The following is a 57,671-nucleotide window of genomic DNA, read 5'->3' as shown; positions in this document are numbered from 1 at the left end:
CGGTGCCCAGGCGGAGGCTCATGCCCCTGAGCCTCCGACCGTACGGGCGGGTGACGGCCTCCTGATGGCTTTGGCATATGCCAGAGGGCTTTTCCGCAGATCAACGTCCTACCCACTCAGATGTGCGCCCCTCCGCACGCCCGTGCACCTTTGTGGGCGAGAATGGGCCGGTGACCTCAGTGACCGATACGCCTCTTCCCGCCGTGACCCGGCTGATCGCCACCGACCTCGACGGCACCCTTCTGCGTGACGACAAGACGCTGTCCGCGCGCACGGTCGCGGCCCTCGCGGCGGCCGAGGAGGCCGGGATCAGGGTCTTCTTCGTCACCGGCAGGCCGGCCCGCTGGATGGACGTCGTCCGGGACCACGTCCAGAGCCACGGTACGGCGATCTGCGCCAACGGCGCCGTGGTCACCGACCTGCGAACGGACGGCGAGCTGCTCTCCGTACGGCCGCTGGAGCGCGCGGCGGCCCTGCACGTCGTACGCACCCTGCGCGAGGCGGCCCCCGGCACCTCCTTCGCCGTCGAGATGACCACCGGCATCAACTACGAACCGGCCTACCCGCCCTTCCACCTGGACCCGGGCGCCACGGTGGCGGTGGCCGAGAAGCTGCTGCACGAGGACGCCCCGGGCACCGGCGCGCCCGTGCTCAAAGTGCTGGCCCACCACACCGAGCTGGCGCCCGACGCCTTCCTCACGCTGGCCCGTACGGCGGCCGGCGACCGGGCCGCCTTCACCCGCTCCAGCCCCTCCGCACTCCTGGAGGTCAGCGGGCCAGGCGTCTCCAAGGCCACGACACTCGCCGCCTGTTGTGCCGAGCGCGGTATCTCGTCCGCCGAGGTGGTCGCCTTCGGTGACATGCCCAACGACATCGAGATGCTCCGCTGGGCCGGCGCCTCCTTCGCGATGGGCAACGCCCACCCGGACGTGCTGGCCGCCGCCACGGGCCGGACCACGACCAACGAGGAGGACGGGGTCGCGGTCGTCATCGAGCGCATCCTCGCCGCCCGCGCAGAGAACCGCTGAAACCTTTCAGCACATCAGCGGACCGGCACATCACCAGACCGGCACACCAACACACCGGCTCGCGGACCCGGCATGCGGCAACACCGGCTCGCGGGCGGCCGGACGGTGGCCCTCACAGCGCAGGGCCACCGTCCAGCCGCCCTCACAACGGCGCCTCCCACACCACCGTCGTACCTCCTCCGTCCTCCCCGATCCCCGGTTCGATACGGCTCGATCCGCCCAGGGACTCGGCCCGGCGGGCCAGGTTGCGCAGCCCACTGCGGCGGCCGCCCTCCGGGATGCCCACCCCGTCGTCGGCGACCGAGAGCCGCACCGCCGCCCGCCCGTCCGGCAGGGTCGCCGTCGCGTCGACGACCACATCGATCAGCGACGCCCCCGCGTGCCGGAACGCGTTGGAGAGGGCCTCGCGCAGCGCGGCGACCAAGTTCTTGCCCGTCAGCTCGCCGACGAGCGAATCCACCGGGCCCAGGAAGCGGTGCGAGGGCTTGAAGCCGAGCGGGACGGCCGCCATGTTGATCTCCCGCAGCACGCGCGTGCGCAGCCCCGAGGGGGCCTCGGCCGGTTCCTGCTGGAGCGCGAAGATGGCCGTGCGGATCTCCTGGATCGTCACGTCCAGCTCGTCGACCGCCCGGCCGACACCGGTCCGCACCTCGGGCACCACCGATCCGCGCTGGGCGCTCTCCAGCATCATCCCGGTGGCGAACAGCCGCTGGATCACCAGGTCGTGGAGGTCGCGGGCGATCCGGTCACGGTCCTCGTACACCGCGAGGCGCTCCCGGTCCCGCTGCGCCTCGGCCATCATCAGCGCGAGCGCCGCCTGGGAGGCGAACTGGGTGGCGAGCGTCCGCTCGGTCTCCGTGAACGGTCGCGCGCCCCGCGACCGGGGGGTGGCCAGCGCGCCGAGCACCCGGCCGCCGCTGTGGAGCGGCAGCATCATGCTGGGGCCGAACCGGTCGGCCAGCCTGGTGGCCATCCGGCTGTCGGTGGCCGAGTCGTCGATGAACACCGCCTCGCCCGCCAGGAGTTTCGCCACCACCGCGCTCCGGGGCGGGATGATCACGCCGAGCGAGGACGCGGGATCGTCGGACGAGACGGCGACGATCTCCAGCCCGCCCTCCTCGGCGGGAAGCAGCACGATCCCGGCGGCGGAGTCGGCGAGCCGACGAGCCTGTTCGGCGACCACGGACAGCGCCTCATCGGCGTCCCCACCCGACAGGAGGGCCGTGGTGACCGCGACCGAACCGTCGATCCAGTGCTCCCGCTGCCGCGCCGCCTCGTACAACCGGGCGTTGCCGATGGCGATCCCGGCCTCCGTGGCGAGCACCCGGACCATGTGGAGGTCGTAGTCGCTGAATTCGGCGCCGTCCTGCTTCTCCGCCAGATAGAGGTTGCCGAAGACGTCCCCCTGGACCCGGATGGGCACCCCAAGGAAGGTCCGCATCGGGGGGTGACCCGGCGGAAAGCCCGCGGACCGCGGATCGGTGGTCAGGTCGGCCAGACGGACCGGGGCGGAGTCGTGGATCAGCGCGCCGAGCAGACCCCGGTGGCCGTCGGGGCGTCGCCCGATCGCCTCGGCCACCTCCTGCGGAACGCCGTAGGTGACGAAGTCCGACAGGCCCTCGCCCAGCTCGTCGACGACGCCGATGGCGGCATACCGGGCGTGGGCGAGCTCGGCCGCCGTCTCACAGATCCGGTCCAGGGTGGAGTGCAGTTCCAGCCCCGAGCCGACGGAACGCATCGCCTCCAGGAGCTGCGGCACCCGCGCGGTCAGCTCGGTGGACAGACCCTGAAGGCTGCGGGTGGCCCGGGTGGCGGCGTCGAGGGAGTCCTGCGGGTCGGGCTCTGCCATGGCCTGAGCCTAGTTAGTGCCGATAGGGGGCGAAAGTCGAGAATGCGCTCGACGGGCGAAGGGAGGCCGGCCGTCCGGATCCGGTCCGGTGGCGTCACCGCTGTCGGACTCCCGCCCCGACCGTCTCCCGTTCGCGCTCCAGCATGCGGCGCAGCGGCCCGTCCTCGGCGGCGAGTTCGGCGTACGGTCCGCGCTGCACGACCCGGCCCGCGTCCAGCACCAGCACTTCGTCGACCGTGTCGAGGCCGGTCAGCCGGTGGGTGATCAGCACCGTCGCACAGCCCCGGGTCGCGTCCAGCAGGTCGGCGGTGAGGGCGTCAGCGGTCGGCAGGTCGAGGTGTTCGGCCGGCTCGTCCAGGACGAGTACGGGAAAGTCCGCGAGGAGCGCGCGGGCCAGGGCGAGGCGCTGGCGCTGGCCGCCGGAGAGCCGCGCGCCGTGCTCGCCCACCGGGGTGTCGAGCCCCTCCGGCAGGGCCAGCGCCCAGTCCAGGACCCGGGCGCGGGAGAGCGCGTCGCGCAGTTCGGCGTCGGTCGCCCCGGGGCGGGCCAGGCGCAGGTTCTCGCGGATCGTGCTGTCGAAGACGTGCGCGTCCTGGGCGCACAGCCCGACCGAGCGCCGGACCGTGTCCGAGTCCAGCGCGGACGCCTCGACACCGCCCAGCCGGTACGTCCCCGACGAGGCGTCCAGGAAGCGCAGCAGGACCTGGGCGAGCGTCGTCTTGCCCGAGCCGGAGGGACCCACGACCGCGATGCGCCGGCCGGGCGTCAGCGTCAGGTCGAGCGAGGTCAGCGCGTCGTGCCGGGCCCCCGGGTAGCGGGCGCTCAGCCCCCGCGCCTCCAGCGGGAACGGGGACGCGGGCTCCTCGGCGGGGGCCTCGGGCTCCCGTACGGGCACGGGGGCGTCCAGCACCTCGAACACCCGCTCCGCGCTCCGTGCGACGCGCTGGCGGTACTGCACGGCGAGCGGCAGCCCGGTGACGGCCTCGAAGGCGGCCAGCGGGGTCAGCACCACCACGGCGAGCGCGACACCGGACAGCCGGCCGTCCTGCACGGCGGGGACGGCGACGGTCGCGGCGGCCACCACGGTGAGTCCGCAGACCAGGGCGGACAGCCCGCCGCCCAGTGCCGTCGCGGCGGCGGCGCGCGAGGCGATCCGGGTCAGCAGTGTGTCGGCCGCGCGCAGCCGCGTCTGCCGGGCGGGCAGCGCGCCCGCGACGGTCAGTTCGGCGGTGGCGCCCAGGAGGTCGGTGACCCGGGTGGCCAGGGCGGCGCGTGCGGGTGCGAGCTGGCGCTCCGTACGGCGGGCGCAGGCGCCGCTGAGGAGCGGGACGCCGACCCCGGCGACCAGCAGCCCCACGGCCAGGATCACGCCCGCCTCCGGAAGCAGCCAGCCGGTGAACCCGGCGGCCGCGGCCCCCACCACGACGGCGGTGCCGACCGGCAGCAGCCAGCGCAGCCAGTAGTCCTGGAGCGCGTCCACATCGGCGACGAGCCGGGACAGCAGGTCGCCGCGCCGCGTGGTGCGCAGGCCCCCGGGGGCGATGCGTTCGAGGCCCCGGTAGACGGCGACGCGCAGTTCGGCCAGGAGCTTCAGGACGGCGTCGTGCGAGACGAGGCGCTCGGCGTAGCGGAAGACCGCCCGGCCGATGCCGAAGGCGCGGGTCGCGGTGACCGCCATCATCAAGTACATGACCGGCGGCTCTTCGGAGGCGCGGGAGATCAGCCAGCCGGAGACCGCCATGAGCCCCACGGCGGACCCGACCGCCAGGCTGCCGAGCAGCAGGGCCAGGGTCAGCCGTCCCCGCTGTGCCCCGGCCGTCTCGCGGACCCGGGCGAGCACCCGTCCGGAGCGGGCACCGGACCTTGCCTGCCCGCCGTCGGCCGCGCGCTGTTCCTCCGTCCGGTGGGCGTCCAGGAGTTCGCCCCCGGCGAGCGGCTGCGGGACGGCCGGTCCGGTGGCGACGGCACGCGTAGCGCGGCTCACGTCCTCGGTCGGCTCCCGCACGTCGGTACGCGGTTCCAGGGTCACCACGCGGTCGGCGACCGCCAGCAGGGCCGGGCGGTGGACGACCAGCAGCACGGTCCGCCCGGCGGCCAGCCTCCGTACGGCGTCGACGATGCCCGCCTCGCTCTCGCCGTCCAGGCTCGCGGTCGGCTCGTCCAACAGCAGGAGCGGCCGGTCGGCGAGGAATGCCCGGGCGAGGGCGAGGCGCTGGCGCTGGCCCGCGGAGAGTCCGGCGCCGTCCTCGCCCAGGGCTGTCCGCACCCCGTCGGGCAGCGCCGCGACGAAGTCGTACGCGCCCGCGTCCCGCAGCGCCGCGAGGACCGCCTCGTCGTCGGCGTCGGGCCGGGCGAGGCGCACGTTCTCGGCGATCGTGTCCGCGAAGAGGTGGGGGCGCTGGGGGACCCAGGCGATACGGCTACGCCAGCGTTCGGGGTCCAGGTCCATGAGGTCCCGGCCGCCGACCCGGACGTGCCCCTCGTCGGATACGGCGAATCCGAGGAGCACGTTCAGCAGGGTGGACTTGCCGACGCCGCTCGGGCCGACCAGGGCGACGGTCTCCCCCGGCTCCACGGTGAGCGACGCGGCGTTCAACGAGGGCTCTGTGCGGCCCTCGTGGCGCACGGTCACGTCCGCCAGCTCCAGGCGCAGTGTGTCCGGCACGTCCTCGGTGCCCGGGGCCCGGGGTTCGGTCTCCAGGACCGTGAAGATCTCCTCGGCGGCCGACAGTCCCTCGGCCGCCGCGTGGTACTGCGCTCCGACCTGGCGGATCGGCAGATAGGCCTCCGGGGCCAGGATCAGGACCACCAGACCGGTGTAGAGGTCGAGCTCGCCGTGGACCAGCCGCATGCCGATCGTGACGGCGACCAGGGCGACCGACAGGGTCGCCAGCAGCTCCAGGGCGAACGAGGACAGGAAGGCGATCCGCAGGGTGCGCAGGGTGGCCCGACGGTAGTCGGAGGTGATCGCGCGGATCGATTCGGCCTGGGCCTTGGCCCGCCCGAAGACCTTCAGGGTCGGCAGCCCGGCGACGACGTCCAGGAAGTGTCCGGAGAGCCGGGACAGCAGCTGCCACTGGCGGTCCATCCGGGACTGGGTGGCCCAGCCGATCAGGATCATGAAGAGCGGGATGAGCGGCAGCGTGACGACGATGATCGCCGCCGACACCCAGTCCTCGGTGACGATCCGGGCGAGCACCGCCACGGGCACCACGACGGCGAGTCCGAGCTGCGGGAGGTAGCGGGCGAAGTAGTCGTCGAGCGCGTCGATGCCCCGGGTCGCCAGCGCGACGAGCGAACCGGTGCGCTGCCCGCTCAGCCAGTCGGGGCCCAGCCGCGCGGCCCGCTCCAGGAGCCGGCCGCGCAGTTCGGACTTGACGGCCGCGCTGGCGCGATGGGCCGCCAGTTCGGTGAGCCAGGCGACGAGAGCTCGACCGAGGGCGACAGCGGCGAGGAGAAGGAGGGGGGTGCGCAGCGCGGTGACCGTGAGTCCGCCCTCGAAACCGCCCACCACGATCTCGGCGATGAGCATCGCCTGGGCGATCACCAGCAGGGCGCCGACCAGGCCGAGGACCACCACGGCCGCCAGGAAGAGGCGGGTGGCGCGTGCGTGGTGGAGCAGACGCGGATCGATCGGTTTCACGTGAAACATCCCCCCGGCGGGGTCGGTGAACTCTGCGGGACGGTGAGCTGCCGTGGGCCTCGCGGGGCCCGCGGCAGCTCACCGGAGTCAGTGCGCGTCGGCGATGTGCTGGGTGCCGATGCGCTTGCGGAAGACCCAGTACGTCCAGCCTTGGTAGAGCAGCACGACGGGCGTGGCGATGCCTGCGCACCAGGTCATGATCTTGAGCGTGTACGGGCTGGAGGAGGCGTTGGTGACCGTGAGGTTCCAGGCGTCGTTCAGCGAGGAGGGCATGACGTTCGGGAAGAGCGCCAGGAAGAGCATCGCGACCGCCGCCGCGATCGTCACGCCCGAGAACGCGAACGACCAGCCCTCGCGGCCCTTGGCGATGGCCCCGATCGCGGCCAGGAGCGCCACCACCGCCACGATCATGGCCCCCAGGCTCCAGGCGTCCCCGTTGTCCGCCTGCGTCCAGACCAGGAAGCCCAGCGCCAGCACCGCGGTGACCGGTCCCAGCTTCAGCGCCAGTGCGCGGGCCCGGACCCGGATGTCGCCCGCCGTCTTGAGGCCGGCGAAGACCGCTCCGTGGAAGGTGAAGAGGGTGAGCGTGACGAGACCGCCGAGGATCGCGTACGGGTTGAGGAGATCCCAGAAGTTACCGACGTACTCCATGTCGGCGTCGATCTTCACGCCCCGCACGATGTTCCCGAACGCCACGCCCCACAGCACGGCGGGGATCAGGGAGGTCCAGAAGATCGCGGTCTCCCAGTTCGTCTGCCACCGTTCCTCGGGCCGCTTGGCTCGGTACTCGAAGGCGACGCCGCGCACGATCAGGCAGAACAGGATGATCAGCAGCGGCAGGTAGAAGCCGGAGAACAGGGTGGCGTACCACTCGGGGAAGGCGGCGAAGGTCGCGCCGCCCGCGCTGAGCAGCCAGACCTCGTTGCCGTCCCAGACAGGCCCGATCGTGTTGATCAGGACCCGGCGCTCCTTGCGGTCGCGGGCCAGCAGTTTGGTGAGGACCCCGATGCCGAAGTCGAATCCCTCCAGGAAGAAGTAGCCGGTCCAGAGGACGGCGATGAGCACGAACCAGACGTCGTGGAGTTCCATCTCTCAGCTCCTGTGCTCAGTACGAGAAGGCCATCGGCCGGTCGGCGTCTTCTTCGTCGTGGCCGCCGATCTTGGTGGGCGGGTTGAGGTCGTCCTCGGTGAGTTCCGGCGGCCCGGCCTTGATGTACTTCACGAGCAGCTTCACCTCGATCACGGCGAGCACCGCGTACAGCAGCGTGAAGACGACCATCGAGGTGATGACCTCGCCCTGCGAGACACCGGGGGAGACCCCCGCACGGGTCTGGAGCACCCCGTAGACGACCCACGGCTGGCGGCCCATCTCGGTGAAGATCCAGCCCCAGGAGTTGGCTATCAGCGGGAAGAGCAGCGTCCAGAGCGCGACGACCCAGTAGAGCTTGGTGAGCCTCGGGCTCAGCGCCTTGTTCTTGAGGAGGACGAGATGTGGCACCTCGTCCTCGCCGGTCCGCAGCGCCGGCGGCAGCAGGAACTTCTTCCGGGTCAGCCAGAGCCCCAGGAGGCCGAGGCCGAAGGAGGCCATACCGAAGCCGATCATCCACCGGAAGCTCCAGAAAGCGACCGGGATGTTGGGACGGTAGTCGCCGGGCCCGTACTTCTCCTGCGCCTCCTTGTTGAGGTCGTTGATGCCGGGGACGTACGAGTTCGGGTCGTTGTTGGAGAGGAAGGACAGCACTCCGGGGAGCGAGATCTCCACGGAGTTGTGGCCCTGGCTGACGTCCCCGTACGCGAAGATCGAGAACGGCGCCCGCTCCTGGCCGTCCCACAGGGCCTCGGCGGCGGCCATCTTCATCGGCTGCTGCCGGAACATGACCTTGGCCAGGCTGTCGCCGCTGACGGCGGTGAGCATGCCGGCGACCACGACGGTGATCAGGCCCAGGCGCAGCGAGGTCCGCATCACCGGGATGTGCTTCTTGCGTGCCAGGTGGAACGCGGCGATGCCGACCATGAAGGCCCCGCCGACCAGGAACGCCGCCGTGATGGTGTGGAAGAACTGGGTGACCGCGGTGTCCTGGGTGAGCACCCGCCAGAAGTCGGTGAGCTCGGCGCGGCCGCGCTCCTCGTTGATCCGGTAGCCGACCGGGTGCTGCATCCAGGAGTTGGCCGCCAGGATGAAGTACGCGGAGAGGACCGTGCCGATCGAGACCATCCAGATGCAGGCGAGGTGGATCTTCTTCGGCAGCTTGTCCCAGCCGAAGATCCACAGCCCGATGAAGGTGGACTCGAAGAAGAAGGCGATCAGCGCCTCGAAGGCGAGCGGAGCACCGAAGACGTCACCGACGAAGCGCGAGTAGTCGGACCAGTTCATGCCGAACTGGAACTCCTGGACGATGCCCGTGACGACGCCCATGGCGATGTTGATCAGGAACAGCTTGCCCCAGAACTTGGTCGCCCTGAGGTACTTCTCGTTCTCCGTCCGCACCCAGGCGGTCTGCAGGCCGGCGGTGAGCGCGGCGAGCGAGATCGTCAGCGGGACGAAGAGGAAGTGGTAGACGGTGGTGATGCCGAACTGCCATCGCGCCAGGGTCTCCGGCGCCAGAGCGAGGTCCACGTCGTCAGTCTCCTTACATCGCCGTGATCGGACCGGCACTACGCCCCTTTAATCCGCCCGATTGCGGGAGGAACCAGGGCACGCTTGTGAACGCGTTCACATTCACAAGCAATTATGGCGCACACACTTTCGGACCCTTCGCCGGGGGTACCCCTTTTCGACCCCGGCCCCCGAAGCCGGCCCCCGTCACCCACGCAAAGGGCCCCGGACCTCGCGATCGAGGTCCGGGGCCACCCGGTCGTACAGGCGCGCGCGAGGCCTACAGCTCGGCGCGGAACGCCTCCGCCGCCTTCAGGAAGAGGTCGTTGCCCTCGCTCTCGCCGATCGAGACCCGGACGCCCTCGTCCCTGAAGGGCCGCACGACCACTCCGGCCCGCTCGCAGGCCCCGGCGAAGTCGAGGGTCCGCTCGCCGAGCCGCAGCCAGACGAAGTTCGCGTGCGACTCCGGCACCGTCCAGCCCTGGCGCACCAGCTCCGCGCTCACCCGGGTGCGCTCGGCGACCAGCGAGCCCACCCGGCCCAGCAGCTCGTCCTCCGCGCGGAGCGAGGCCACCGCCGCGTCCTGGGCGAGCTGGCTGACCCCGAAGGGGACGGCGGTCTTGCGCAGCGCCGCGGCCACCGGCTCGTGGGCCACCGCGAAGCCGACCCGCAGCCCGGCCAGACCGTACGCCTTGGAGAAGGTCCGCAGCACCGCCACATTGGGCCGGTCGCGGTAGATCTCGATGCCGTCCGGCACCTCGGCGTCGCGGATGAACTCCTTGTACGCCTCGTCGAGCACCACCAGCACATCGCTCGGCACCCGGTCGAGGAACCGTTCCAGCTCGGCCCGGCGCACCACCGTGCCGGTGGGGTTGTTGGGATTGCAGACGAAGATCAGCCGGGTCCGGTCGGTGATCGCCTCCGCCATCGCGTCGAGGTCGTGCACCTCGCCCTCGGTCAGCGGGACCTTCACCGAGGTCGCGCCGCTGACCTGCGTGATGATCGGGTACGCCTCGAAGGACCGCCAGGCGTAGATGACCTCGTCACCGGGTCCGGAAGTGGCCTGGAGCAGCTGCTGGGCCACCCCCACCGACCCGGTGCCGGTGGCGAGATGGGCGAGGGGCACACCGAAACGGTCGGCCAGCTCGTTCATCAGGCCGGTGCACGCCATGTCCGGGTAGCGGTTGAAGTTCCCCGCGGCGGCGAGCGCCGACTCCAGAACCCCCGGCAGCGGCGGATAGGGATTCTCGTTGGAGGACAGCTTGTACGCGACCGGTCCGCCGGCCGCCGCCGGCTTCCCCGGCACATAGGCGGGAACGCCGTCCAGCTCGGCGCGCAGCTTGGGGCTCGTCTCGCTCACCGCAGGTCCTCCTCGACCGTCCGTTCACAGCAATACTGCACACCTTATGAGGATTGGGCCCCGCTGCGAATGGCCCGAGCGGGAAATCGACCGCAGTGCCCGGGAATGGGGGCCTCGCGCGGGGCCGATCCGGGGCCTCTCCCGGGGGGAGCGCTTCCCGTTCCGCCGCACGCCGGTGGCTCGCGCCGTGGCGCGCGTCCCCCGAAGTGGTGAGTTGAGACCTCTTCGAGACATCGCACATACAGCAGGCTGCCACCCTTCAGCACCTGAAACACGCATGCAATAGCGGCCAACTTCCTTTCATTGTAAGGTTTCTGATGGCCAGTGACCTTGCAGAAACGTGCCTGTCAACGTGGGCATATGCGACCGGACCGACCACCCCTCGGAGCCCTACTATCGGCTCGCCATGACAGCAGCAGGGAAGCACCAGGTGAGCCGGACGGAGACCCCCCGGCGCAGCGGCCGGCCAGGACGGGCGGGTATCCGTGATGTGGCCGCCGCGGCCGGAGTCTCGATCACGACCGTCTCCGACGCGCTCAACGGCAAGGGCAGGCTCCCGGACGCCACCCGACGCCATGTCCGCGAGGTCGCCGAGCGCCTGGGCTACCGCCCTTCCGCCGCGGCCCGAACCCTCCGTACGGGCAAGTCCGGCCTGATCGGCCTGACCGTGACCACGTACGGGAATGAACCTTTCACCTTCACCGAATTCGCGTACTTCGCGGAGATGGCGAGAGCCGCGACCTCCGCGGCGCTCGCCCGCGGCTACGCCCTCGTCATCCTTCCCGCCACCTCGCGGCACGACGTCTGGTCGAACGTCGCGCTCGACGGGACCGTCGTCATCGACCCCTCCGACCAGGACCCGGTCGTCACCGAACTCGTCCGCCAGGGGCTGCCCGTCGTCTCGGACGGCCGCCCCGCCGGAACGCTCCCCGTCACCGCCTGGGTCGACAACGACCACCGGGCCGCCGTGCTCGACCTCCTCGACCATCTCGCCGCCGCCGGGGCCCGCCGGATCGGCCTGCTGACCGGCAACACCACCGACACCTACACCCGGTTGTCCACCACCGCCTACCTCCACTGGTGCGAGCGGGTCGGCCAGGATCCCGTCTACGAGTCCTACCCGGCCCACGACCCCTGCGCGGGGGCGGTCGCCGCCGACCGGCTGCTCGCCCGCCCGGACCGCCCCGACGCGGTCTACGGGCTCTTCGACCCCAACGGCACCGATCTCCTCGCGGCGGCACGCCGCTACGGACTGCGGGTCCCCGAGGACCTGCTGCTGGTCTGCTGCAGCGAGTCCACCGTGTACGCGGCCACCGAGCCGCCCATCACGACGCTCTCGCTGAAGCCCCGCCGCATCGGCACGGCCGTGGTCCAACTGCTCATCGACGCCATCGAAGGGATCGGGCACGACGGGCCGGTGGAGCAGGTCATACCGACGGAGCTCATCGTCCGGACCTCCTCGCAACGACGTCCACCACGCACCACGGTCAGCGCGCCGCGCTCCCCCAGCGGGGACTGATCATCTCTTTTCGGACCAATCGACCGATGAACCGTGCGTGCGCCCGGATTCACCACCCCTGGTGCGTCACACAGATCGATCCGCATTCCTATGATGGGCGCACGACACCGCGGACCACCTCTACCAGGCAGGGCCCGTCAGGTGTACGGCGGCGCGACGGTGGTGGAGGGGTCGATGACTCAGGGGGCCGGTCAGGAACCCGTGGTGCGGACGGCGACGTTGCGTGACTTCCGGGTTCCGCCGTATGCGCAGACACCCGTGCCACCGCAAGCCCAGGCGGCACCTCCTTCCCCGGTGCCGCCGCGCGCGCCGGAACCGAACCCTCCGGCGCCGGGCGCTCCCGTGCCCCCGGCACCCGGCGCCTCCGTGCCGCCGCGCGCTCCCGCGCCACCCCGGCCGCCGCATCCCGGCAACGCCGTCGTGGGCGACGAGCAGCCGGACGGCTACACCCCGACCGAGCGGGACCTCCCGGTCATCCGCCGCGGCGACACGGTGCGGGTGCGGACCGTTCCCGAGCCGCGCCCCGTGGCCGGGGACAGCCGCGGCCCGCTCTTCGTCGTCGGCGATGTCCACGGCTACCTGGACGAGCTGATCGCCGCCCTCGGCGCGCAGGGCCTCATCGACGCCGACGGCAACTGGGCCGCGGGCAACGCCCGACTGTGGTTCCTCGGCGACTTCACCGACCGCGGGCCGGACGGCATCGGGGTCATCGACCTCGTCATGCGGCTCTCCGCCGAGGCGGCGGCGGCCGGCGGCTACTGCAAGGCCCTGATGGGCAACCACGAGCTGCTGCTGATCGGCGCCAAGCGGTTCGCCGACACCCCCGTCAACTCCGGGGCGGGCACCGCCACCTTCCAGGCCGCCTGGCTGCTCAACGGCGGCCAGAAGACCGACATGGACCGCCTCCAGGACGTCCACCTCCAGTGGATGTCCCGGCTCGACGCGGTAGTCGAGGAAGACGGGCATCTCCTGATGCACTCCGACACGACGGCCTACCTCGACTACGGGTCCACCATCGAGGACGTCAATGACACGATCACGGCCATTCTCACGCGCAATGACGCCGACGAGTGCTGGGACCTCTTCCGCAAGCTCACCAAGCGGTTCGCCTTCCGGGACGAGGGCGGCGCCCAGGCGGTGCGCGAGCTCCTGACGACCTACGGCGGACAGCGCGTCGTCCATGGCCACAGCCCCATTCCGTACCTCCTGGGCGAGGTCGGCACGGAGGAGGGCGAGGACAGCGCGGGGCCGGTGATCAACGGTCCGCACGTGTACGCGGACGACCTCGCCATCGCCATGGACGGCGGAGTGACCATGGCCGGAAAGCTGTTGGTGGTTCAACTCCCGCTGCATGACTGACCGTCGGCGGGGAAGACGCTTCAGGTTCCGCCTGCGTCGACCCCGCCGATCAACGGACCCGTCACCGGGCCCAATTCTGGAAACACCCTGTCACCCCGTGCCGTGAGCGCTCTACCATCGGCGTATCAGTGGCAGGCTCTCCTCCGTTTCCGCCCGATCGCCCGGTCCACGCGGGCAACCGGGCACCGACGGAGCATCGGGGGATGCAGATGACAAGCGCTCCGCACCTGCTGGCCGAGGACGGACCCGAGTACGAGCGGATCCTGGGCGACGCACTGCGCCACGCTCATGAACGCCCGGACCTGGAGGGCGTCGGGGACCGGCTCAACACCGAACAGCTGCGCACCATGGCGCTCAGCGCCACGGCGCTGATCACCGCGGCCGCGGCCACGGAGTACGAGCACTACGTGAAGGCCCGCGGCGAGCTGCGCCGCGCGGCGACCGCGGAAGAGATCGACGGCGGCCCGGCCCCGGACGGGCCGCGGAGCACGGCGGCCGGATCGGGCGCCGGCATAGGCGCGGTCATCACGGTCCTGACCCCGCTGCTGGCCGGCTCCGCGGCCGTCATCTTCCTGCTCGTCGGCTACCTGGTGAAGGCGGTCGGTCCGTCGGTGGCCTTCGGCGGCTCGATGGTCGCGGCCGGATGGTTCTTCGCCGCGGTCGCCGCCGCGGCGATCCTGGTGGCGGCGATCGGCCTGCTCGTCACCGCGCTCCGCAACGGCGCGACGTCCCTGGCCGCCGAGGACGAGGAGCAGGAGCTTCCGGAGGATGTCGCGCGGGCCAGGGAGGCGTGGCGCCACGCCCTGCTGGAGCGCGGCATCCTCCCGTTCCTCCGGGATGCCCTGGCCGACCCCACCGCGGGGCCCGCCGCACGGACCCCGCACCGTTCACCCAACCGCATCCCGAAGGTCGGATACAGCAGGCCGGACTTCTCCGGCCCGGACGACGGACCGGCGGCCGGCCCCCGACCCACGTTCACCAGCCCCGACTTCACGAGCCCGGACTTCGGCGGGCCGGAGCACCGGCCGGACTGACAACCGGGCCGAGGTCCGGGTACGGCGAAGGCCGGGGCGGCTGTGTGCCGCGCCCGGCCTCAGGCTGCTCCGACCGGCGTCGGAGCTTTTCGGTCAGACTGCCGGGGCCAGCTTCGGGTTCTGGCCGTGCTGGTTCGCCTCGTGCTTGCCCTCGGAGGCGAGGAAGACGATCAGGATGATGAAGCCGACCAGCGGGACGATCCCGATCAGCAGCCACCAGCCCGAGCGGCCGGTGTCGTGCAGGCGGCGCACGGCGACCGCGAGGCTCGGGACGAGAATCGCGACGGCGTATATGTAGGACAGGAAGTCCGCGCCGATCAGGTTGCCGATGATCGTGAGCACCAGGCTGACGACGAAGCTGATGAGCGCGAACATCCAGTACTCCTTGCGGCGCGCGCGTCCGCTGAAGCCTGCGTAGTTCTTGAGTACTGCCAGGTACCAGTTCATGGTGATTCCCTCCCCGGCCCCCGTTCCGAGGGGGCGCCAATTTCAAGCCAAGCAAGCCGGAAAGTAAGCCACAGATAAGGAGAGGGTCAAGCGAAGATGAGCTGCGGGCCAAACGTACATACAGCTGCCACACGACTGTGTCCATACTGTCGCTTAACAAGGCAGCTAACTATGTCAAACCGACCTGAAACGGCTGTAGTTGACCGGTAAGCCATAGAACGCCCACAGGCTCCTGGCCGGATCGGACCTCAGCCCCGCGGGCTCGCGCCTGCGGCCGGTCCCGTGGCCAGGAGAGCCTCTCCCGTCGCGTACAGCTCGATCAGCAGAGGCCGGAGTGCCCGGCCGCGTCCGGTCAGGGTGTAGCAGGTACGCACAGGGAATCCGCGCCGGCGCTCCACCGACAGCAGGCCACGTTCGCACAGTTCCCGGAGCCGCTGGCTGAGAACCTTCGCCGACAGTTCCGGCAGCCGTTCCCTCAGCTCGGAGAACCCCAGCGGGCCGCCCATCAGTTCGCGCGGCACGAGCGTGGCCCACCGGCCCGACACCGCGGTCAGGGCCACCTCGACCGGGCAGTCCGGCTCGGGACGGACCGTGCGGCCACGGGCGGTCGGCGTCAGTTCCTGGCCGTCGGCCGCGTGGGTTTCCGTTGGGTGACCCTCGTCGACGGGCGGTTCACTGGCTGCATGACGCATTCCACCAGTGTGCATCCGACCACCGTCGCCGCCGAGCACCCCTACGTCCTGGAAGGGGCGTTCAACACCTTCGACCCCGATTGCGTCGACCGGCTCTTCGAGGCCGACGCGCAGTTCGTGCCCCGGCCCGGCCACCCCACGGCCGGCCCCGACCGGCTGCCGGCCCACCGGAGTTTCCTCGCACTGCGCGTCCCGATCCGGGTGACTCCGCGCCACACCTACGTCTCAGGCGACCTGGCACTCCTGATCGTCGACTGGGTGGTGGAGGGCAGAGCCGCGCACGGCGACCAGGTCCGGATCACGGGCACGGCGACGGACGTCGCCCGCCGGGGACCGGACGGATACTGGCGCTACGTCATCGACAACCCGTTCGGCACGGCGGGCGCCCAGAGCCCGGCAGCCACGCCGGACGAGCCGCCGGAGCAGGCGGGCCCGCCGCACCAGACCCTCCACCGGTCGCCTCCGCCCACGGTGTGACGCCCTACGACGCGGTCGCCCGGATGATCCCGCCGGGCGAAAGCGTGACGGAGTGCAGCATCCACCTGGTGACGGGCGACGGCGACAAGCCGTTCGCGGTGGGCTTCGCGGAGGGGGGCCGGCCAGGACTGGTGACCTGGCGGGCCCCCCTCCGCCGAGGCGGCCGGGTCAGCCGGCCGACGTACCGCCCGCCTCCGCGATGGGCAGGTAGACCCGGTTGCCGGCGGCCGCGAACTCCTTCGACTTCTCGGCCATGCCCTCCTCGATCTCCTCCTGCGAACCACCGTGCTGACGCCGGATGTCCTGGGAGATCTTCATCGAGCAGAACTTCGGCCCGCACATCGAGCAGAAGTGCGCGGTCTTCGCCGGTTCGGCGGGCAGCGTCTCGTCATGGAACTCCCGCGCGGTGTCCGGGTCGAGCGCCAGATTGAACTGGTCCTCCCAGCGGAACTCGAACCGCGCGTCGGAGAGGGCGTCGTCCCACTCCTGCGCACCCGGGTGCCCCTTGGCCAGGTCGGCGGCGTGAGCGGCGATCTTGTAGGTGATGACGCCCGTCTTCACATCGTCCCGGTTCGGCAGCCCCAGGTGCTCCTTGGGCGTGACGTAGCAGAGCATCGCCGTGCCCCACCAGGCGATCATCGCGGCGCCGATGCCGGAGGTGATGTGGTCGTAGGCAGGCGCGACGTCCGTGGTCAGCGGGCCGAGCGTGTAGAACGGCGCCTCCTCGCAGATCTCCTGCTGGAGGTCGATATTCTCCTTGATCTTGTGCATCGGGACGTGTCCGGGGCCTTCGATCATCGTCTGGACGCCGAACCGCTTGGCGATCGTGTTCAGCTCGCCCAGCGTGCGCAGCTCGGCGAACTGCGCCTCGTCGTTGGCGTCCGCGATCGAGCCGGGGCGCAGTCCGTCACCCAGGGAGTAGGTGACGTCGTACGTCGCGAGGATCTCGCAGAGCTCCTCGAAGTGCTCGTAGAGGAACGACTCCTTGTGGTGGGCGAGACACCAGGCCGCCATGATCGAGCCACCGCGCGAGACGATGCCGGTCTTACGACGGGCCGTCAGCGGGACGTACGGCAGGCGCACACCGGCGTGCACCGTCATGTAGTCCACGCCCTGCTCGGCCTGCTCGATGACGGTGTCCTTGTAGATCTCCCAGGTCAGCTCCTCGGCCCGGCCGTCGACCTTCTCCAGGGCCTGGTAGAGCGGGACGGTGCCGATCGGCACGGGGGAGTTGCGCAGCACCCATTCACGGGTGGTGTGGATGTTGCGGCCGGTGGACAGGTCCATGACCGTGTCGGCGCCCCACTTCGTCGCCCAGGTCATCTTGTCCACCTCCTCCTCGATGGAGGAGGTGACGGCCGAGTTGCCGATGTTGGCGTTGACCTTCACCAGGAACCGCTTGCCGATGATCATCGGCTCGATCTCGGGGTGGTTGACGTTGGCCGGCAGCACCGCCCGACCCTGAGCGATCTCCTCACGGACGACCTCGGCCTCCACGTTCTCCCGGATCGCCACGTACTCCATCTCCGGGGTGGTCTCCCCCCGTCGGGCGTACGCGAGCTGGGTGACGGGGCGTCCGTCGCGGCTGCGGCGCGGCTGGCGCGGGCGGCCGGGGAAGACGGCGTCGAGGTTGCGCAGTCCGCCGCGCGGCGAGGTGTGCTTGAGCCCGTCGTCCTCGGGGCGGGCCGGGCGGCCCGCGTACTCCTCGGTGTCGCCGCGGGCGATGATCCAGTTCTCCCGCAGGGGCGCGAGGCCGCGGCGGACATCGGTGTCGACGGAGGGATCGGTGTACGGCCCGGACGTGTCGTACAGCGTCACGTCCTCGCCGTTGGTGAGGTGCACCTGTCGAACCGGCACCCGGAGGTCCGGGCGCGAGCCCTGGACGTACCCCTTGTGCCAGCCGATGGACTTCCCGGCCTCGTCGTTCCGCGTCCCGTCGCCCGGCGTCGTGCCGTTCGGCGTTCCGTCGTTCTGTTTCGAGGCAGGCGTGCGTGCGTCCGCTGTGGTCATGAGACCTACTCCCTACGCCGGCATTACCCGGTAACAGGTTCGGCGGTCGGCGCAGCGTTTCCCGTACGGATGTACGGCGATCAGCGCCCTCTCAGCCCGGTGCTCCGAGCTCCCGCGTGTGCAAAGGTGCCTCCACGCTAGCGTCCTTTCCGGCGAGCTGACCAGAGGGCCCTCCTGTTCTTGCGATGATCGCCCCGTGACCTCCCCCCAAAGCGACCCCGCACCCCAGCCGCCCCAGGGCCACAGCCACGGCCACACACACAGCCACGGGCCGGCCGCTCCGGTCTCCCGGCACCTGCGCAAGGTCATCGCCGCCGTACTGATCCCGTTCGCGACGGCGGTCGTCGTCGGCCTGATCGCGTTCTGGCCCGGCGGCGCGCCCGACCACGAGCGCACCGGCGTCGGATTCGACCGGCAGACCCAGGACGGCAAGGTCGTCCAGGTCGTCCAGGTCGACTGCGCGGACGTCAACGCCGCCCAGGTGCCCCCGACCGGCGACACCTCCACGCCCTCGGGCCGGGAGGCCGTCAATGAGCAGGAGGGGGAGTGCGCGAAGGCCACCGTCGAGGTGACCAGCGGCGACGACAAGGGCCGCGAGTTCGTCGAGGTGGTCCAGCCGGACGCGCCCCGACAGCTGAAGGAGGGTCAGGGCGTGGTCGTGGCGTACGCCCCCGACGCGCCGCGCGACCTCCAGTACTCCGTGACCGACGTGAACCGGAAGATCCCGATGGCGGTGCTGGCGGGGATCTTCGCGCTGGCCGTGGTCCTGGTGGGCAGGATGCGCGGGGTGATGGCCTTGGTGGCACTCGTCGTGTCATTCGCCGTGCTGACCCTGTTCATCCTGCCGGCGATCCTGCAGGGCTCGAACCCGCTGGTCGTGGCGGTGATCGGGGCCAGCGCGATCATGCTGGCGGCCCTCTATCTGTGCCACGGGGTGACGGCCCGTACGTCGGTCGCGGTCGTCGGCACGCTGATCTCGCTGCTGCTGATCGGGCTGCTGGGCTCCCTGTTCATCGGCTGGGCGAACCTCAGCGGCAACACCGACGACAACACCGGCCTCATCCACGGCCTCTACCCGGACATCGACATGAGCGGTCTGCTGCTGGCCGGTGTCATCATCGGTTCGCTCGGGGTGCTCGACGATGTGACGGTCACCCAGACCTCCGCCGTCTGGGAACTTCACCAGGCGGACCCGCGGATGGGTTGGAAGGATCTGTACCGGGCAGGTATCCGGATCGGAAGGGACCACATCGCCTCGGTGGTCAACACCCTGGTGCTGGCGTACGCGGGCGCGGCGCTGCCGCTGCTGCTGCTCTTCTCCATCGCCCAGAGCAGTGTGGGGACGGTGGCCAACAGCGAGCTGGTCGCCGAGGAGATCGTCCGCACGCTGGTCGGATCGATCGGCCTGGTCGCCTCGGTTCCGGTGACCACGGTGCTCGCCGCGCTGGTCGTCTCCGCAGACCGTCCGGGGTCCGGCGGCGCACAGGCGGCTACGGCCGCACCCGCGCGGACGGGCCGGGGCCGTCGTCGTAAGACAGGGTGACGGGGCATCGGGAGCGCGCCCGGTCAGCCCGCGTTCTGCTCCTCGGCGAGGATGCGGCCGAGCGCGTCCTCCAGGTTCCCGTCGAAGTCACCCAGCGTGTGCTCCTGGCCGAGCGGCACGAGCTTGTCCGTCCGGTCGAGAAACGCCACCAGCGGCGCCGTCCCCGCCCGGAACAGCGCACGGTCCGCGCCGACCTGGAGCCGGATGTGCACATCGCCGAGACCTTCGGGCTCGGTCGGAGCGATGTGCACATCTCCGTCGCCGCTCGGGCTGTTGAGCCCGTCCAGCAGCAGTTCACGGCCGAACGCCCAGGTCACAGGGGCATCGCCAGGAAGGTGGAACGTCATCCGGATGGCATAAGGATCGCCGACCTCGTATCGGAGCTCCACCGGAATACGGAACGAGAGCTCCTCGGAGACGAGGAAGCTCATCATGACCTCTGCTTGAACCGACTCGCGCATCGTTCAACCCCGCAGTAGATGAATCTGGCCAGGAATGATCCCCCATGGCCCTATTGACGCCATCGTGGTGCACGCGATAGCAGATCACAAGGAGTGATTTTTCAGATACTGATAGAGAACACGAACGAACGCAAGAGGCTGGCAACTTCGCCACGTAACTGTTCGACTGCGGGCAGCAACCGATCTTCCCGGTCCAGAGGTACGGAAATGGCCATCGCCGCAATGGTGGCACCGGCTGTGACGGGAATGGCGGCGCACACGGTCCCCAGTGCGTACTCCTGGCGTTCGATGACCGGTTCACCTCGTCGGAGGGTGCGCAGCCGTTCCAGAAGAGTGGCGCGATCTCGCACTGAGTAACGGGTGAGGGGGCGCACGGGGTGCCGATCGAGGTGGTCCTCTCGAGCCCTCTCGTCGAGTTGGGCGAGCAGACACTGACCGATGGCGTGCGCGTGGGCGGTTTCCCGGAACGAGGCCCACTCCTCCACCGCCGGGGTGTCGGGAGCGTCCGCGACCGCGATGAGGTCGATCTCGCCGTCGCAGTAGACGGCGCAGTACACCGGGGCTCCGATGACGTCCCGCCAGTGCCCGAGGGAGTCGGCGACGGACGTGGGGCGCGGGCGGCTTCTGACCCCGGGCGCGGCGGTCAGGTTCTCGGCGGCCGCACCGAAGAGGAAGACACCGTTCTCGCGGCGGAGATAGCCCTCATGGGTGAGGGTGCGCAGCAAGTGGTACGCGGTCGGGAGAGGAAGCCCCGCCTCACGGGCCAGCTGCTTGGCGGGCGCCCCGTCCCGATGGGTGCCCACAGCCTCCAGCAGCCTCAACGCGCGCTGAACCGAACCGATCAACGTCGGCACAGCGGTGCTAGATGCCGTGGTCAAGGGCCACCCCCAGGCATGGTGACGGGCCGTCGGCCCTCCCGTGGGGGCCGCCCCCACGGGCCTGCCGCGATCCCGAGGACCGGAGAGGACCGGAGATCCGGCCCGCGACCGGCGAGGACCGGTCCGGGCGCCGGCGATCGAAGGCCAACGACCGGACTGTCGTACCCAGGACCGATCAGGCGATCGATATGGTGACGGAAGGTCACATTCCGGATGGCGGCAGTGGTTTGTCACTGTATCGGCCGCCTGCGGCAGACGGGTGGTTTCCTCCGGGACTTAGCTCTGCTGGGCTAATCCTCCCGCGCCCGAGCCGACCGTGGCTCGTCCCGCGGACCCGGGCCGGACCGAACAGGCCGGCCCCGCGCCGACCCGCGTTCCGTGTCCTACCAGTCACCGCGCGAGGACGACGACGACATGAACTTGCGGACGACGAAGACCAGCCCGCCGACCACGACGACGAAGACCAGCGCCTTGAAGAGCAGGCTGATCACGAAGCCGACAACGCTGGCGATCAGCCCGCCGAACACGAAGATCGCAATGACGGGCACCGCGATCCACTTCACCCACCAGGGCATTCCCGCGAATATCTCCCGCACGGCCATCGCCTCTACCTCGTCTCTCTGAGTCCTTGCCTCGATGCTAAAGGCGCGAAGGCCCCCCGCGGGGTCCGGTCAGCCCTTGAAGACCCCTGATCGAGCCCCTAGGGATCCCCCGGGGCGGCCGCCCCCGGATCCCCCGGGGCGAAGGCTCAGCTCTCGGGCGGCGAGAAGACGACCATCACCCTCAGGTCCTCGGTGATGTGGTGGAACTTGTGGTCCACGCCCGCGGGCACGTAGACGACGCTTCCCCTGCCGACCTGCGTCGTCTCCGTCCCCACCGTGATCGACGCACGCCCGCTGACGACGAAGTAGACCTCGTCCTGCTGGTGCGGCCGCTGCGGATCGAGCTCTCCCGCGTCCAGGGCGTACAGGCCGACCGACATAGTGCGTTCCCGCACGAACTGCAGGTAGGCGCCGTCGTTGGCGGCCCGCTCCGCCTCCAGCTCGTCCAGTCTGAATGCCTTCATGGCCCGTCCCGCCCCTCTGTACCCACGCTGTCGGCTGTGCCCGCGCTGCCGGTGTCCACCACCGATCATGTCTGCCACGATCAGACACATGAAGAATTTCGTAGTCAAGACGATCGCCAACGCGGGTGCGCTGGCCGTTGCCATCTGGCTGATCGGCGACATCACGCTGGAGGGCGGCAGCACGGGCCGCAAGGCCCTCACCCTGATCCTGGTCGCGCTGATCTTCGGCCTGGTGAACTTCCTGGTGAAGCCGGTGGTCCAGCTGCTGACGTTCCCCTTGTTCATCCTGACGCTGGGGCTGATCACCCTGGTGGTCAACGCCCTGATGCTGATGCTGACCTCCTGGCTGGCCGGCGTGTTCGATCTCAGCTTCCACGTCGAGGGGTTCTGGACGGCGGTGCTCGGCGGACTGATCATCTCGGTCGTGTCCTGGGCGCTCAATGTCGTCCTGCCCGACGAGGACTGATTCCGGTATTCGGGATTCCGTACCTCCCGGGAAGGCTGCTCCGAGGTCCTCTGGAAGAGTGCGGGGGGCACCCGGTCCACCACCGGGGAAAGCAGCGAAGGAGCGGGCATGAGCACCATGGGCGACGGAACGCGCGCGGTACGCGCCGGGCTTCCCGAACCGGAGCAGTTCGGCCCCACTCTGCCCGGCCCGGTCTTCGCCGCGCACTTCCACCTCTCCGGCGAACCGGTGGGGCCCTACACCTACGGCCGGGAGACCAACCCGACCTGGACCCACCTGGAGCGGGCCATCGGCGAGCTGGAGGCTCCCGGTGAGGAGGTGGGCACGACCGTGTTCGCCTCGGGCATGGCGGCGATCACCGCGGTGCTGCTCTCCCAGGTCCGCTCGGGCGACGCCGTGGTCCTCCCCGGCGACGGCTACCAGGCCCTGCCGCTCGTACGGGAGCAACTGGAGGCGTACGGGGTCGAGGTCCGGACCGCGCCGACCGGCGGCGACGCCCAGCTGGCCCTGCTGACCGGGGCGAAGCTGCTCTGGATCGAGAGCCCGTCCAACCCGGGACTGGACGTCTGCGACATCCGGCGCCTGGTCGAGGCCGCGCACGCGGCGGGCGCGCTGGTCGCCGTCGACAACACCCTGGCCACCCCGATCGGCCAGCGCCCGCTGGAGCTGGGCGCCGATTTCTCGGTCGCCAGCGACACCAAGGGCATGACCGGGCACGGCGACATCCTGCTCGGCCATGTGACCTGCCGCGATCCCCGGCTGACGGCGGACGTACGGCGCTGGCGCAAGGTCGTCGGAGCGATTCCGGGCCCGATGGAGGCCTGGCTCGCACACCGCTCGCTGGCCACCCTCCACCTGCGCATCGACCGGCAGTGCACCACCGCCCTCGCGCTCGCCGAGGCGCTGGCGAAGCGTGCGGAGGTCACCGGGCTGCGGTATCCGGGACTGACCACCGACCCGTCACACAGCGTCGCGGGGCGCCAGATGCGGCGCTTCGGGTCCGTGGTGTCCTTCGAGCTGGCCGACCGGGCGACCGCGGAGCGCTTCCTGTCCTCGCTGCGCCTGGTCGACGACGCGACGAGCTTCGGCGGCGTCCGGTCCACCGCGGAGCGCCGGGGCCGCTGGGGCGGTGACGCCGTGGCGGAGGGTTTCGTCCGCTTCTCGGTCGGCGCGGAGGACCCCGAGGACCTGCTCGCCGACGTCGAACAGGCGCTGGACACGGCGGTCGGGTAGGCCGGGGGAGTTTCAGACGGTCCGCCACGGGCCACTCTCTTGCCATGACCGAACGTCCTGTGGTCAAGCGCACCGCACGCGCCGTCCTGCTCGACGGCGACGATCTCATCCTGATCAAGCGCACGAAGCCGGGAGTCGATCCGTACTGGCTCACGCCCGGCGGCGGGGTCGAGCCGGAGGACGCCACCGTCGTCGAAGCGCTGCACCGCGAGATCGACGAGGAGCTGGGCGCCAAGATCGTCGACGTGGTCCCGTGCTTCGTCGACACCGTGGAGCACATCGCGGACGGCGGCGTGACGGGAGTGAAGGTCCAGCACTTCTTCGTCTGCCGACTGGTGTCGATGGACGTCTCCCTGCGGCACGGCCCGGAGATCGACGAGCCCTCCGGGGAGTACGAGATCGTCCGGGTGCCGTTCAGCCGCGTCGGGATCGCGGCCGTGCACCTCGTTCCGCTGTCCCTGCGGCACTACCTCGACGGCAACATCGAAGGCGTACGGGCGATGCACGCCCCTGACCTGGGCTGACGCCCCCTGCGGCGGACGCGCGCTCCGACCCTGCCGGAGCGCGTACTCCCCATCGGGTACCCGTGAATACTCCCGCTGCCGGACGCCCCGAGAAGTCCCTCTCGGCATCGTGTTTCACGTGAAACCACTCAAGCGCCCCGTACGTCGCGGAATCCTCGTCGCCCATGTCGCCGTCTCCGTCAGCTGGCTCGGCCTGACCGTCGGCCTCCTCACGCTCGGCATCACCGCGTTCGCCACCGGAGATCCGGCCACCGCGGACGCCGCGACGCGGTCCATGAAGATCTACGGGGACTGGCTGGTGGTCCCGGTGGCCTTGTTCACCCTGGTGAGCGGCCTGGTGCTGTCGCTGGGCACTCCGTGGGGCCTGGCCCGGCACCGCTGGGTAGGGACCAAGTTCTGGCTGACCCTGGTCACGACGGGCCTGCCGATCTTCTCCCTGCGCCCCGGCATCAACGCCGCGGCCGCCGAAGGAGCGGTGGACATCGACCTCGTGATCGCGCCGTCGGTGGCCACGGCCACCTATCTCTTCATCACCGCGATCTCGGTGCTCAAGCCCTGGGGGCTCACCCGGTGCGGCAGGCGGCTGCGGATCTCGGCCAGTTCCGCGAAATCGGTGGACGCGCGATCACCGCGTCAGACAGCCTGACTCCATGCACAGCCCATCACCCCACTCCCTCGTCGAGCTGCCGATCCGGCGTCTGAACCGGGGAGACCTGGTCCCCTGCGCCGACCTCTGCGAGGACCGCGGCTGGCCGCGCGACGAACACCGGTGGGGGCTGCTCCTCTCGGCCGGCACCGGGTACGGGATCGACGCCCCGGACGGCAAGGGCCTGGCAGCGACCTGCCTGACCATGCCGTACGGATCCGACCTGACCGCGGTCGGCATGCTGCTCGTCGCCGAACGCTACGCACGTCGGGGGCTCGCCCGTCGGCTCATGCGACACGTCATGGAGACGCTGAGGGACACCCCGCTCGCCCTGTACGCCACCGAGCAGGGACAGCCGCTCTACGAGGACCTCGGCTTCTCCCCCGTGGGCCGGGCCGAGCGCGTCGGCGGCCGCTTCGGAGCGGGCGGACCCGACGGCTTCCCCTCGGCCCCTCCCTCTCCTTCGCTCCCGGCCTCTCGCTCGTCCGTGACCACACGCCCGGCCGCGGCGGACGACCTGCGGGCGCTGGTCCGGCTCGACCTCCCCGTGTTCGGCGCCGACCGCACACATCTCCTCGCCCGGCTGCCCGCGTTCTCCGACCGGCTCCAGGTCGCCGAGGAGCACGGCGAGCTGGTCGGCTACGCGGCGCTCTGGCCGAGCGGTCCGACCGAGGTGGTCGGGCCGCTGATCGCCCGGGACACGGTCGTCGCCCAGGCCCTGGTCGCGGCCCTGGGCGCCACGACGGACCGGCCGCTGCGGGTCGATGTCGAGGCCCGGCACGAGGAACTGCTCGGATGGCTGGCGGAGAGCGGGCTGGAGCCCCTCTCCCGGACCACCGTGATGACGTACGGCATCCCGGACCTGCCAGGCGACGCCGCCCGCAGGTTCGCCCCGCTCACCCTCGCGACGGGCTGACGCGGAGCAGCCGCACCGCCACGAGGGCGGTGCGGCTGCTCCGCGGTGCGGGGCCCCTGGGCAGCGGACGCTCAGCGCCGGGCCGCCGCCACTGCGGCCGTCTCGGGGCTCCTCCCGGCGACGATCCGGTCCTTGCCGGTCTCCCGGCGCTCCAGCAGGCTGGAGAACACCGCCAGGGCCAGGGCCGACGCGGCGAGTGCGGCGCCGACCCAGTTGGGGGCGGTGTAGCCGAGGCCGGCCGCGATCACGAGACCGCCGAGCCAGGCGGAGAGGGCGTTGCCGAGGTTGAAGGCCCCGATGTTGACCGCGGAGGCCAGCGTCGGCGCACCCGCCGCCTGGTCGAGGACCCGCTTCTGCAGCGGAGGCACGGTCGCGAAGCCCAGGGCGCCGATCAGGACGATGGTGACGGCCGCGGCGATCTTGTTGTGGGCGGTCACGGTGAACAGGCCGAGAACCACGGCGAGGGCGCCGAGCGAGACGTACAGCATGGGCATCAGGTGGCGGTCGGCGAACTTGCCGCCGATCAGGTTGCCGCCCACCATGCCGAGGCCGAAGAGGACGAGCAGCCAGGTGACGGACGAGGCCGAGTAGCCGGCGGTCTCGGTCATCATCGGGGTGATGTAGGTGATCGCGGCGAAGACTCCGCCGAAGCCCAGGACGGTCATGGCCATCGCCAGCAGGACCTGCACATTGCGGAACGCGGCCAGTTCGTGGCGGATGCGCACGCCTTCCGGCCGGGGCTGGTCCGGTACGAGCTTCGCGACGCCGAGCAGTCCCACGACGCCCAGAACGGCGACGAGAAGGAACGTGGTCCGCCAGCCCGCGGTCTGTCCGATGAACGTGCCGAGCGGAACGCCGACGACATTGGCGACGGTGAGCCCGGTGAACATCATGGCGATGGCCCCGGCCTTCTTCTGCGGGGCGACGAGATCGGCCGCGACCACCGAGCCGATGCCGAAGAAGGCGCCGTGCGCGAGGGAGGCGATCACCCGTCCGGCGAGCATGACGCCGAAGACGGGGGCGAGCGCGGACACCACGTTGCCCACGATGAACAGCCCCATGAGGAGCATCAGCATGCGCTTGCGGGTGACGCGGGTGCCGAGCAGCGTCATCAGCGGGGCGCCGAGGACCACACCGAGCGCGTAGCCGGTCACCAGGAAGCCGGCGGTCGGGATCGAGACCTGGAAGTCACCGGCGACCTCGGGGAGCAACCCCATGATCACGAACTCGGTCGTTCCGATCCCGAATGCTCCGATGGCGAGGGCGAGGAGCGCGAGCGGCATGGGTTTCACCTTCTCTGAAGATTGCGTCTGCGCCTTACAGGCGTACACATTAATTGCATACGCTGGCTAATTGCAAGCGCGGGCTATTGCGGATGTCCCCTATCCTGGAGTCACGCAGCTCCCGTACGGAGGAGAGAGACATGACAGCGACCGACCCCGCCCTGACCGCCATCGCCCAGAGCTGGTGCGCGCTCTCCCTGCTCCACGGGAAGATCGAAACCCGGATCGAACGGGCCCTCCAGGCCGGCCACGGGCTCAGCGCACGCGAGTACTCCCTGCTCGACGTGTTGAGCCGGCAGCACAACGGAACCGGCGGACATCTCCAGATGAAGCAGGTCGCCGACGCCGTCGTCCTCAGCCAGAGCGCCACCACCCGGCTCGTCACCCGACTCGAGGACCGTGGGCTGCTGACCCGCTACTTGTGCGACACCGACCGCCGGGGCATCTACACCGACGTCACCGATGCCGGGCTCACGCTGCTGGAGTCCGCCCGGCCGACGAACGACACCGCGCTACGGGCGGCCCTGGACGAAGCGGCGGAGAACCCGGAGCTCGCTCCTCTGGTCAGGGCCGTCGAAGAGCTGAAGGTCCCGGCCTGACGGACTCCGATCGGCGAGATATCCCCCGGGCCGACCTAGGATGCCGATCATGAGTGATCTCGCCATACGATCCGCCGTCCCGGACGACCTGCCCGCTGTGGTCGCGATGCTCGCCGACGACCCTCTGGGTGCACAGCGCGAGTCACCGGGTGACCTCGCCCCCTACCGGGAGGCGTTCCAGCGGCTGGCGGACGACCCGAACCAGCACGTGGTCGTCGCCGTACGCGAGGACCGGGTCGTCGGCACGCTGCAGTTGACCATCGTCCCGGGGCTGTCCCGCCGCGGTGCGACCCGCTCGATCATCGAGGGCGTCCGCATCCATGGCGACGAGCGCGGCAGCGGCCTCGGCACCCAGCTCATCCAGTGGGCGGTGGACGAATCCCGCCGCCAGAACTGCCAGTTGGTGCAGCTGACCTCGGATGTCACCCGCGAGGACGCGCACCGCTTCTACGAGCGCCTCGGCTTCACGGCCAGCCATGTGGGCTTCAAGCTGGCGCTCTGAGACGCGCGGACGGGTGGGTGTTCCACGTGAAACACCCACCCGTCACCGGCCGCAAGCTCAGCCGCCGAGCCCGCGCCAGCCCTCCGCGTCCACACCGCCGGGCACGGCCGCGCCCGCCTCGTACGGCTCCCGGGTGAAGACGAACGAGCCGAGGTCGAGGTGGTCCACCGAGCCGTCGTCCTTGCGTACGACGCGCAGCGTCTCCCCCGCGTAGTAATCGTTCCGGCCCGTCCAGGTGCCGTCCGGGCCGTACGTGAAGGCCGCGCCGCGACCCTTGCCGCCCAGTGGGGTGAGCTGTAGGCCCCGGTCCCCCGTGAGCCTCACCGTGACCGGGTGGGTGCCCCAGTGCCAGACGCCCGTCAGCGCGAGCAGCTCGTCGTCCACCTCGGGCAGCGGACGCCAGGGCTCCGGGATCCGCGGCTCGGCCTCGGCGACGATTCCCAGGAGTTCGGCGGCGACCATCGCGGCGGGCAGCCCCGAGGTGACATTGGCGAGAACGACCGCGGCCACATCGTCATCCTCGCTGACCCAGAGACCGGCGACGAACCCGGGAAGCGATCCCGAATGCCCGAAGAGCACGCGCTCTTCTCCGCCGACGATCTGGAGCCCGAGACCGTAACCACTACCGCCCGTCTCGACCGGAGCGGCGGGAATCCGCATCTCCTGGACGGAGGTGGATGACAGGACCCGGTCGTCACCCTCGGTCAGGAAGGCGGCGAACCGCAGCAGGTCCGCCGCGGTGGACCAGAGCTGACCGGCGGGCGCCATGATCCCGAGGTCCTCGGCGGGTTCGCTCAGCATGACGTCGGCCCAGGGGTGGACGGCCCATCCGCCCGCGTGCGGCGCCACGGGCCCGCTGGTCGTGCGGTGCATGCCCAGCGGCTCCAGGATCTCGCGCCGCAGCGCCTCTTCCCAGGAGACGCCGCGTACCGCTTCCACCAACGAACCGAGCAGGGTGTAACCGGGGTTGGAGTAGTGATGGCGACGACCGGCCGGATGCCTCTGCGGCCGGTCGCCCAGCACGTCGGCGAGCTCGGGCCGCAGACTGCCGGGCGTCCGTTCCCACCACGGCGCGGGGGTTTCGGCGCCCAGCCCCGCACTGTGGGCCAGCAGCTGAAAGACGGTCACCCCGCCCGCCCCGGTGCCGGGAAGGTGTTTCTCCAGAGGATCGTCCAGATCGACCAGCCCCTCGTCCCGCAGCCGCAGCACCAGAACGGCCGTGAAAGTCTTGGTGATCGAACCGATCCGGTACTGCGTATCGGCGTCGGGAGCATGCCCCTCGACGCACGTACGCGCCCCGCTCCACGCCGTACGCCCCTGCCGCCGCACCGCGGCCACGAGGGACGGCGCGCGGCCCTCCCGCTGCGCGACGGCGATGCGGTGCGACAGGGCGCGTCGGGTGCTGGGAAGCAGGTCTTCGCCGATAGAAGTCATGGTCCAACCCCTACCCGACGGGACGGAGCATGACGAACCCTTTTCCGCGGCTCAATACGTCAGCAGCCGGATGACACCTGATCGAGGCCGTCGCCCGGATCATCCCCGCCGGCCAGCGCTTCCGCCCGGCACATTCACAACGAGCGGAGGAATTCCCCGACGGCCCCGGCGAACTCCCTCGGAACGGTCCGATGGACGGTGTGCCCCGCCGGAAGCTCGACGAGCCGGGTACGAGGACGTCGTGCCGCCATCGCTCTCGCGTGCTCGGCGCGCAGAACGGTGCTGCGGCTGCCGCGGACGAGCAGGGCCGGGCAGTCGCCGGCCAGCCAGTCGTCCCAGTGGTCCCCGTTGAGGAGTTGCTGCGAGGCGTTCATGTCCTGCGGGTCGAAGGCCAGCCCCCAGCCGTCCGGAAACTCGCGCACGGCCTCCAGGAGGTACGCCGCCGACGCGCCGAGCCCCTCCAGCAGCCGGGCCCGTGTCGATGCCCGGTGCGGCCAGGATCGGGCGAAGGACAGGTCGTCATCGACCTCGGCGCCGATGTCCTCGACGATCAGCGCGCCCACCAGGCCCGGGTGCCTGGCCGCGAGTTGGTAGGCGTTGACACCTCCGAGGGAGTGCCCCAGCACGACCGCGCCACCGATGCCTAGATGTTCCAGCACATACGCGGCGTCCTCGACATAGCCGATCCGTGAGTACTCGGCGGGACGATCGGAATGCCCGTGACCCCGCTGGTCGAGGGCGACGAGCCGACAGACGTCGCCCAGTTCACGGGCCAGGGCAGCGAACGTGCGCGCCTCGCCGAAGTGCCCGTGCAGAGCCAGCAGAGGACGCCCCGGGCCGCCGAAGTCGAGGAAGGAGAGCCGCCGCCCGGACACGTACACGGCAGCGCGTTCCGGCTCGGACGAAGTCGTCGACGTCATGCCCGCCAGTATGAGCGCCTCACGACGCGCCGTCAGGAGACCGGTTCAGCTGCCGACGGCACTGCCCGGCCGTACCCGCCCAGCGAGGCGGGCACGACAAACCGCACTACGGCAGAGTCCACTTGCGCGCGTCCGCTCGCGCTGAAAGCGTGGGTGCGACCAACGTCGGCTCGGCGAACTCTCACAGCAAGGAAGATCAACCATTCCCACCAAGACCGTGCGGATCCCCACGACGGACGGCTCGGCGGACGCCTTCGCCGCCTTCTCCGAAGACGGCGAGCGGCATCCAGGGGTGCTGATGTACGCGGACGCCTTCGGCATCCGACCCGTGCTGCGGGAGATGGCCCGCGAACTGGCCGGACACGGGTACTACGTGCTCGTCCCCAACTTCTTCTACAGGAACGGGCCGACACCGCTGATCGACCTTCCCGAGCACATCGGAGAAGAGGACCGGGCCGCGCTCGTCGGCCGACTGATGCCCCTGATCGAGGAGCACACAGCCGAACGCGTCCTGCGTGACGCCGGCTCCTACCTCAGGTTCCTCACGGCCCAGCCCGAGGTGAGCACCGGACCGGTCGCGGTGACCGGCTACTGCATCGGCGGCCTCCTGGCCACACGCACCGCCGCGGCCCACCCCGGGCAGGTGGCCGCCCTGGCCGCGTTCCACGCCCCCGTCGCCGCCGACGGGCCCGACAGCCTGCGCCGCCTCACCGCCGAGATCCACTTCGGCCACGCGGCGACGGACATCGCCCCCGAGGCTCTCGGCGAGCTCAACCGGTCGCTGGACGCCGCGGGGGTCGACTACACCTCCGAGGTCTACCCCGGCACGGTCCACGGCTTCACCATGTCCGACACCGACGCCTTCGACCCGGCCGCACTGCGGCACCACTGGGACCGTCTGCTCCCCCTCCTCGCCCGCACCCTGGCGAACGGCTGAGAGCCCGGAAGACGTTCGACGGACAGCCGGTGGCCGGGGCGGCTGTAGGGTCTCGCCGCTCGTGGCACAGGCCGTGCTCGCCGACCTGCGGTTCTTCCGCTGTCTCAGGCCAGTGACACAGCTGTCCAGTCTCACGAACGTGGCATTTCCTCGCGCTTCCCGCCAGTCGGCGAGAAGCTGTAAGTGTGCTGTCGCAGAGCATCCGTCAGGCGACGGGCTTTCGGCCAGTGGAGTCGCCATGTCGTCCGAGCTCGCGGATGGTCCGGATTCACAAACGACATGGCATTCGCGGAAATCGCCCTCTGGTCGGCTCAGCGGACCGGTGTCGTCTGGGACAGGGCGATGAGCCAGTCGTCGCCCTGTCGGGTCAAAACGTAGGTCGTGACACCGACGGAAGGCAGCTCGGACGAGCCCTCCGCCTCGTGCCGTTCGTCATGGACGGTCTTGGTGAGACTGACGATGGCCACGTCGGGGGTGGTGAACCGAATATCGTCGACCTCCAGCGAGGTCCGGATGTCTTTGAGCGGGGAAGAGAGCGCTTCGGCCATGGCCGAAGCGAAGGCAGCACGCCCGAAGAGGCGCCGCCCAGCCAAGTTGACGATCGCCACGTTCGTGGCGTGCATGGCAGGTAGTACGTCCGGGTCGATCTGCGCCTCCTGGGACCCCGCGACCAACTCGCGGATCCGCTGCTCGTCAGCGTCGCTGGCGGAGAAAGTGGAGTTCATGGTGTCCATGGGGGCAAAACCAGAACCTCGACCTCGGTTGAGGTCAACCCCTCTCGCAGACCGCACTGTTGCCAGGTGACCTCACGGGCGTCCTGCACCATGCCGTAGGACACCGCCAGCCCGTGACGCAATGAGAATCCGCCAACCCGGATGAGAACGAGCGAGAACTCCGCCAGCCTCGATGCAACAGGACAATCCTGGTAGAGCCCAACGGCGAAATGAGTGCCACCTCCGGCTTGGACGACCGATGCAACGGCTTGACGTCGACAACCACCGGTGCCTGCCCGGTGAGCAGGAGATAGTCCGGGATGTGCTGCCGCACCTTCCCCTCCAGTGAGGTCTTCAGTAGGAAGGGCTGGGCCACGATGCCGCGCACCGACGGATCGAAGTCGGCAAAGAGCAAGCGCGATAGTTCCAGGCGAGACTCCTAGATCACGTGGTCGCGCACCGTCGCCGACCAGTAGGTACCCGAGTAGTGCTTCTGACCCTTGTACCAGCGGAACGTCCGCCACGGACAAGCCGACTGCAGAAGGTCGACGGGCGCCGTACCCCAGTCTTGGTCCTCCACGAGAACACCACGCTGCTGACGGATACTCACCGTCGCAGTGACACTGCCCATCGCACACCCACGGCCCGCGGACGATGACCCGCGCAGCCAAGAGTGTCAGTGGAACAACGGTGGGCGGAGCGAGCCGGAATCCCCTCACCCAAAAGGGTGAACGCTTCGACCAGCGAGTCTCACGAAGACGGCATCAGTGCCACCGATGTGCCATCGGGGCTGAGATTGTGCCGCGAATGTTGAGACCCTACAGCGGCACCCGTCAGGTCTGGGCCATGTCCACGAAGCGGGAGTAGTGGCCCTGGAACGCCACGGTGATGGTGGCTGTCGGGCCGTTACGGTGCTTGCCGACGATGATGTCCGCCTCGCCCGCGCGCGGTGACTCCTTCTCGTACGCGTCCTCGCGGTGGAGCAGGATGACCATGTCGGCATCCTGCTCGATGGACCCGGACTCACGCAGGTCGGAGACCATCGGCTTCTTGTCCGTGCGCTGCTCGGGACCACGGTTCAGCTGCGAGAGCGCGATCACCGGGACCTCCAGCTCCTTGGCCAGCAGCTTGAGGTTTCGGGACATGTCCGAGACCTCCTGCTGACGGCTCTCGGACCGCTTCGATCCACCGGCCTGCATCAGTTGCAGATAGTCGATGATCACGAGCTTGATGTCGTTGCGCTGCTTGAGCCGACGGCACTTCGCACGGATCTCCATCATCGACAGGTTGGGGGAGTCGTCGATGTAGAGCGGGGCGGCCGAGACCTCGGGCATCCGGCGTGCGAGGCGCGTCCAGTCCTCGTCCGTCATGGTGCCGGACCGCATGTGGTGCAGGGCCACCCGCGCCTCGGCCGACAGCAGACGCATCGCGATCTCGTTGCGCCCCATTTCGAGGGAGAAGATGACGCTGGGCAGGTTGTTCTTGATCGACGCGGCGCGCGCGAAGTCCAGCGCCAACGTGGACTTACCCATGGCGGGGCGGGCCGCGATGACGATCATCTGGCCGGGGTGCATGCCGTTCGTCAGGGCGTCGAGGTCCGTGAAGCCCGTCGGCACACCGGTCATCTCGCCGCTGCGCGACCCGATGGCCTCGATCTCGTCGAGCGCGCCCTCCATGATGTCACCGAGGGGAAGGTAGTCCTCGCTGGTGCGCTGCTCGGTGACCGCGTAGATCTCGGCCTGCGCGGAGTTGACGATCTCGTCGACGTCCCCGTCTGCCGCGTATCCCATCTGCGTGATCTTCGTGCCCGCCTCGACCAGCCGCCGGAGCACCGCGCGCTCGTGGACGATCTCCGCGTAGTACGAGGCGTTGGCCGCGGTGGGCACGGACTGCACCAGGGTGTGCAGATACGGTGCTCCGCCGACCTTGGTGATCTCTCCGCGTTTGACCAGCTCGGCGGCGACCGTGATCGGGTCGGCCGGCTCGCCCTTGGCGTAGAGGTCGAGGATCGCCGTGTAGACGGTCTCGTGGGCGGGGCGGTAGAAGTCGTGCCCCTTGATGATCTCCACGACGTCAGCGATGGCGTCCTTGGACAGCAGCATGCCACCGAGTACCGACTGCTCGGCGTCCAGATCCTGGGGCGGCACCCGCTCGAACCCGGGGGAGCCGCCTTCCCACGCCTCGTCCGAGCCGCGGTCATGGCGGTCCTCACGCCCCTTGCGGTCCCCACGACGCTGGCGGGAGACGGGCAGACGGTCCCCGGGACCGGTCTCGGTCCAGGGGTCGTCCAAAGGCTCGGGAATGCTCACCGGGCCGCCTCCTCCCGTCCGCATCGCGGACCTAGCCGTGCCACTCTTTCTTACGGCACGGCACCGACAAACAGGTCGCCCGACTCCACTTCCGGCGCATCTGGTTCGGTGGATTCCGGTGCCGGAACGGAGTGCGGGCGCCGCACCACGGTAGGCCCCTCCGCACCGTCAGCCAATCTGGTTATCCACAGGGCATGTGGACGACGGACCAGATGCTGTGGAGAACCCTGCCGAACCTGTGCACGGACCAGGGGACAGCACTGTGGACAAACTCATAGCGACAGCGGCGTGACCACTCTGACCTGGCCTTTCTCCATCCACCGACTGTGGGGGAGAAAAACTTTCGCCCTCATTTCAAGATCACCACAGACGGCGCGGACAGGAGGGCCCCACCGAGACCAAAGTAAGGACCCCAGAGCGATTGCATCTCTTACCTGTGGAAGATTAGATTGGCCCCCATGACCAAGGCCCCCGCGACCCCGAAGAACGGCCGCCGACGGCACGACCGCGAGATCATCGCCCTTGCCGTCCCGGCATTCGGCGCACTCGTCGCCGAGCCCCTGTTCGTGATGGTCGACAGCGCCGTCGTCGGCCACCTCGGCACCCCGCAACTGGCCGGTCTCGGCATCGCCGCGGCCCTCCTGATGACGGCCGTGAGCATCTTCGTCTTCCTCGCGTACGCGACCACGGCGGCCGTCGCCCGCCGCGTGGGGGCGGGCGATCTCCCCGCCGCCATCCGCCAGGGCATGGACGGCATCTGGCTCGCCCTTCTGCTCGGAGCAGCCGTCGTCGCACTCGCGGTCCCGACAGCCCCTTGGCTGGTCGACATCTTCGGCGCATCGGACACCGCGGCTCCGTACGCCATCACCTACCTCAGAATCTCCATCCTCGGTATCCCGGCCATGCTCGTCGTGCTCGCCGCCACCGGTGTACTGCGAGGCCTCCAGGACACCCGCACCCCGCTGTACGTCGCCATCGGCGGCTTCACGGTGAACGCCGCCCTCAATGTGGTCCTCGTCTACGGTGCCGGTCTCGGCATCGCCGGATCCGCGTGGGGAACGGTGATCGCCCAGGTCGGTATGGCCGCCGTCTATCTCGTGGTGGTGATCCGTGGAGCCCGAAGGCACGGCGCCTCCCTGCGTCCCGACGCGGCCGGCATCAGGGCCAGCGCACGGGCCGGCGTACCGCTGCTGATCCGGACCCTGTCGCTGCGCGCCGTTCTGATGATCGCCACCGCCGTCGCCGCCCGGCTCGGGGACGTCGACATCGCCGCGCACCAGATCATCCTCTCCCTCTGGAGCCTGACCGCCTTCGCGCTCGACGCCATCGCCATCGCCGGGCAGGCGATCATCGGCCGCTATCTGGGGGCGAACGACGCGAAGGGCGCACGCGAGGCCTGCCGCCGCATGGTCGAGTGGGGCATCGGCTGCGGCATCGTACTCGGCGTCCTGATCGTGCTCGCCCGGCCTCTGTTCATCCCGCTCTTCACCAGCGATCCCTCGGTGAAGGACACCCTGCTCCCCGCACTCCTGGTCGTGGCGGTATCCCAGCCGATCGCCGGCGTGGTCTTCGTTCTGGACGGCGTCCTGATGGGAGCCGGTGACGGACGCTATCTCGCCTGGGCGATGCTGGCGACGCTCGCCGTCTTCGCACCCGTCGCACTCCTGGTGCCCTCCCTCGGCGGCGGACTCACCGCGCTCTGGTGGGCGATGACGTTGATGATGGCCGTCCGCCTGGTCACGCTCTGGCTGCGTACCCGGTCGGGCCGGTGGATCGTCACCGGAGCCACGCGCTGACCCATCCGCACGCTTCACGGCGTGTTTCACGTGAAACAGGCCGCCCCGCTTCCCGTAGAACAAGCCGTCCGTTTCACGTGAAACACGCCGTCCGTTTCACGTGAAACACGCCGTCCGTTTCACGTGAAGCAGGTCGCCTGTTTCACGTGAAACACCGCGCACTCCGAGAGGCAAGGTCCCAAGAGACAAGGTCACACGAGACAGGAAGGGCCGCACCCGACGGGTGCGGCCCTTCACTGACTCAGCTGAGCTCTGCCCTTAGGCAGCAACGACCTCGACGCCGAGCTTCGCTGCGACCTCGGGGTGCAGACGGACGGACACCTGGTGTCCGCCGAGCGTCTTGATCGGCGAGCCGAGCTCGACGCGACGCTTGTCGACGTCGGGACCACCGGCAGCCTTGATCGCCGCAGCGACGTCGGCCGGGGTGACCGAGCCGAAGAGACGGCCGGCGTCGCCGGAGCGAACAGCCAGACGGACCTTCACGCCCTCGAGCTTGGCCTTGATCTCGTTGGCCTGCTCGATCGTCGCGATCTCGTGGATCTTGCGGGCGCGGCGGATCTGCGCCACGTCCTTCTCGCCACCCTTGGTCCAGCGAATGGCGAAGCCACGCGGAACCAGGTAGTTACGGGCGTACCCGTCCTTGACGTCGACGACGTCGCCGGCGGTGCCGAGGCCGGAGACCTCGTGGGTGAGGATGATCTTCATGCTGTTGTCACCCTTCCCTTATCGCGCGGTGGACGTGTAGGGCAGCAGCGCCATCTCACGGCTGTTCTTGACAGCCGTGGCGACGTCACGCTGGTGCTGCGTGCAGTTGCCGGTGACGCGGCGGGCACGGATCTTGCCGCGGTCGGAAATGAACTTCCGCAGCATGTTCGTGTCCTTGTAGTCCACGTACTGGGTCTTGTCCTTGCAGAACGCGCAGACCTTCTTCTTAGGCTTGCGCACAGGCGGCTTCGCCATGGTGTTTCTCCTGTGTGATCAAGAAGTGGGGGTACGAGCAGCCCTAGAAGGGAGGCTCGTCCGAGTAGCCGCCGCCAGAGGCACCGCCGGAGCCGCCGGAGCCGCCGGAGCTTCCGCCCCAACCGCCTCCACCGCCACCCTGCTGTCCCCCGCCGCCCTGGCCGCCTGCCGGCGCGCCGGTCGCCCACGGGTCGTCGGCGGGTGCACCGCCGCCGCCCTGCTGGCCACCGCCACCGGGACCGCCGCCCCAGTTGCCGCCGCCCTGCTGGCCGCCGCCGTATCCACCCTGGCCGCCCTGACCACCGCGACCGGTGGTCTTGGTGACCTTGGCCGTGGCGGTCTTGAGGCTGGGGCCGACTTCCTCGACGTCCAGCTCGTAGACCGTGCGCTTGACGCCCTCACGGTCCTCGTAGGACCGCTGCTTCAGCCGGCCCTGCACGACGACGCGCATGCCTCGCTGAAGCGACTCCGCGACGTTCTCCGCCGCCTGACGCCAGACCGAGCAGGTGAGGAACAGGCCTTCGCCGTCCTTCCACTCATTGGTCTGCCGGTCGAAGATGCGGGGAGTGGACGCGACACGGAACTTCGCGACCGCCGCACCGGACGGGGTGAAGCGCAGCTCGGGGTCGTCGACGAGATTGCCGACGACCGTGATGACGGTCTCGCCTGCCATGGGTGAACCTCTCGGCGGGGATTGCTTCTGGCTGCTTGCTGCTACTCGGACCCGAAAACCGCTGAGCTAGATGCTCAGTGGATCTCGGGACGGAGGACCTTGGTCCGGAGGACCGACTCGTTCAGGTTCATCTGGCGGTCGAGCTCCTTGACGACCGCAGGCTCGGCCTGCAGGTCGATGACCGAGTAGATGCCCTCGGGCTTCTTCTTGATCTCGTAGGCGAGCCGACGACGGCCCCAGGTGTCGACCTTCTCCACCTTTCCGTCGCCCTCACGGACGACGGAGAGGAAGTTCTCGATCAGCGGGGAGACTGCTCGCTCCTCGAGATCGGGGTCGAGGATGACCATCACCTCGTAGTGACGCATGTGGAACCCACCTCCTTTGGACTCAGCGGCCACGGTCGTTCCGTGGCAGGAGGGTCGTGATGCGTGTTGCAACGGCGTTCCCGAGGAGAACACCCAGCACTGACAACCAGCTCCCGAACGATCCCGGAGACGGGGTTCGGGGGGAGGCTCGCCGTGCTGGCCTGGGCAGACACCGGTGCAGACCGTACAGACTACCCGTAGACCGGCTTCCGGTTGAAATCACGAGCTCAGAGGGCACAATCGAGACAGACGCGGTGTGAGAGGCGCTACACCCGCAGCGGTGCGCAGGGCGCTGGATCCACCGCCCCATCCGTCCGGCCAGGAGGTACTCCATGGCACAGACCATCCGCCCCGTCGGCTCCCGGTCCCCGACCGGCCGCCGCGCCACCGGTTCGCTCTTCGCGACGGACGGCAGACCGCATCCCGTCCAGGACGTCCTGATGGTGGTGACCGGGGTGCTCGGCGTCCTCGCGTTCGTCACGGCGATGTTCCACCATCTGCACCTGATCAGCTCCTGGGCGGGGCTCGTCGGGATCCTGACCGGTGTCTACGGCCAGTACATCTCGAAGACCACTTGGGAACGGTTCGGTCTGATCATGGGCATCGGGGCCTCCGCGGTCGGCTTCTACCTCGGCATGGCCCACGGAGGCCTCTTCGGCGGCGTGATCACCTGACCGGAGCACCGGCCGGAGAACGGGCCGGCGCGGGTGCCCAGGCGCCCGCGCCGGTCCGCCGTGCGTTCCTGGCCCCCGGGGCCAGGCCGGGCGCCCCTCGGTCACAGTAGGCTTCGGCGCGAGAGCCGGAGCCCCTGACCGATGGGGACACACCTGCCGAGGAGCGCCCCGCATGAGCCTGACCCTGAGGACCATCAGCCGAGAGCAGCATCTGGCGTACATCCAGAGCCTGCCCTCGGCCAGTCACTGCCAGGTCCCGGCGTGGGCTGACGTGAAGACCGAATGGCGCTCGGAGAACCTGGGCTGGTTCGACAAGAACGGCGAGATCGTCGGCGCCGGCCTCGTCCTGTACCGCCAGTTGCCCAAGATCAAGCGCTACCTGGCGTACCTCCCCGAGGGCCCGGTCATCAACTGGCACGCACCGAACCTGGACGACTGGCTCCGGCCGATGCTCACGCACCTCAAGCAGCAGGGCGCCTTCTCCGTGAAGATGGGCCCGCCGGTGGTCATCCGCCGCTGGGACTCGACCGCCATCAAGTCCGGCATCCAGGACCCGGACGTGAAGCGCCTGCGCGACGTCGAGGCCACGCACATCGAGCCGCGCGCCTTCGAGGTCGCGGACCGGCTGCGCAAGATGGGCTGGCAGCAGGCCGAGGACGGCGGCGCCGGATTCGGTGACGTCCAGCCCCGCTACGTCTTCCAGGTGCCGCTGGCCAACCGCTCGCTCGAGGACGTCCTCAAGGGCTTCAACCAGCTGTGGCGCCGCAACATCAAGAAGGCCGACAAGGCCGGCGTCGAGGTCGTCCAGGGCGGCTATGAGGACCTGGCCGAGTGGCAGCGGCTCTACGAGATCACTGCCGTGCGCGACCACTTCCGGCCGCGCCCGCTCTCGTACTTCCAGCGCATGTGGACCGTCCTCAACTCCGAGGACCCCAACCGGATGCGTCTCTACTTCGCCCGGCACAACGGCGTGAACCTCTCCGCGGCCACGATGCTCGTCGTCGGCGGACACGTCTGGTACTCCTACGGCGCCTCGGACAACATCGGGCGCGAGGTCCGGCCGTCCAACGCGATGCAGTGGCGCATGCTGCGCGACAGCTACGCGATGGGCGCGACCGTCTACGACCTGCGCGGTATCAGCGACTCGCTGGACGAGACCGACCATCTCTTCGGCCTGATCCAGTTCAAGGTCGGCACCGGCGGCGAGGCCGTCGAGTACGTCGGCGAGTGGGACTTCCCGCTCAACAAGCTGCTCCACAAGGCGCTCGACATCTACATGTCGCGCCGCTGATCCGCTTCACTGCACATCTGGGCCGCACACATCTCGGCACACACCGTTCGTTCCTGATTCACCGCAGCCACCAGAAAGGTTCCGGGCCGGCCATGGCGCTCTCCCTCTACGTCGACACCGCGCGCTGGCGGGCGCACCAGAAGTCCGTGATCGACCAGTTCCCCGGTCTCGTACCCGTCTGCAAGGGCAACGGCTACGGCTTCGGCCACGAGCGCCTCGCCGACGAGACGATCCGCTTCGGATCCGACACCCTCGCCGTCGGGACGACCTACGAAGCCGCCCGGATCAAGGACTGGTTCAGCGGCGACCTGCTCGTCCTGACCCCGTTCCGGCGCGGTGAGGAGCCCGTACCGCTCCCGGACCGCGTCATCCGTTCCGTCTCCTCCGTCGACGGAGTGCACGCGCTGGTGGGCGCCCGGGTCGTCATCGAGTGCATGAGCTCCATGAAGCGCCACGGCGTCAAGGAGGAGGAGCTCGGGCAGCTGCACGCGGCGATCGAGGACGTACGGCTCGAAGGCTTCGCCCTGCACCTGCCGCTGGACCGCACCGACGGCTCCGACGCCGTCGAGGAGGTCATCGGCTGGATGGACCGGCTGCGCGCGGCCCGGCTGCCGCTGCACACCATGTTCGTCAGCCATCTGCGCGCCGAGGAGCTGGCCCGGCTCCAGCAGCAGTTCCCCCAGACCCGCTTCCGCGCCCGTATCGGCACCCGGCTCTGGCTCGGCGACCACGAGGCCACCGAGTACCGGGGGGCCGTCCTGGACGTCACCCCCGTCGTCAAGGGCGACCGGTTCGGCTACCGCCAGCAGAAGGCCGCCTCCGACGGCTGGCTGGTCGTGGTGGCCGGCGGTACGTCCCACGGGGTCGGCCTGGAGGCGCCCAAGGCGCTGCACGGCGTGATGCCGCGGGCCAAGGGCGTCGCCCGCGCGGGCCTGGCCACGGTCAACCGCAACCTGTCGCCGTTCGTCTGGGCGGGCAAGCAGCGGTGGTTCGCCGAACCGCCGCACATGCAGGTGTCGATCCTGTTCGTGCCCTCGGACGCCCAGGAGCCGCGGGTCGGTGACGAACTGGTCGCCCACCTGCGCCACACCACCACGCAGTACGACCGGCTCGTCGACCGCTGAGTCGCCCCGGCGCGGCCCTGAACAGCCGCGCCGGGCCCCGGGTCAGGCGTCCCGGGCGGGCGTCCCGCCCCACTCCACCCGAGGCCCCGTGACCGTCAGGATCCGGTGTCCGGACGAACGGGCCTCGGGCCCCAGCACGAACGTGTCCGGAGCCCCGTCGAGGACTCCGCCCGACGGATCGTCCGCCCCGTCCCCGCGCACCGGGTCCTTCTCCGGCCGCAGGATGTCCCGGACGATCAGCGCGCACAGGTACAGCGTGCCCAGCAGGTGCAGGGCGATCGCGACCTGGTAGCCCTCCTGCGGCAGCCCCTGGTGCTGGTCGCCGCCGCTGGTGTACGCGAGGTAGAACCAGATCCCGAGGAAGTACATGACCTCGCAGGCCTGCCAGATGAGGAAGTCGCGCCAGCGTGGCCGGGCCAGGACCGCCAGCGGGATCAGCCAGAGCACGTACTGCGGTGAGTAGACCTTGTTCGTCAGGATGAACGCGGCCACCACCAGGAACGCCAGCTGGGCGAAGCGCGGCCGGCGGGCCGCGGAGAGCGCCAGGCCCGCGATGCCCGCGCAGAACACGACCATCAGGACCACCGACGCGGTGTTGACCGTCTCCACGTCGATGGGTTTGCCGGTGCGCTGGGTGATGATCAGCCAGAACGAACCGAAGTCGATGGGCCGCTCCTGGCTGAAGGTGTAGAACTTCCGCCACCCCTCGGGGGCGAAGACCATCACCGGCAGGTTCACCACGAGCCAGGCCGCCCCCGCGCCCAGCAGGGCCGTCCCGAACTCGCGCATCCTGCCCGCCCGCCAGCAGAGCACCAGGAGCGGGCCGAGCAGCAGAACGGGATAGAGCTTGGCGGCCGTCGCCAGGCCGATGAGGACGCCGAACGCGAGGACCCGGCCCCGGGACCACATGAGCATCGCCGCGGCCGTCAGGGCGACGGCCAGCAGGTCCCAGTTGATCGTCGCGGTGAGGACGAACGCGGGAGCCAGCGCGACCAGGAGGCCGTCCCAGGGGCGGCGGCGGTGCGTGCGGACGGTGCACACGGCGATGACCACCGCGCAGATCATCAGCATGCCCGCGTTGACCATCCAGTACATCTGCTCGCGCTGCTGGATGGGGTCGCTGTCGGGCGTCAGCGTCAGCCAGGCGGCCACCTGCATGAACACCCCGGTCAGCACGGGGTACTCCAGGTACTGCATATCCCCGCTCAGCCGGTCGAAGTACGGCACGAGGCCGTCGGCGAAGCCGCGCCCCATGAAGAGGTGCGGAATGTCGGAGTAACAGGCGTGGGTGTACTGCGAGGTGGCCCCGCGGAACCAGGCCCATTCGTAGCAGGGGATCTTCTGCACCATGCCGAGGGCGAACATCCCGATCATGACCAGCGCGACGACGCGCACGGGCGTGAGCGGGCCGTCGCCGAGCCGCGCCCAGCGTCCCACCCGGCCACCGAACAGCTCGCTGCCCGCCGCCGCGACCTCGTCCTGATCGGTGGGCCGCACGACGGGCCGCTCCTGGTGCACGCTCGTGTCTTCTGCGCTGGGGCTTGGCATGCCGCACATCCTGCCGTACGGGGCTGTGCCCGGGGCAAGGACCGCCCGGGGGACACGGGCACGGATCCGGGCTGCCGCAGGCCGCCGCCGGAAACGCGGCGAGGGCCGCCGTACCGGGTGGGTACGACGGCCCTCTCCGCTGTGCCGGACGGGCCCGAGAGGGGCCGGCCGGGGCGTCCGGCTATCCGGAGTTGCCCCAGATCGAACCGGTTCCGCCCGGATTGCCGCTCGCTCCCTGGGCTCCACCGCTGTCGGCGCCACCGTCAGCTCCACCGCTGTCGGCGCCACCGTCAGCTCCACCGCTGTCGGCGCCACCGTCGGCTCCGCCGCTGTCACCCCCACCGTCAGCTCCGGCGTTCGCCCCGCCGTTGGCCTCCTGGCAGTTCGGGTCGAAGATGCCGCAGGTCTTGGTCGGCGTCGGCGTCGGCGGAGTCGGAGTGGTCTGCGTCGGCGTCGGCGTCGGCGTCGTCTCCTCCTCGGAGGGTGTCGGCGACGGGGTGGGACTGGGCGTCGGGCTGGGGCTGACCGCGCCACCGCCCCACACGACGTCGCCCAGGTCCTTCGGCTCCGGGAAGGAGATGACCTTCTTGCCCTTCATCGCACTGGTCATGTAGTCGTGCCAGATGGAGGCCGGGAACGAGTTTCCATGGATCTTCTCCTCACCCCCGGTGCCGAACATCTTCAGGAACTCGCGCTTCTGGTTCGTCTCGTCGTCGTCGTACCGGAACATGCTGATGGCGGTCGAGATCTGCGGGGTGTACCCGACGAACCAGGCGGACCGGTTGCCGTCCGTCGTACCGGTCTTGCCCGCGGCTTCACGGCCCTCGAGGCGGGCGGGCTCACCCGTTCCGTTCTCCACGACGTTCTTGAGCACGTCCGTCACGTTGTCCGCGATGACCGGGCTGAAGGCGCGCTTCGGCTTCTTCTCGTGCTTGAAGACGGTCACGCCCCCTTCCTTGACCTCGGTGACCGAATACGTGTCGTTCTGCTGGCCACTCGTGGCGAAGGTGGCGTAGGAGCCCGCCATGCGGATGGCGCTGGGCGACGAGGTGCCGATGGAGAACGAGGGAACGGTGGAGTTCGCCATGAAGGTGTCGTCCTTCAGACCGGAGGCGACGGCGACGTCCTTGACCTTGTCCGTACCGACGTCCATGCCGAGCTGCACGAACGGGGAGTTGGCCGACTTCTCCATGGCCGTCCGCAGGTCGATCTCGCCGTAGTCATAGTTGCCGTCGTTGGTCTGGCGCCATTCCTTGTCGTCCTCGTTCAGCCAGATCTTGCCGGTGTAGTCCCTGATCCGCAGGCCGTCGTCGCCGTTGTAGATGCTCTCCGGCGAGATCTGGGTGCGCTCGGTGTTGCTCTGCTCCAGCCCGCCGGACGGGTTGCGCACGCCGTACTGCATGGCTGCGGCCAGCACGAACGGCTTCCACGTCGAGCCGACCTGGGCTCCGGTGGCGTCGGCGTTGTTCGTGTAGTGCGTGGTGGCGTCCTGGCCGCCGTACGTGGCGATGATCGCGCCGGTCCGCGCGTCCACGGACGCACCGCCGAACTCGACGTGCGTGTCCGTCTTGGGGCGGTCCTTGGGCCGGATCTTGGCCTTGTAGACCTTGTCCACCGCCGCCTCGAGCTCCTGCACCCTCTTCTTCTGGAAGGTGGTGTGGATCTCGTAGCCGCCCAGTTCGAGCTTCTTGGCGTCGATGTCGCGGTCGTTGTTGGCGAGGAAGTACTTCTTGGCGAGCTCCACCAGGTAGCCGGTCTGGCCGCCCAGCTTGGCGTCCTTCCTCTTCGGCAGCGGCATGGGGAACTTCGTGTACTTGGCGCGGTCCTCCGCCGTCATGCGCCCGTCCTTGACCTGCTCGTCAAGGATCCACTTCCAGCGGTCCTTGGCCCGCTCGGTGTTCTTCTCCGGGGTCGCGTTGTCCTTGTCGATGTCGATCGCGCCGGCGGGGTCGTAGTAGCTCGCGCCCTTGAGCAGGGTGGCCAGGAAGGCGCACTCGCTCGCGTCCAGTTCGTCGGCGTCCTTGTTGTAGTAGGTGCGGGCCGCCGCCTGCAGCCCCGAGGCCCCACGTCCGTAGTAGGAGACGTTGAGGTAGCCGGCCATCACGTCTTCCTTCGACACGTCGCCGGCGACCTTGAGCGTGATGAAGAGCTCCTGGAACTTCCGCTTGAGCGTCTGGTCCTGGGTGAGCATGGAGTTCTTCACGTACTGCTGGGTGATGGTCGAGCCGCCCTGGGTCTCACCGCCCGTGGCCATGTTGAGCAGCGCACGGCCGATACCCACCGGGTCGATGCCCTTGTCCGTGTCGAAGCTCTTGTTCTCGGCCGAGATGACGGCGTTGCGCATCTCCTCCGGGATCTGCTCGTACTTGAGCACCTGGCGGTTGACCTCACCGCCGGTCGCCACCATCTGCGTGCCGTCGGCCCAGTAGTAGACGTTGTTCTGAGCCTTGGCCGTCTCATTGGGCTTCGGTGGGACCACCAACGCGTAGGCGATGCCGCCGATGCCCATCATCACGCCGAGGAACCCCAGACAAAGCCCCGACATCAGCTTCCACGAGGGCACCCAGCGGCGGAACCCGTACCTGTCGTGGCGCGGGTAGTCGATGAAGCGCTTCTTGCCGGGGTCCCCGTGGTCGCGCCCCCGGCCCCCCGGGCCGTCGGAACCGCCACCACCACCGCGGCGTCGGCCACCACCGCCCGCGCCTTGGCCCCCGCCGTCGGCGCCCCGGCGTCGGCCGCCTCGCTGGGCCGCGCGGCGGGCCTCGGCGCGACTGCCGTACTGGCGATCATCGCCGTGCGACTCGGACGGCGATTCGGAAGGTGACGCCGACGTGGCTCTGCGTGACGGGACTGCTCGGCGTCCGGTCGACTGCTGGGCGGCTCGTCTGGCCGCGGCACGCCCGCCGCCTTGTGGCTGAGGCGTTTTGCGACGGTGCTCGCTCATGGAACGACTACTCCTCGGGCAGGCGAGAGCGCCTGGAAGCGGCAGTTGAGATCCGGTCCCCCCGAATTACGGACAAGCCACTGCGGAGGGCTCGTCCGCAGTACATCCGGCAGTCCGCGATGACTGACGCGCGAAAGCGCCTCGCGGTTCCCGGTGGTCTGCATGCCGCACAGACTACGCACGGTCAAAACCCGCCTAGGGCCGAACTTCACCCCAAACAACGCAAGTCGAACCCTGGGAATTGCTGATGTGACGCCGTTCACGAAGGTCACCCTTGTCGAACAGGTCGGAGCGATCTATCGTGCTGATGTATCGAGTCGATACATCGGCACGGCATAAGTACACCTGATGGTTCCGGTGGACCGTGCTGACGGAAGCAGCGGAAGAAGGAGGAGGCACCGGTGAGCAGACGCTCCGGCATCCTCGAGTTCGCTGTTCTCGGCCTGCTCCGCGAATCGCCGATGCACGGCTACGAGCTGCGCAAACGCCTCAACACCTCGCTGGGAATCTTCCGTGCGTTCAGCTACGGAACGCTCTATCCCTGCCTCAAGACGCTGGTAGCCAGCGGCTGGTTGATCGAGGAGCCCGCCGGTGATCCGGCGGACACCGCGCCGGTCGCCGGACGCTCGGCCGCTTCCTCGTCCTCGCTGACGGGGCGCCGGGCGAAGATCGTCTACCGCTTGACGGCAGAAGGTAAGGAGCACTTCGAGGAGCTGCTCTCGCACACCGGTCCGGACGCCTGGGAGGACGAGCACTTCGCAGCACGCTTCGCCTTCTTCGGCCAGACCGAACGCGAGGTGCGGATGCGGGTGCTCGAAGGCCGGCGCAGTCGGCTGGAGGAGCGCCTGGAGAAGATGCGCGCCTCTCTCGCCCGCACCCGTGAACGACTCGACGACTACACACTTGAGCTGCAGCGGCACGGCATGGAGTCCGTGGAGCGCGAAGTGCGCTGGCTGAACGAGCTCATCGAGAGCGAGCGGTCGGGACGGGATCGGCGACGATCCTCGCCCGAGGGCTCTGCTCAGCAGGACACACCTGGAGAGACGGGCGGCCTGCCCCGGCATCGGGACAACACCCGGCCGGATCCGTCCGACGACACCGCCAAGTGAAGTCATCGCACTCCGCGGCGACTTCATCGGAAACACCGATTACACAGGGAGCAACCGGAATGGGTTCGGTTCGCGTAGCCATCGTAGGCGTGGGCAACTGCGCCGCCTCGCTGGTGCAGGGCGTCGAGTACTACAAGGACGCCGATCCGGCCGGCAAGGTGCCCGGCCTGATGCACGTCCAGTTCGGCGAGTACCACGTCAGCGACGTCGAGTTCGTCGCCGCCTTCGACGTCGACGCGAAGAAGGTCGGCCTCGACCTCGCGGACGCCATCGGAGCCAGCGAGAACAACACCATCAAGATCGCGGACGTGCCGAACACGGGCGTGACCGTCCAGCGCGGCCACACCCACGACGGCCTGGGCAAGTACTACCGCGAGACGATCGAGGAGTCCGCGGACGCCCCGGTCGACGTCGTCCGGATCCTCAAGGACAAGCAGGTCGACGTTCTCGTCTGCTACCTGCCCGTCGGTTCCGAGGTCGCCGCGAAGTTCTACGCGCAGTGCGCCATCGACGCCAAGGTCGCGTTCGTCAACGCTCTCCCGGTGTTCATCGCGGGCACCAAGGAGTGGGCGGACAAGTTCACCGAGGCCGGTGTCCCTATCGTCGGCGACGACATCAAGTCCCAGGTGGGCGCCACCATCACGCACCGCGTGATGGCGAAGCTCTTCGAGGACCGCGGTGTCATCCTGGACCGCACGATGCAGCTGAACGTCGGCGGCAACATGGACTTCAAGAACATGCTCGAGCGTGAGCGCCTGGAGTCCAAGAAGATCTCCAAGACGCAGGCCGTCACCTCGCAGATCCGTGACCGTGAGCTCGGTGCGGACAACGTCCACATCGGCCCCTCGGACTACGTGGCCTGGCTGGACGACCGCAAGTGGGCCTACGTGCGCCTCGAGGGCCGCGCGTTCGGCGACGTTCCGCTGAACCTGGAGTACAAGCTCGAGGTGTGGGACTCCCCGAACTCGGCCGGTGTCATCATCGACGCCGTCCGCGCGGCGAAGATCGCCAAGGACCGCGGCATCGGTGGCCCGATCCTGTCGGCTTCGAGCTACTTCATGAAGAGCCCGCCGGTGCAGTACTTCGACGACGAGGCCCGCGAGAACGTCGAGCGGTTCATCAACGGCGACACCGAGAGCTGAACCGGCCTTCTCTGCCGACATCCTCATCGGAGCGCTGAGCGGAGACGCTCACCTCTTCCTGCCGCACGTCGGGGGTCCCCGGGCAATCCGCCCGCGGACCCCCGACGTGTGTGACGCTTGCTGCCATGTCTGTCGCGCGTGATCTGCGCACGCTGCTGCGCCTGCGGAACTTCCGCCGCCTGCTCACCGTGCGGCTGCTGTCCCAGTCCGCCGACGGCGTCTACCAGGTCGCCCTCGCCGCGTACGTCGTCTTCTCCCCCGAGAAGCAGACGTCGGCCGCCGCCATCGCTTCCGCGATGGCGGTGCTTCTCCTGCCCTACTCCCTGGTCGGGCCCTTCGCAGGGGTTCTGCTGGATCGCTGGTCCCGACGGCAGGTCTTCCTCTACGGGAACCTCCTGCGGGCCGCCCTGGCCTGCTCCACGGCCCTGCTGATTCTCGCCTCGGTGCCCGACTGGCTCTTCTACGCCTCGGCCCTCTGCGTCACCGCCGTCAACCGTTTCGTGCTGGCTGGTCTCTCCGCCGCCCTGCCCCGGGTGGTCGACACCGATCGTCTCGTCGTCGCGAACTCCCTGTCCCCCACCGCGGGCACCCTGGCGGCCACCGCCGGAGGCGGCCTCGCCTTCGTCGTACGGCTGGTCGCCGACGAGTCCGACGCGGCCGTCGTGCTGCTGGGGTCGATGCTCTACCTGCTCTCCGCACTGGCGTCCCTGAGCCTGCCCCGCACCCTGCTGGGGCCGGACGACGACGGGAGCCCTCTGCGACTGCGGGCCGCTCTGGCCGTCACCGCGCGCGGGCTCGTCGCCGGGCTGCGCCATCTTGCGCAGCGGAGACACGCGGCCGGGGCACTGGCCGCGATGACCGTGATCCGCTTCTGTTACGGCGCGCTCACCGTGATGGTGCTCATGCTGTGCCGCTACGCGTGGTCGGACACCGAGTCGGACGGTCTGGCCCTGCTCGGCCTGGCGGTCGGGGCTTCCGGTGCGGGGTTCTTCGTCGCCGCCGTCCTCACTCCGTGGGCGGTGGGGCAGCTCGGCCGGTACGGATGGATCGTGGGCTGCGCCGGGGCGGCGGCGGTCCTGGTCCCCGCCCTGGGCCTCTCCTTCGCGCCCGCTCCGATGCTGATCGCCGCGTTCGTACTCGGCGTCGTGACCCAGGGGTCGAAGATCGCGACCGACACGGTCGTACAGACCTCGGTCGACGATTCCTTCCGCGGCCGGGTCTTCTCGCTCTATGACGTGCTCTTCAACGTCGCGTTCGTGAGCGCCGCAGGGGTGGCGGCACTGATGCTCCCGCCGGACGGCAGATCGGTCGCTGTCGTGGCGGTCGTGTCGGCGCTGTACGCGGTGGTCGCGGTGACGATGTACCGCCGACGACGCACCGACGCCTACCGGTAGCAGGTCGCGGCTGTGCCGAGGGGCGTTGTTTCACGTGAAACAACGCCCCTCGGCACATCCAGCGGCTGATGTTTCACGTGAAACATCAGCCGCTGGGCTCAGTCCTGCCGCGCCCACCACTCCTTGAGAGCCGCCACCGCCGTGTCCCGCTCCATGGGTCCGTGCTCCAGGCGCAGCTCCAGCAGGAAGCCGTACGCCTTGCCGATCACCGGTCCGGGGCCGACATCGAGGATCCGCATGATCTCGTTGCCGTCCAGATCGGGGCGGATCGAGTCGAGCTCCTCCTGCTCCTGCAGCAGGGCGATGCGCTCCTCCAGCCCGTCGTAGGTGCGGGAGAGCGCGTTCGCCTTGCGCTTGTTCCGGGTCGTGCAGTCCGACCGGGTCAGCTTGTGGAGGCGTTCGAGCAGCGGACCGGCGTCGCGCACGTACCGGCGCACCGCGGAGTCGGTCCACTCACCATCGCCGTACCCGTGGAAGCGCAGGTGCAGCTCCACCAGTTTCGACACGTCCTTGACCAGCTCGTTGGAGTACTTCAGCTCGGTCATGCGCTTCTTCGTCATCTTCGCGCCCACCACCTCGTGGTGGTGGAAGGAGACCCTGCCGTCCTTCTCGAAGCGACGGGTCCTCGGCTTGCCGATGTCATGGAGCAGCGCGGCCAGGCGCAGCACGAGGTCGGGCCCGTCCTCCTCCAGGCCGATGGCCTGCTCCAGGACGGTCAGCGAGTGCTCGTAGACGTCCTTGTGACGGTGATGCTCGTCACTCTCCAGGCGCAGAGCGGGGAGCTCGGGCAGCACCTGCTCGGCCAGTCCTGTGTCGACCAGAAGCCCCAGGCCCTTGCGCGGATGCTGGGAGAGCAGCAGCTTGTTGAGTTCGTCGCGGACCCGCTCGGCGGAGACGATGCCGATCCGCGCGGCCATCTCCGTCATGGCGGTGACCACGTCGGGGGCGACCTCGAAGTCGAGCTGCGCGGCGAAGCGGGCCGCGCGCAGCATGCGCAGCGGGTCGTCGGAGAAGGACGCCTCGGGCGTGCCAGGAGTACGCAGCACCCGCTCGGCGAGGTCCTCCAGGCCTCCGTACGGATCGACGAACTCCTTCTGCGGCAGAGCCACGGCCATCGCGTTGACCGTGAAGTCGCGGCGCACGAGGTCGTCCTCGATGGAGTCGCCGTAGGAGACCTCCGGCTTGCGCGAGGTCCGGTCGTAGGCCTCGGACCGGTAGGTCGTGACCTCGATCTGATAGCCGTCCTTCTGGGAGCCGACGGTGCCGAAGGCGATCCCGACCTCCCACACCGAGTCGGCCCAGGGACGGACGATCTTGAGCACGTCCTCCGGGCGGGCATCGGTGGTGAAGTCCAGGTCGTTCCCGAGCCGGCCCAGCAGTGCGTCGCGGACCGATCCGCCGACCAGTGCGAGACCGAATCCGGCCTCCTGGAATCGACGGGCGAGGTCGTCGGCGACCGGGGACACCCGCAGCAGCTCACTCACCGCGCGGTGCTGCACCTGGCTCAGTGCACTGGGGTTCTCTTCGTTGGCGTTCGGCACAACAGAAAAGGGTACGTGCACGGACCGGCCGCGGCGCCATCGTTTACGGGGACCCTGCGGGATGCCCGCGATCATGTGCAATGGACCCCAGCACTTCGGCCCGCCGCACCTCGTTACCATGCGGGGACGCAGGACCGAACGATCGACAGCATCTGATGACGACGAGGGACGGGTAGACGCGTGGCCGAGGCGGCAGACTTCCAGGGGACTCGTCCCTCTCCTGCCCGCCGGTGGCTCCGGCGCACGGCCTCGACGGTGCTCGGAGCGCCGCTGCTGGCCGGTCTCCTGGCCGTTCCGGCCGCCGGTGCCACCCCGGCCGCCGCGCCCGTCAAGGCCCCCACCGGCTCCCGTACGGTCGATGTGTCCCTGAACACGCTCTCCCCGAGCGTCCCCGCGGAGGACGACACCCTGACCGTCTCCGGAACGCTCACCAACAAGGGCAAGGAGACGATCAGCAGCGCCGAGGTCGATCTACGGGTCGGGCCCCGGCTCTCCGGCCGCGGAGAGGTCGACGACGCCGCGAAGCGCTCCGCCTACGTTCCCGGCGTCGACCCGGCCACCGTCGGGGACAAGTACACGGTGAAGTTCCCCAAGCTCGCCAAGGGGATCAGCCAGGACTTCACGCTCACCGTGCCCGTGGACAAGCTCGGCCTGGACGACCCGGGCGTCTACCAGCTCGGCGTCTCGGTCTCCGGCCGTACCACCACCACCCCTTACGAGCAGGTGCTGGGCATCGAGCGCTCGTACCTGCCCTGGCAGCCCGAGACGAGCGACAGCAGGACGAAGCTCACCTTCCTCTGGCCTCTGGTCGCATCACCGCACGTCACGGCGGAGACCCGCTCGGACGAACAGCAGACCCCCGTGTTCACCAACGACGACCTGGCCGAGGAGCTGGCGCCCGGCGGCCGGCTGGAGCAGCTGGTTTCCCTGGGCAGCCGGCTCCCCGTGACCTGGGTCGTCGACCCGGACCTCCTGGCGAGCGTCGCCGCGATGGCCGGGAAGTACGAGGTCGAGTCGGGTGACACGACCGTCCCCGGCAAGAACCAGGCTGTCGCCAAGCAGTGGCTCACCGCGCTGGAGAAGGTGGTGGAGGACGGCAAGGTGGTCGCGCTGCCTTTCGCCGACCCCGATCTGGCCTCCATCGCGCACCGCGGCAAGAACGTCTCCGGAACGCTCCGCCATCTGCAGAACGCCTCCGCCGTGGCCGCGACCACGGTGGAGACCATCCTCCACGTGAAGCCGTCCACCGACTTCGCCTGGCCCGTGAACGGCGCCGTGGACTCGTCCATCGTCGATGTGGCGACCTCGGCGGGGGCCCACAACGTGATCGCCCGCAGCGACAGCTTCCGGGAGACCGCCACGGAACTTCCCTACACGCCGACCGCGGCGCGGCCGATCGGCGGAGGCACCACCGCGGTCGTCGCGGACGCCCGGCTGTCGACCCTGTTCGACGGCGACATGTCGAGGGCGGGCTCCTCCACCCGCGCGGTCCAAAGGTTCCTCGCCCAGACCCTCGCGCTGACCGAGCAGGCGCCGGACAACGAGCGCAGCATCGTCGTGGCCCCGCCGCGGATGCCCACCGCCGCACAGGCCCAGACGATGGCCCGCGCGCTGGAGGGCCTGGCGGGCAACCGCTGGACGCAGCCCCTGGACCTCGTCGCCGCCGCCGAGGTGAAGCCCGACCCGCGGGCCACCACCCAGGTCCCCCGGGCCTCCGCGTACCCGAAGAAGCTCCGAGCCCAGGAACTGCCCACGCAGGCGTTCCAGGACATCCGCACCACCCAGGGCTCGCTCGACAGCTTCGAGACGATCCTGACGCAGCCCGAGCGCGTGGTGACGCCCTTCGGCAACGCCGTCAACCGCTCGATGTCGACGTCCTGGCGCGGACGGTCCCTGGAGGCGCAGCAGTACCGGGACGCGGTCCGCGACTACCTGCAGAGCCTCACCTCCGAAGTGCAGCTCATCGAGAAGTCCGACGTCACCCTCTCCGGGCGCAGCGCGACGATCCCGGTCACCGTGCAGAACAAGCTGGTGCAGGGCGTGGACCGACTGGTTCTCCAGCTGACCTCGGACAACATCAGGCTCAAGTTCAACGACGACGGGAGCATGGCCGAACTGCCGGTCAGCATCGCGGGCGGCCACAGCCAGTCGGTGAAGTTCGACACGGCGACCAGCGCCAACGGCCGCGCCCAGGTGACCGCCCGGCTGTACACGGAGGACGGCACCCAGTACGGCGAGGAGATGACCTTCACCGTGAAGGTCTCCGAGGTGACGCCCACCGTGCTGCTCGTCATCGCCGGCGGCCTGCTGCTCCTGGTGCTGGCGGGCATCAGGATGTACAGCCACCGCAAGCGCGCCGTGGCAAGCGACACGGCGGACGGCAACGGCGACGGACCCGAGCAGCCGAGTGACCCGACTCCGGACACCGGTCCGGAAAGCGGGGCCCCGTCGGGAACGGGTGAGAAAGTGGACCGTTGAGCGATGTCTGTCGTGGCCGGTCGGCCGGGGACGATGAGGTAGGGGTTTCGATGAACGCGCCGTACGACGGTGACCGCGGGCAGGGCGCGGGCGGAGCAGCGTCTCCGGGCGGGCCTCCGGTTCCTCCTGACGCGGGCCAGGACGGCTCCGTGCCGCCGGACCCGTACCTCCAGCACGCCTACGAGGACGACCCCTACCGGGCGCAGGACCTGGCCGCCCAGGACCCGGTGGGCGAGGCACTCTACGACCGCGCCGCGCACCCGCCGCCGCCTCCCGGCACCTACCAGGAGCCGGGCCCGCTCTACCAGCAGCCGCCCGCCGCTCCGTACGCCCCCGACCCGCGCGTCTGGGCCCAGACTCCGCCCCCCGAGCCGGCGGGGCCCTCGCGGCACCTGCCGTACGGGGACCGCCCGGCGACCACGCAGTTCGTCGGCGTCGACGCGCTCGTCACCCAGGCGTCGGACGACCGGCAGGAACCGGACGCCTTCGCCCACCTCTTCCGGGACCAGGAGGGATCGGGGAAGCCCCCGGTACCGCCCCAGCCCGCACCGGCTCCCGCACCAGCGCCCGCCAAGGGCGGCGGCAAGGTCTCCGGGCTCCTCAAGTCCAGCGCGGTCATGGCCGCCGGCACGCTCGTCTCCCGGCTCACGGGGTTCGTGCGGTCCCTGGTGATCACCGCCGCGCTCGGCGCCGTACTGCTCGGCGACAGCTTCACCATCGCCTACACCCTGCCGACGATGATCTACATCCTCACCGTCGGCGGCGGCCTCAACTCGGTCTTCGTCCCCCAGCTCGTCCGCGCCATGAAGAACGACGAGGACGGCGGCGAGGCCTTCGCCAACCGGCTGCTGACCCTGGTGATGGTCACGCTCGGCGCGATCGTCGCCGTCGCGGTCTTCGCCGCGCCGGCGCTGATCCACATGCTGTCCCCCACGATCGCGAACAACGGCGACGCCAACAGCGTCGCCGTCACCTTCGCCCGCTACTGCCTGCCGACCATCTTCTTCATGGGCGTGCACGTGGTGATGGGTCAGATCCTCAACGCCCGCGGCAAGTTCGGCGCGATGATGTGGACCCCGGTCCTCAACAACATCGTCATGATCATCACGTTCGGGCTGTTCATCTGGGTCTACGGCACATCCGGTGAGTCGCGGATGGGCGTCGACACCATCCCGCCGGAAGGCGTCCGACTGCTCGGCATCGGCACCCTGCTCGGCCTCGTCGTCCAGTCCCTGGCGATGATCCCCTACCTGCGCGAGACGGGCTTCCGCTTCCGCCCCCGGTTCGACTGGAAGGGCCACGGGCTCGGCAAGACCATCAAGCTGGCCAAGTGGACCGTGCTCTTCGTGCTCGCCAACCAGGCCGGTGTGCTGGTGGTCACCCAGCTGTCCACGGCGGCCGGCGCGGCCTCGGGCCACGACGGCACCGGATTCCTGGCCTACTCCAACGCCCAGCTGATCTGGGGCATGCCGCAGGCCATCATCACCGTCTCGGTCATGGCCGCGCTGCTGCCCCGCATCTCCAGGGCCGCCCATGACAACGACCCGGGTGCGGTCCGCGACGACATCTCGCAGGGGCTGCGCAACTCGGCCGTCGCCATCGTGCCGGTGGCCTTCGCCTTCCTCGCCCTCGGCCTGCCGATGGCCACCCTGCTGTACGCCTCCAGCGGCATCGAGGCCGCCCGCTCCATGGGCTTCATCCTCATGGCCTTCGCGCTCGGCCTGATCCCGTACTCCGTGCAGTACGTCGTCCTCCGCGGGTTCTACGCCTACGAGGACACCCGCACCCCCTTCTACAACACGGTCATCGTGGCCGCCGTCAACGCTGCCGCCTCCGCACTCTGTTACGTCGTCCTGCCGGCCCGCTGGGCCGTCGTCGGCATGGCCTTCTCCTACGGTCTGGCCTACGCGGTCGGCGTCGGCGTCGCCTGGCGCCGGCTGCGCAACCGGCTGGGCGGCGACCTGGACGGCGCGCACATCGTGCGCACCTACGCCCGCCTCTGCATGGCCGCGGTGCCCGCCGCCCTCGTCGGCGGCGCCGCTGGGTTCGGGATCCTGGAACTTGTCGGCACCGGCGCTCTCGGCTCGCTGGCCGCGTTGATCTGTGGTGGCTTCCTCCTCCTGGGCATCTTCTTCGTCGCGGCGAAGAAGATGCGCATCGAAGAGGTCAACGGCCTGGTGGGCATGGTCCGTGGACGGCTCGGACGCTGAATGAGCACTCGCCCGCACAACCATCGCCGCACTCCGCGTGTCGTGCATAGCGCCGGAGTGTGGGCACAATTGGCGTGACTGTGCAGAGCTGGCTGGCATCGCGCAACGGATGGGGAGGCAGGAACGACGGTGGCGGAACGTAGCACGGCTGCCGTCGACGTGGCTGACAACAGCGGCGACGAGCCGCTGACCGCCAAGGCGGACGAAGCCACGACCGACGGGACGGCGCAAGCCGAGGAAACCGAGGGCGCGAGCCCCAAGGACACCGAGAAGACGGACGGTGGGCAAAAGCGCACCGAGGCCGTTCCGGCGTCACCCGATCTGCACAGCGGTCACAAACTCGCCGGGCGCTACCGCCTGGAGGAGTGCGTCACCCGACTGGACGGGTTCAGCAGCTGGCGTGCTGTCGACGAGAAGCTCCGCCGGGCGGTGGGCGTGCACCTGCTGCCGGCGGACCACCCGCGGGCCCGCTCGGTGCTGGCCGCCGCCCGCTCCTCGGCCCTGCTCGGCGACCCCCGGTTCGTCCAGGTCCTGGACGCCGTCGAGGAGAACGACCTCGTCTACGTGGTCCACGAATGGCTGCCGGACGCCACCGAGCTCACCGCTCTGCTGGCCACCGGGCCGATGGAGGCGCACGACGCCTACCAGCTCGTCAGCCAGCTCTCCCAGGCGATGGCCGCCGCCCACCGTGAGGGCCTCTCCCATCTGCGCCTCACCCCCGGCGCGGTCCTGCGCAGCTCCACCGGGCAGTACCGCATCCGCGGCCTCGCCGTGAACGCCGCCCTGCGCGGCATCACCGCGGAGCGCCCTCTGCGGACGGACACCGAGGCCATCGGCGCCCTCCTGTACGCCGCACTGACCCACCGCTGGCCGTACGGGAACGATGCCCACGGACTCGTCGGGCTCCCCAAGGGCATGGGGCTCATCGCCCCGGACCAGGTCCGCGCCGGCGTCCACCGCGGCCTCTCCGAGCTCGCCATGCGGGCACTCGCCAACGACGGCGCCACCGCTTCCCGGCAGGAACCGCCCTGCACGACCCCGGACGAGCTGGCCAAGGCCGTCGCGGCCATGCCGCGCGTCCTTCCTCCGGAACCCACGTTCACCGCGCCACCCGCGTACCAGCGCACGACCTATCAGCAGGGCACGTACGGGCGCCCGTCCTCCCACCCGTCCGCTGTCGCCCAGCCCGTGATGGCGGCCCCTCCGGCTCCACTGCAGAGCCGTGCCGGCCGCGCGCTCAAGTGGACCGTCTCGGCGCTCCTCATCGCCGCGCTGGGCCTCGGCAGCTGGCAGCTCGCGGAGGCCCTGCTCGACCGGAGAGGCAACGCGGAGGACTCCGTTCCCACGCAGGGCCCCTCCGAGCCGAACGATGACGGCAAGGGGAGGGCGGCCCTGAAGCCGCTGCCCATCGAGAACGCCGTCGAGTACTCCCCGGACGGGAAAGCACAGGACCCCGGTGATGTCGGGCTGACCCATGACGGCGATTCCTCGACCTACTGGAGGTCCAAGACCTTCGTGGACGGGCCCCGGCTGGCCCCGTTCAAGCAGGGGGTCGGCATCATGTACGAGATCGGTGCAGGTCAGAAGGTCTCGTCGGCGACCATCGATCTCAAATTCAGCGGTGAGCGCACCAAGATCGCGCTGTACGCCGCCGATTCCCTCTCCACGTCGGCGCCCCTGACCTCCATGGAGAAGATCGCCGAGACGGATACCACGGGATCCAAGGCCACTCTCACGACGAAGGAGCCCGTGAGCACGCGGTTCGTCCTCGTGTGGATCACAGAAGTGCCGAGGTCACCGGCCGATGCGTTCAGCACAGATGGTTACAAGCAGGGCGTGAGCGACGTCGAGTTCACCGGGTGAACATCGACACCGACGTTCGCCAGTGAACCTTTTCCAACCTCACGCTGATGCGTGGTGAAGGACGAGGACGGCCTTCACCACGTCGGTGATTCGGTTGGTGCTGCAGCGGAGCTTC

General features: G+C 69.7%; 49 protein-coding genes and 1 riboswitch. Of the genes, 25 read left to right on the top strand and 24 right to left on the bottom strand.

Features of this window, described 5'->3' with window-relative positions; genetic code table 11:
- The first annotated feature begins 170 nt into the window (after positions 1-170).
- On the top strand, positions 171-1,028 hold the full coding sequence (locus tag ACIRJT_RS15635; RefSeq protein WP_403909100.1) for an HAD family hydrolase: 858 nt from the start codon (positions 171-173) through the stop codon (positions 1,026-1,028).
- Between the two features lie 142 nt (positions 1,029-1,170).
- Here ACIRJT_RS15635 and ACIRJT_RS15630 read toward each other — a convergent pair whose 3' ends face one another.
- The 5 genes from ACIRJT_RS15630 to hisC form a co-directional block, all read right to left on the bottom strand.
- Complete coding sequence (locus ACIRJT_RS15630) at positions 1,171-2,877, bottom strand: GAF domain-containing sensor histidine kinase (RefSeq protein WP_403909097.1); 1,707 nt, start codon at positions 2,875-2,877, stop codon at positions 1,171-1,173.
- 94 nt (positions 2,878-2,971) lie between these two features.
- Positions 2,972-6,520, bottom strand: coding sequence for a thiol reductant ABC exporter subunit CydD (cydD, locus tag ACIRJT_RS15625; protein WP_403909094.1), 3,549 nt, complete (start codon positions 6,518-6,520; stop codon positions 2,972-2,974).
- A gap of 87 nt (positions 6,521-6,607) precedes the next feature.
- Positions 6,608-7,609: a cytochrome d ubiquinol oxidase subunit II gene (gene cydB, locus ACIRJT_RS15620; RefSeq protein ID WP_403909091.1), complete on the bottom strand. Its 1,002-nt coding sequence runs from the start codon at positions 7,607-7,609 to the stop codon at positions 6,608-6,610.
- 16 nt (positions 7,610-7,625) lie between these two features.
- Complete coding sequence (locus ACIRJT_RS15615) at positions 7,626-9,137, bottom strand: cytochrome ubiquinol oxidase subunit I (protein WP_403909088.1); 1,512 nt, start codon at positions 9,135-9,137, stop codon at positions 7,626-7,628.
- A 259-nt stretch (positions 9,138-9,396) separates the two neighbouring features.
- On the bottom strand, positions 9,397-10,476 hold the full coding sequence (hisC, locus tag ACIRJT_RS15610) for a histidinol-phosphate transaminase (protein ID WP_403909085.1): 1,080 nt from the start codon (positions 10,474-10,476) through the stop codon (positions 9,397-9,399).
- Between the two features lie 406 nt (positions 10,477-10,882).
- On the opposite strand from hisC, the gene ACIRJT_RS15605 reads away from it, so the two are divergent.
- The 3 genes from ACIRJT_RS15605 to ACIRJT_RS15595 all read left to right on the top strand — a co-directional run bounded on the left by ACIRJT_RS15605 (position 10,883) and on the right by ACIRJT_RS15595 (position 14,388).
- Complete coding sequence (locus ACIRJT_RS15605) at positions 10,883-11,995, top strand: LacI family DNA-binding transcriptional regulator (RefSeq protein ID WP_371624661.1); 1,113 nt, start codon at positions 10,883-10,885, stop codon at positions 11,993-11,995.
- Positions 11,996-12,154: 159 nt separating this feature from the next.
- A complete protein-coding gene (locus ACIRJT_RS15600) occupies positions 12,155-13,354 on the top strand; it encodes a metallophosphoesterase (RefSeq protein ID WP_403909873.1) in 1,200 nt (399 codons plus the stop codon).
- A 203-nt stretch (positions 13,355-13,557) separates the two neighbouring features.
- On the top strand, positions 13,558-14,388 hold the full coding sequence (locus ACIRJT_RS15595; RefSeq protein WP_403909082.1) for a hypothetical protein: 831 nt from the start codon (positions 13,558-13,560) through the stop codon (positions 14,386-14,388).
- Positions 14,389-14,481: 93 nt separating this feature from the next.
- Here the strand turns inward: ACIRJT_RS15595 and ACIRJT_RS15590 are convergent, their stop codons facing one another.
- Positions 14,482-14,835: a DUF805 domain-containing protein gene (locus tag ACIRJT_RS15590; protein ID WP_403909079.1), complete on the bottom strand. Its 354-nt coding sequence runs from the start codon at positions 14,833-14,835 to the stop codon at positions 14,482-14,484.
- Positions 14,836-15,083: 248 nt separating this feature from the next.
- On the bottom strand, positions 15,084-15,527 hold the full coding sequence (locus ACIRJT_RS15585; RefSeq protein WP_403909076.1) for a winged helix-turn-helix transcriptional regulator: 444 nt from the start codon (positions 15,525-15,527) through the stop codon (positions 15,084-15,086).
- Here ACIRJT_RS15585 and ACIRJT_RS15580 point away from each other — a divergent pair.
- Complete coding sequence (locus tag ACIRJT_RS15580) at positions 15,519-16,004, top strand: YybH family protein (RefSeq protein WP_403909073.1); 486 nt, start codon at positions 15,519-15,521, stop codon at positions 16,002-16,004. The genes ACIRJT_RS15585 and ACIRJT_RS15580 overlap by 9 nt on opposite strands.
- 168 nt (positions 16,005-16,172) lie before the next feature.
- Here ACIRJT_RS15580 and thiC read toward each other — a convergent pair whose 3' ends face one another.
- Positions 16,173-18,014, bottom strand: a complete 1,842-nt coding sequence (gene thiC / locus ACIRJT_RS15575; protein WP_403909070.1) for a phosphomethylpyrimidine synthase ThiC — start codon at positions 18,012-18,014, stop codon at positions 16,173-16,175.
- Positions 18,007-18,140, bottom strand: a riboswitch (TPP riboswitch). (Overlaps the previous gene by 8 nt.)
- Before the next feature lie 70 nt (positions 18,141-18,210).
- On the opposite strand from thiC, the gene ACIRJT_RS15570 reads away from it, so the two are divergent.
- Positions 18,211-19,557, top strand: a complete 1,347-nt coding sequence (locus ACIRJT_RS15570; RefSeq protein ID WP_403909067.1) for a YibE/F family protein — start codon at positions 18,211-18,213, stop codon at positions 19,555-19,557.
- A 23-nt stretch (positions 19,558-19,580) separates the two neighbouring features.
- On the opposite strand, the gene ACIRJT_RS15565 is transcribed toward ACIRJT_RS15570, so the two are convergent.
- The 4 genes from ACIRJT_RS15565 to ACIRJT_RS15550 all read right to left on the bottom strand — a co-directional run bounded on the left by ACIRJT_RS15565 (position 19,581) and on the right by ACIRJT_RS15550 (position 21,962).
- On the bottom strand, positions 19,581-20,018 hold the full coding sequence (locus ACIRJT_RS15565) for an SsgA family sporulation/cell division regulator (RefSeq protein WP_403909065.1): 438 nt from the start codon (positions 20,016-20,018) through the stop codon (positions 19,581-19,583).
- Positions 20,019-20,119: 101 nt separating this feature from the next.
- Positions 20,120-20,896: an IclR family transcriptional regulator gene (locus ACIRJT_RS15560; RefSeq protein WP_402021115.1), complete on the bottom strand. Its 777-nt coding sequence runs from the start codon at positions 20,894-20,896 to the stop codon at positions 20,120-20,122.
- Between the two features lie 383 nt (positions 20,897-21,279).
- Complete coding sequence (locus tag ACIRJT_RS15555; RefSeq protein WP_403909870.1) at positions 21,280-21,492, bottom strand: DUF5326 family protein; 213 nt, start codon at positions 21,490-21,492, stop codon at positions 21,280-21,282.
- Positions 21,493-21,644: 152 nt separating this feature from the next.
- Positions 21,645-21,962: a cupin domain-containing protein gene (locus ACIRJT_RS15550; RefSeq protein ID WP_403909062.1), complete on the bottom strand. Its 318-nt coding sequence runs from the start codon at positions 21,960-21,962 to the stop codon at positions 21,645-21,647.
- 88 nt (positions 21,963-22,050) lie between these two features.
- Here ACIRJT_RS15550 and ACIRJT_RS15545 point away from each other — a divergent pair, with 88 nt between their 5' ends.
- From ACIRJT_RS15545 to ACIRJT_RS15525, 5 genes are all read left to right on the top strand, one after another.
- Positions 22,051-22,428 (top strand): phage holin family protein, encoded by a 378-nt coding sequence (locus tag ACIRJT_RS15545; protein ID WP_403909059.1) that lies wholly within the window; start codon positions 22,051-22,053, stop codon positions 22,426-22,428.
- 108 nt (positions 22,429-22,536) lie between these two features.
- Entirely contained in the window at positions 22,537-23,661 is a 1,125-nt protein-coding gene (locus ACIRJT_RS15540) for a cystathionine gamma-lyase (RefSeq protein WP_403909056.1), read from the top strand.
- Positions 23,662-23,705: 44 nt separating this feature from the next.
- On the top strand, positions 23,706-24,185 hold the full coding sequence (locus tag ACIRJT_RS15535; protein ID WP_403909054.1) for an NUDIX domain-containing protein: 480 nt from the start codon (positions 23,706-23,708) through the stop codon (positions 24,183-24,185).
- Between the two features lie 118 nt (positions 24,186-24,303).
- Positions 24,304-24,831 carry a DUF2269 domain-containing protein gene (locus ACIRJT_RS15530; protein ID WP_403909051.1) on the top strand — a complete coding sequence of 176 codons (528 nt, stop codon included), beginning with the start codon at positions 24,304-24,306 and terminating at the stop codon, positions 24,829-24,831.
- A gap of 4 nt (positions 24,832-24,835) precedes the next feature.
- Positions 24,836-25,747, top strand: coding sequence for a GNAT family N-acetyltransferase (locus ACIRJT_RS15525; RefSeq protein ID WP_403909048.1), 912 nt, complete (start codon positions 24,836-24,838; stop codon positions 25,745-25,747).
- A 71-nt stretch (positions 25,748-25,818) separates the two neighbouring features.
- Here the strand turns inward: ACIRJT_RS15525 and ACIRJT_RS15520 are convergent, their stop codons facing one another.
- On the bottom strand, positions 25,819-27,030 hold the full coding sequence (locus tag ACIRJT_RS15520; protein WP_403909045.1) for an MFS transporter: 1,212 nt from the start codon (positions 27,028-27,030) through the stop codon (positions 25,819-25,821).
- A 140-nt stretch (positions 27,031-27,170) separates the two neighbouring features.
- Between ACIRJT_RS15520 and ACIRJT_RS15515 the strand changes: the two genes are divergently transcribed.
- Positions 27,171-27,629, top strand: coding sequence for a MarR family winged helix-turn-helix transcriptional regulator (locus ACIRJT_RS15515; protein ID WP_403909043.1), 459 nt, complete (start codon positions 27,171-27,173; stop codon positions 27,627-27,629).
- Between the two features lie 49 nt (positions 27,630-27,678).
- Positions 27,679-28,131 (top strand): GNAT family N-acetyltransferase, encoded by a 453-nt coding sequence (locus ACIRJT_RS15510; protein WP_403909040.1) that lies wholly within the window; start codon positions 27,679-27,681, stop codon positions 28,129-28,131.
- Between the two features lie 57 nt (positions 28,132-28,188).
- On the opposite strand, the gene ACIRJT_RS15505 is transcribed toward ACIRJT_RS15510, so the two are convergent.
- Together ACIRJT_RS15505 and ACIRJT_RS15500 are read right to left on the bottom strand one after the other, a co-directional pair.
- A complete protein-coding gene (locus tag ACIRJT_RS15505) occupies positions 28,189-29,565 on the bottom strand; it encodes a serine hydrolase domain-containing protein (RefSeq protein ID WP_403909038.1) in 1,377 nt (458 codons plus the stop codon).
- A gap of 134 nt (positions 29,566-29,699) precedes the next feature.
- Entirely contained in the window at positions 29,700-30,485 is a 786-nt protein-coding gene (locus tag ACIRJT_RS15500; protein ID WP_403909035.1) for an alpha/beta fold hydrolase, read from the bottom strand.
- A 217-nt stretch (positions 30,486-30,702) separates the two neighbouring features.
- On the opposite strand from ACIRJT_RS15500, the gene ACIRJT_RS15495 reads away from it, so the two are divergent.
- Positions 30,703-31,422 (top strand): dienelactone hydrolase family protein, encoded by a 720-nt coding sequence (locus ACIRJT_RS15495; RefSeq protein ID WP_403909032.1) that lies wholly within the window; start codon positions 30,703-30,705, stop codon positions 31,420-31,422.
- A 311-nt stretch (positions 31,423-31,733) separates the two neighbouring features.
- On the opposite strand, the gene ACIRJT_RS15490 is transcribed toward ACIRJT_RS15495, so the two are convergent.
- Both ACIRJT_RS15490 and dnaB read right to left on the bottom strand, forming a co-directional pair.
- Positions 31,734-32,156 carry an SgcJ/EcaC family oxidoreductase gene (locus ACIRJT_RS15490; RefSeq protein ID WP_403909030.1) on the bottom strand — a complete coding sequence of 141 codons (423 nt, stop codon included), beginning with the start codon at positions 32,154-32,156 and terminating at the stop codon, positions 31,734-31,736.
- A gap of 812 nt (positions 32,157-32,968) precedes the next feature.
- Positions 32,969-34,444 carry a replicative DNA helicase gene (gene dnaB / locus ACIRJT_RS15485; protein WP_026290418.1) on the bottom strand — a complete coding sequence of 492 codons (1,476 nt, stop codon included), beginning with the start codon at positions 34,442-34,444 and terminating at the stop codon, positions 32,969-32,971.
- A gap of 458 nt (positions 34,445-34,902) precedes the next feature.
- Between dnaB and ACIRJT_RS15480 the strand changes: the two genes are divergently transcribed.
- Positions 34,903-36,240, top strand: a complete 1,338-nt coding sequence (locus ACIRJT_RS15480; RefSeq protein ID WP_403909026.1) for an MATE family efflux transporter — start codon at positions 34,903-34,905, stop codon at positions 36,238-36,240.
- A 258-nt stretch (positions 36,241-36,498) separates the two neighbouring features.
- Here the strand turns inward: ACIRJT_RS15480 and rplI are convergent, their stop codons facing one another.
- The 4 genes from rplI to rpsF all read right to left on the bottom strand — a co-directional run bounded on the left by rplI (position 36,499) and on the right by rpsF (position 38,238).
- The gene (rplI, locus tag ACIRJT_RS15475) at positions 36,499-36,945 is read right to left on the bottom strand and encodes a 50S ribosomal protein L9 (RefSeq protein WP_003967856.1); all 447 of its coding nucleotides are present in this window, start codon (positions 36,943-36,945) and stop codon (positions 36,499-36,501) included.
- A gap of 18 nt (positions 36,946-36,963) precedes the next feature.
- Positions 36,964-37,200, bottom strand: a complete 237-nt coding sequence (rpsR, locus tag ACIRJT_RS15470) for a 30S ribosomal protein S18 (RefSeq protein ID WP_003967857.1) — start codon at positions 37,198-37,200, stop codon at positions 36,964-36,966.
- A gap of 43 nt (positions 37,201-37,243) precedes the next feature.
- The gene (locus ACIRJT_RS15465; protein ID WP_403909023.1) at positions 37,244-37,873 is read right to left on the bottom strand and encodes a single-stranded DNA-binding protein; all 630 of its coding nucleotides are present in this window, start codon (positions 37,871-37,873) and stop codon (positions 37,244-37,246) included.
- A 74-nt stretch (positions 37,874-37,947) separates the two neighbouring features.
- On the bottom strand, positions 37,948-38,238 hold the full coding sequence (rpsF, locus tag ACIRJT_RS15460; protein WP_018957345.1) for a 30S ribosomal protein S6: 291 nt from the start codon (positions 38,236-38,238) through the stop codon (positions 37,948-37,950).
- Between the two features lie 332 nt (positions 38,239-38,570).
- Here rpsF and ACIRJT_RS15455 point away from each other — a divergent pair, with 332 nt between their 5' ends.
- From ACIRJT_RS15455 to ACIRJT_RS15445, 3 genes are all read left to right on the top strand, one after another.
- Positions 38,571-38,912 (top strand): hypothetical protein, encoded by a 342-nt coding sequence (locus tag ACIRJT_RS15455; RefSeq protein WP_403909019.1) that lies wholly within the window; start codon positions 38,571-38,573, stop codon positions 38,910-38,912.
- A 172-nt stretch (positions 38,913-39,084) separates the two neighbouring features.
- Entirely contained in the window at positions 39,085-40,203 is a 1,119-nt protein-coding gene (locus tag ACIRJT_RS15450; RefSeq protein ID WP_403909016.1) for a lipid II:glycine glycyltransferase FemX, read from the top strand.
- 92 nt (positions 40,204-40,295) lie between these two features.
- The gene (locus ACIRJT_RS15445) at positions 40,296-41,327 is read left to right on the top strand and encodes an alanine racemase (RefSeq protein WP_003967862.1); all 1,032 of its coding nucleotides are present in this window, start codon (positions 40,296-40,298) and stop codon (positions 41,325-41,327) included.
- Positions 41,328-41,369: 42 nt separating this feature from the next.
- Here ACIRJT_RS15445 and ACIRJT_RS15440 read toward each other — a convergent pair whose 3' ends face one another.
- Both ACIRJT_RS15440 and ACIRJT_RS15435 read right to left on the bottom strand, forming a co-directional pair.
- Positions 41,370-42,884, bottom strand: a complete 1,515-nt coding sequence (locus tag ACIRJT_RS15440; RefSeq protein ID WP_403909012.1) for a glycosyltransferase family 87 protein — start codon at positions 42,882-42,884, stop codon at positions 41,370-41,372.
- 172 nt (positions 42,885-43,056) lie between these two features.
- On the bottom strand, positions 43,057-45,420 hold the full coding sequence (locus ACIRJT_RS15435) for a transglycosylase domain-containing protein (protein WP_403909009.1): 2,364 nt from the start codon (positions 45,418-45,420) through the stop codon (positions 43,057-43,059).
- 84 nt (positions 45,421-45,504) lie between these two features.
- Here ACIRJT_RS15435 and ACIRJT_RS15430 point away from each other — a divergent pair, with 84 nt between their 5' ends.
- The 4 genes from ACIRJT_RS15430 to ACIRJT_RS15415 all read left to right on the top strand — a co-directional run bounded on the left by ACIRJT_RS15430 (position 45,505) and on the right by ACIRJT_RS15415 (position 49,464).
- The gene (locus ACIRJT_RS15430; protein WP_403909006.1) at positions 45,505-45,699 is read left to right on the top strand and encodes a hypothetical protein; all 195 of its coding nucleotides are present in this window, start codon (positions 45,505-45,507) and stop codon (positions 45,697-45,699) included.
- Positions 45,700-46,220: 521 nt separating this feature from the next.
- A complete protein-coding gene (locus ACIRJT_RS15425) occupies positions 46,221-46,928 on the top strand; it encodes a helix-turn-helix transcriptional regulator (protein ID WP_403909003.1) in 708 nt (235 codons plus the stop codon).
- A 59-nt stretch (positions 46,929-46,987) separates the two neighbouring features.
- Entirely contained in the window at positions 46,988-48,070 is a 1,083-nt protein-coding gene (locus tag ACIRJT_RS15420; RefSeq protein WP_403909000.1) for an inositol-3-phosphate synthase, read from the top strand.
- 125 nt (positions 48,071-48,195) lie between these two features.
- On the top strand, positions 48,196-49,464 hold the full coding sequence (locus ACIRJT_RS15415; RefSeq protein WP_403908997.1) for an MFS transporter: 1,269 nt from the start codon (positions 48,196-48,198) through the stop codon (positions 49,462-49,464).
- A 98-nt stretch (positions 49,465-49,562) separates the two neighbouring features.
- Here ACIRJT_RS15415 and ACIRJT_RS15410 read toward each other — a convergent pair whose 3' ends face one another.
- Positions 49,563-51,005, bottom strand: coding sequence for a CCA tRNA nucleotidyltransferase (locus tag ACIRJT_RS15410; protein ID WP_403908994.1), 1,443 nt, complete (start codon positions 51,003-51,005; stop codon positions 49,563-49,565).
- Positions 51,006-51,185: 180 nt separating this feature from the next.
- On the opposite strand from ACIRJT_RS15410, the gene ACIRJT_RS15405 reads away from it, so the two are divergent.
- The 3 genes from ACIRJT_RS15405 to ACIRJT_RS15395 all read left to right on the top strand — a co-directional run bounded on the left by ACIRJT_RS15405 (position 51,186) and on the right by ACIRJT_RS15395 (position 57,556).
- Positions 51,186-53,483 (top strand): DUF6049 family protein, encoded by a 2,298-nt coding sequence (locus ACIRJT_RS15405; RefSeq protein ID WP_403908991.1) that lies wholly within the window; start codon positions 51,186-51,188, stop codon positions 53,481-53,483.
- Positions 53,484-53,533: 50 nt separating this feature from the next.
- A complete protein-coding gene (gene murJ, locus ACIRJT_RS15400; protein WP_403908988.1) occupies positions 53,534-55,693 on the top strand; it encodes a murein biosynthesis integral membrane protein MurJ in 2,160 nt (719 codons plus the stop codon).
- A gap of 129 nt (positions 55,694-55,822) precedes the next feature.
- Complete coding sequence (locus ACIRJT_RS15395; protein WP_403908985.1) at positions 55,823-57,556, top strand: serine/threonine protein kinase; 1,734 nt, start codon at positions 55,823-55,825, stop codon at positions 57,554-57,556.
- The last annotated feature ends 115 nt before the right edge of the window (positions 57,557-57,671 follow it).

It is taken from the genome of Streptomyces sp. NPDC102283 (assembly GCF_044766265.1).
Lineage (GTDB): Bacteria > Actinomycetota > Actinomycetes > Streptomycetales > Streptomycetaceae > Streptomyces.
This window is presented reverse-complemented; position numbering and strand designations above follow the sequence as displayed.

Bases quoted from the DNA above. Each gene is read 5' to 3' on its own strand.
- ACIRJT_RS15535 (WP_403909054.1), top strand. From the start codon at position 23,706: ATGACCGAACGTCCTGTGGTCAAGCGCACCGCACGCGCCGTCCTGCTC.
- ACIRJT_RS15605 (WP_371624661.1), top strand. From the start codon at position 10,883: ATGACAGCAGCAGGGAAGCACCAGGTGAGCCGGACGGAGACCCCCCGG.
- ACIRJT_RS15590 (WP_403909079.1), bottom strand. From the start codon at position 14,835: ATGAACTGGTACCTGGCAGTACTCAAGAACTACGCAGGCTTCAGCGGA.
- ACIRJT_RS15465 (WP_403909023.1), bottom strand. From the start codon at position 37,873: ATGGCAGGCGAGACCGTCATCACGGTCGTCGGCAATCTCGTCGACGAC.
- ACIRJT_RS15550 (WP_403909062.1), bottom strand. From the start codon at position 21,962: ATGAAGGCATTCAGACTGGACGAGCTGGAGGCGGAGCGGGCCGCCAAC.
- ACIRJT_RS15420 (WP_403909000.1), top strand. From the start codon at position 46,988: ATGGGTTCGGTTCGCGTAGCCATCGTAGGCGTGGGCAACTGCGCCGCC.
- ACIRJT_RS15450 (WP_403909016.1), top strand. From the start codon at position 39,085: ATGAGCCTGACCCTGAGGACCATCAGCCGAGAGCAGCATCTGGCGTAC.
- cydB (WP_403909091.1), bottom strand. From the start codon at position 7,609: ATGGAACTCCACGACGTCTGGTTCGTGCTCATCGCCGTCCTCTGGACC.
- ACIRJT_RS15545 (WP_403909059.1), top strand. From the start codon at position 22,051: ATGAAGAATTTCGTAGTCAAGACGATCGCCAACGCGGGTGCGCTGGCC.
- ACIRJT_RS15630 (WP_403909097.1), bottom strand. From the start codon at position 2,877: ATGGCAGAGCCCGACCCGCAGGACTCCCTCGACGCCGCCACCCGGGCC.
- ACIRJT_RS15490 (WP_403909030.1), bottom strand. From the start codon at position 32,156: ATGGACACCATGAACTCCACTTTCTCCGCCAGCGACGCTGACGAGCAG.
- ACIRJT_RS15585 (WP_403909076.1), bottom strand. From the start codon at position 15,527: ATGCGTCATGCAGCCAGTGAACCGCCCGTCGACGAGGGTCACCCAACG.
- thiC (WP_403909070.1), bottom strand. From the start codon at position 18,014: ATGACCACAGCGGACGCACGCACGCCTGCCTCGAAACAGAACGACGGA.
- ACIRJT_RS15525 (WP_403909048.1), top strand. From the start codon at position 24,836: ATGCACAGCCCATCACCCCACTCCCTCGTCGAGCTGCCGATCCGGCGT.
- ACIRJT_RS15435 (WP_403909009.1), bottom strand. From the start codon at position 45,420: ATGTCGGGGCTTTGTCTGGGGTTCCTCGGCGTGATGATGGGCATCGGC.
- ACIRJT_RS15505 (WP_403909038.1), bottom strand. From the start codon at position 29,565: ATGACTTCTATCGGCGAAGACCTGCTTCCCAGCACCCGACGCGCCCTG.
- ACIRJT_RS15415 (WP_403908997.1), top strand. From the start codon at position 48,196: ATGTCTGTCGCGCGTGATCTGCGCACGCTGCTGCGCCTGCGGAACTTC.
- rpsR (WP_003967857.1), bottom strand. From the start codon at position 37,200: ATGGCGAAGCCGCCTGTGCGCAAGCCTAAGAAGAAGGTCTGCGCGTTC.
- ACIRJT_RS15565 (WP_403909065.1), bottom strand. From the start codon at position 20,018: ATGCGCGAGTCGGTTCAAGCAGAGGTCATGATGAGCTTCCTCGTCTCC.
- ACIRJT_RS15580 (WP_403909073.1), top strand. From the start codon at position 15,519: ATGACGCATTCCACCAGTGTGCATCCGACCACCGTCGCCGCCGAGCAC.
- rplI (WP_003967856.1), bottom strand. From the start codon at position 36,945: ATGAAGATCATCCTCACCCACGAGGTCTCCGGCCTCGGCACCGCCGGC.
- ACIRJT_RS15540 (WP_403909056.1), top strand. From the start codon at position 22,537: ATGAGCACCATGGGCGACGGAACGCGCGCGGTACGCGCCGGGCTTCCC.
- ACIRJT_RS15440 (WP_403909012.1), bottom strand. From the start codon at position 42,884: ATGTGCGGCATGCCAAGCCCCAGCGCAGAAGACACGAGCGTGCACCAG.
- ACIRJT_RS15515 (WP_403909043.1), top strand. From the start codon at position 27,171: ATGACAGCGACCGACCCCGCCCTGACCGCCATCGCCCAGAGCTGGTGC.
- rpsF (WP_018957345.1), bottom strand. From the start codon at position 38,238: ATGCGTCACTACGAGGTGATGGTCATCCTCGACCCCGATCTCGAGGAG.
- ACIRJT_RS15480 (WP_403909026.1), top strand. From the start codon at position 34,903: ATGACCAAGGCCCCCGCGACCCCGAAGAACGGCCGCCGACGGCACGAC.
- ACIRJT_RS15445 (WP_003967862.1), top strand. From the start codon at position 40,296: ATGGCGCTCTCCCTCTACGTCGACACCGCGCGCTGGCGGGCGCACCAG.
- murJ (WP_403908988.1), top strand. From the start codon at position 53,534: ATGAACGCGCCGTACGACGGTGACCGCGGGCAGGGCGCGGGCGGAGCA.
- ACIRJT_RS15595 (WP_403909082.1), top strand. From the start codon at position 13,558: ATGCAGATGACAAGCGCTCCGCACCTGCTGGCCGAGGACGGACCCGAG.
- ACIRJT_RS15500 (WP_403909035.1), bottom strand. From the start codon at position 30,485: ATGACGTCGACGACTTCGTCCGAGCCGGAACGCGCTGCCGTGTACGTG.
- ACIRJT_RS15455 (WP_403909019.1), top strand. From the start codon at position 38,571: ATGGCACAGACCATCCGCCCCGTCGGCTCCCGGTCCCCGACCGGCCGC.
- ACIRJT_RS15510 (WP_403909040.1), top strand. From the start codon at position 27,679: ATGAGTGATCTCGCCATACGATCCGCCGTCCCGGACGACCTGCCCGCT.
- ACIRJT_RS15520 (WP_403909045.1), bottom strand. From the start codon at position 27,030: ATGCCGCTCGCGCTCCTCGCCCTCGCCATCGGAGCATTCGGGATCGGA.